General features: G+C 68.6%; 49 protein-coding genes (1 of these 49 only partly in view). 31 read left to right on the top strand and 18 right to left on the bottom strand.

The features are described from left to right. From OO71_RS39670 to OO71_RS39635, 8 genes are all read left to right on the top strand, one after another. Nucleotides 1-393 carry the 3' portion of a DUF5336 domain-containing protein gene (locus OO71_RS39670; RefSeq protein ID WP_033295200.1) on the top strand. Its footprint begins 318 nt before the window's first position, so only the last 393 of its 711 coding nucleotides appear in the window; its start codon lies beyond the left edge, outside the window; its stop codon occupies nt 391-393. Between the two features lie 155 nt (nt 394-548). Beyond that, a complete protein-coding gene (locus tag OO71_RS39665; RefSeq protein WP_245633929.1) occupies nt 549-2,051 on the top strand; it encodes a cell division protein PerM in 1,503 nt (500 codons plus the stop codon). Nucleotides 2,052-2,125: 74 nt separating this feature from the next. After that, on the top strand, nt 2,126-2,743 hold the full coding sequence (gene purN, locus OO71_RS39660) for a phosphoribosylglycinamide formyltransferase (RefSeq protein WP_033295198.1): 618 nt from the start codon (nt 2,126-2,128) through the stop codon (nt 2,741-2,743). After that, complete coding sequence (gene purH / locus OO71_RS39655) at nt 2,740-4,302, top strand: bifunctional phosphoribosylaminoimidazolecarboxamide formyltransferase/IMP cyclohydrolase (RefSeq protein ID WP_033295197.1); 1,563 nt, start codon at nt 2,740-2,742, stop codon at nt 4,300-4,302. Before purN ends, purH begins: the two co-directional genes overlap by 4 nt. Before the next feature lie 1,934 nt (nt 4,303-6,236). Then, nucleotides 6,237-6,833 (top strand): hypothetical protein, encoded by a 597-nt coding sequence (locus OO71_RS39650; protein ID WP_033295225.1) that lies wholly within the window; start codon nt 6,237-6,239, stop codon nt 6,831-6,833. 44 nt (nt 6,834-6,877) lie between these two features. Next, the gene (locus tag OO71_RS39645) at nt 6,878-8,467 is read left to right on the top strand and encodes a DNA polymerase Y family protein (RefSeq protein ID WP_033295224.1); all 1,590 of its coding nucleotides are present in this window, start codon (nt 6,878-6,880) and stop codon (nt 8,465-8,467) included. Nucleotides 8,468-8,980: 513 nt separating this feature from the next. Beyond that, a complete protein-coding gene (locus OO71_RS39640; RefSeq protein WP_033295196.1) occupies nt 8,981-12,319 on the top strand; it encodes an error-prone DNA polymerase in 3,339 nt (1,112 codons plus the stop codon). A gap of 53 nt (nt 12,320-12,372) precedes the next feature. After that, on the top strand, nt 12,373-12,960 hold the full coding sequence (locus tag OO71_RS39635; RefSeq protein ID WP_033295195.1) for a pentapeptide repeat-containing protein: 588 nt from the start codon (nt 12,373-12,375) through the stop codon (nt 12,958-12,960). A gap of 188 nt (nt 12,961-13,148) precedes the next feature. Here the strand turns inward: OO71_RS39635 and OO71_RS52705 are convergent, their stop codons facing one another. Beyond that, a complete protein-coding gene (locus OO71_RS52705) occupies nt 13,149-17,567 on the bottom strand; it encodes a glycohydrolase toxin TNT-related protein (RefSeq protein ID WP_245633928.1) in 4,419 nt (1,472 codons plus the stop codon). Nucleotides 17,568-17,668: 101 nt separating this feature from the next. Beyond that, the gene (locus OO71_RS53035; RefSeq protein WP_281178526.1) at nt 17,669-17,803 is read right to left on the bottom strand and encodes a hypothetical protein; all 135 of its coding nucleotides are present in this window, start codon (nt 17,801-17,803) and stop codon (nt 17,669-17,671) included. 29 nt (nt 17,804-17,832) lie between these two features. Between OO71_RS53035 and OO71_RS39615 the strand changes: the two genes are divergently transcribed. Next, the gene (locus OO71_RS39615; protein WP_033295192.1) at nt 17,833-18,687 is read left to right on the top strand and encodes a bifunctional methylenetetrahydrofolate dehydrogenase/methenyltetrahydrofolate cyclohydrolase; all 855 of its coding nucleotides are present in this window, start codon (nt 17,833-17,835) and stop codon (nt 18,685-18,687) included. Further along, complete coding sequence (locus tag OO71_RS39610) at nt 18,687-18,989, top strand: DUF3017 domain-containing protein (RefSeq protein ID WP_033295191.1); 303 nt, start codon at nt 18,687-18,689, stop codon at nt 18,987-18,989. The genes OO71_RS39615 and OO71_RS39610 overlap by 1 nt, the downstream gene beginning before the upstream one ends. Before the next feature lie 6 nt (nt 18,990-18,995). Here OO71_RS39610 and OO71_RS39605 read toward each other — a convergent pair whose 3' ends face one another. Together OO71_RS39605 and OO71_RS39600 are read right to left on the bottom strand one after the other, a co-directional pair. After that, entirely contained in the window at nt 18,996-20,159 is a 1,164-nt protein-coding gene (locus OO71_RS39605) for an MFS transporter (protein WP_033295190.1), read from the bottom strand. Nucleotides 20,160-20,342: 183 nt separating this feature from the next. Next, nucleotides 20,343-20,666, bottom strand: coding sequence for an ArsR/SmtB family transcription factor (locus OO71_RS39600; protein WP_033295222.1), 324 nt, complete (start codon nt 20,664-20,666; stop codon nt 20,343-20,345). Nucleotides 20,667-20,774: 108 nt separating this feature from the next. On the opposite strand from OO71_RS39600, the gene OO71_RS39595 reads away from it, so the two are divergent. Continuing rightward, the gene (locus OO71_RS39595; RefSeq protein ID WP_033295189.1) at nt 20,775-21,965 is read left to right on the top strand and encodes an MFS transporter; all 1,191 of its coding nucleotides are present in this window, start codon (nt 20,775-20,777) and stop codon (nt 21,963-21,965) included. A gap of 13 nt (nt 21,966-21,978) precedes the next feature. Beyond that, nucleotides 21,979-22,623: a spermine/spermidine synthase domain-containing protein gene (locus OO71_RS39590; RefSeq protein ID WP_033295188.1), complete on the top strand. Its 645-nt coding sequence runs from the start codon at nt 21,979-21,981 to the stop codon at nt 22,621-22,623. 13 nt (nt 22,624-22,636) lie between these two features. Here OO71_RS39590 and OO71_RS39585 read toward each other — a convergent pair whose 3' ends face one another. Continuing rightward, the gene (locus OO71_RS39585; RefSeq protein ID WP_063740173.1) at nt 22,637-23,707 is read right to left on the bottom strand and encodes an FAD-dependent monooxygenase; all 1,071 of its coding nucleotides are present in this window, start codon (nt 23,705-23,707) and stop codon (nt 22,637-22,639) included. Nucleotides 23,708-23,768: 61 nt separating this feature from the next. Between OO71_RS39585 and OO71_RS39580 the strand changes: the two genes are divergently transcribed. Next, complete coding sequence (locus tag OO71_RS39580) at nt 23,769-24,248, top strand: TetR/AcrR family transcriptional regulator (RefSeq protein ID WP_033295187.1); 480 nt, start codon at nt 23,769-23,771, stop codon at nt 24,246-24,248. A 6-nt stretch (nt 24,249-24,254) separates the two neighbouring features. Here the strand turns inward: OO71_RS39580 and OO71_RS39575 are convergent, their stop codons facing one another. Genes OO71_RS39575 through OO71_RS39560 form a run of 4 tightly spaced genes read right to left on the bottom strand, consistent with a single transcriptional unit; the run spans nt 24,255 to nt 26,339 of the window. Continuing rightward, nucleotides 24,255-24,833: an HhH-GPD-type base excision DNA repair protein gene (locus OO71_RS39575; protein WP_033295186.1), complete on the bottom strand. Its 579-nt coding sequence runs from the start codon at nt 24,831-24,833 to the stop codon at nt 24,255-24,257. Between the two features lie 47 nt (nt 24,834-24,880). Continuing rightward, nucleotides 24,881-25,471, bottom strand: a complete 591-nt coding sequence (locus tag OO71_RS39570; protein WP_156096790.1) for a class I SAM-dependent methyltransferase — start codon at nt 25,469-25,471, stop codon at nt 24,881-24,883. Then, nucleotides 25,468-25,839, bottom strand: a complete 372-nt coding sequence (locus tag OO71_RS39565; RefSeq protein ID WP_033295185.1) for a DUF2203 domain-containing protein — start codon at nt 25,837-25,839, stop codon at nt 25,468-25,470. Before OO71_RS39565 ends, OO71_RS39570 begins: the two co-directional genes overlap by 4 nt. A gap of 26 nt (nt 25,840-25,865) precedes the next feature. After that, nucleotides 25,866-26,339, bottom strand: coding sequence for a hypothetical protein (locus OO71_RS39560; RefSeq protein WP_245633927.1), 474 nt, complete (start codon nt 26,337-26,339; stop codon nt 25,866-25,868). Between the two features lie 228 nt (nt 26,340-26,567). On the opposite strand from OO71_RS39560, the gene OO71_RS39555 reads away from it, so the two are divergent. Together OO71_RS39555 and OO71_RS39550 are read left to right on the top strand one after the other, a co-directional pair. Beyond that, nucleotides 26,568-27,791 carry an NADP-dependent isocitrate dehydrogenase gene (locus OO71_RS39555; protein ID WP_033295184.1) on the top strand — a complete coding sequence of 408 codons (1,224 nt, stop codon included), beginning with the start codon at nt 26,568-26,570 and terminating at the stop codon, nt 27,789-27,791. 203 nt (nt 27,792-27,994) lie between these two features. Continuing rightward, nucleotides 27,995-28,294, top strand: a complete 300-nt coding sequence (locus tag OO71_RS39550; protein ID WP_033295218.1) for a hypothetical protein — start codon at nt 27,995-27,997, stop codon at nt 28,292-28,294. Here the strand turns inward: OO71_RS39550 and OO71_RS39545 are convergent, their stop codons facing one another. Beyond that, the gene (locus OO71_RS39545; protein ID WP_033295183.1) at nt 28,295-29,005 is read right to left on the bottom strand and encodes an MBL fold metallo-hydrolase; all 711 of its coding nucleotides are present in this window, start codon (nt 29,003-29,005) and stop codon (nt 28,295-28,297) included. A gap of 97 nt (nt 29,006-29,102) precedes the next feature. On the opposite strand from OO71_RS39545, the gene OO71_RS39540 reads away from it, so the two are divergent. The 4 genes from OO71_RS39540 to yhjD all read left to right on the top strand — a co-directional run bounded on the left by OO71_RS39540 (nt 29,103) and on the right by yhjD (nt 34,159). Continuing rightward, nucleotides 29,103-29,918, top strand: a complete 816-nt coding sequence (locus tag OO71_RS39540) for an exodeoxyribonuclease III (protein ID WP_033295182.1) — start codon at nt 29,103-29,105, stop codon at nt 29,916-29,918. Between the two features lie 1,287 nt (nt 29,919-31,205). Further along, nucleotides 31,206-31,535, top strand: a complete 330-nt coding sequence (locus OO71_RS39535; protein ID WP_245633926.1) for a hypothetical protein — start codon at nt 31,206-31,208, stop codon at nt 31,533-31,535. Between the two features lie 554 nt (nt 31,536-32,089). After that, nucleotides 32,090-33,109 carry a tryptophan--tRNA ligase gene (gene trpS / locus OO71_RS39530; protein ID WP_033295180.1) on the top strand — a complete coding sequence of 340 codons (1,020 nt, stop codon included), beginning with the start codon at nt 32,090-32,092 and terminating at the stop codon, nt 33,107-33,109. A gap of 45 nt (nt 33,110-33,154) precedes the next feature. Next, entirely contained in the window at nt 33,155-34,159 is a 1,005-nt protein-coding gene (gene yhjD, locus OO71_RS39525; protein ID WP_033295179.1) for an inner membrane protein YhjD, read from the top strand. Nucleotide 34,160: 1 nt separating this feature from the next. Here the strand turns inward: yhjD and OO71_RS39520 are convergent, their stop codons facing one another. Beyond that, the gene (locus OO71_RS39520) at nt 34,161-35,381 is read right to left on the bottom strand and encodes a D-alanyl-D-alanine carboxypeptidase family protein (protein WP_033295178.1); all 1,221 of its coding nucleotides are present in this window, start codon (nt 35,379-35,381) and stop codon (nt 34,161-34,163) included. 42 nt (nt 35,382-35,423) lie between these two features. On the opposite strand from OO71_RS39520, the gene OO71_RS39515 reads away from it, so the two are divergent. Together OO71_RS39515 and OO71_RS39510 are read left to right on the top strand one after the other, a co-directional pair. Then, the gene (locus OO71_RS39515; protein WP_033295177.1) at nt 35,424-35,678 is read left to right on the top strand and encodes an SCO4848 family membrane protein; all 255 of its coding nucleotides are present in this window, start codon (nt 35,424-35,426) and stop codon (nt 35,676-35,678) included. A 69-nt stretch (nt 35,679-35,747) separates the two neighbouring features. Further along, complete coding sequence (locus OO71_RS39510; RefSeq protein ID WP_033295176.1) at nt 35,748-37,127, top strand: S8 family peptidase; 1,380 nt, start codon at nt 35,748-35,750, stop codon at nt 37,125-37,127. A gap of 63 nt (nt 37,128-37,190) precedes the next feature. On the opposite strand, the gene OO71_RS39505 is transcribed toward OO71_RS39510, so the two are convergent. The 4 genes from OO71_RS39505 to sdhC are packed head-to-tail and all read right to left on the bottom strand — an operon-like array spanning nt 37,191 to nt 40,628. Further along, nucleotides 37,191-37,964: a succinate dehydrogenase iron-sulfur subunit gene (locus OO71_RS39505; RefSeq protein ID WP_033295175.1), complete on the bottom strand. Its 774-nt coding sequence runs from the start codon at nt 37,962-37,964 to the stop codon at nt 37,191-37,193. Further along, nucleotides 37,964-39,718 carry a succinate dehydrogenase flavoprotein subunit gene (sdhA, locus tag OO71_RS39500; protein WP_033295174.1) on the bottom strand — a complete coding sequence of 585 codons (1,755 nt, stop codon included), beginning with the start codon at nt 39,716-39,718 and terminating at the stop codon, nt 37,964-37,966. The genes OO71_RS39505 and sdhA overlap by 1 nt, the downstream gene beginning before the upstream one ends. A gap of 39 nt (nt 39,719-39,757) precedes the next feature. Then, nucleotides 39,758-40,174, bottom strand: a complete 417-nt coding sequence (locus tag OO71_RS39495; protein WP_033295173.1) for a succinate dehydrogenase hydrophobic membrane anchor subunit — start codon at nt 40,172-40,174, stop codon at nt 39,758-39,760. Between the two features lie 4 nt (nt 40,175-40,178). Beyond that, complete coding sequence (sdhC, locus tag OO71_RS39490) at nt 40,179-40,628, bottom strand: succinate dehydrogenase, cytochrome b556 subunit (RefSeq protein WP_084145598.1); 450 nt, start codon at nt 40,626-40,628, stop codon at nt 40,179-40,181. Nucleotides 40,629-41,249: 621 nt separating this feature from the next. Between sdhC and OO71_RS39485 the strand changes: the two genes are divergently transcribed. The 6 genes from OO71_RS39485 (at nt 41,250) to OO71_RS39465 (ending at nt 48,077) form a co-directional block, all read left to right on the top strand. Beyond that, on the top strand, nt 41,250-42,398 hold the full coding sequence (locus OO71_RS39485; RefSeq protein ID WP_033295171.1) for a BMP family lipoprotein: 1,149 nt from the start codon (nt 41,250-41,252) through the stop codon (nt 42,396-42,398). A gap of 79 nt (nt 42,399-42,477) precedes the next feature. Further along, the gene (locus OO71_RS39480; protein ID WP_156096788.1) at nt 42,478-44,046 is read left to right on the top strand and encodes an ABC transporter ATP-binding protein; all 1,569 of its coding nucleotides are present in this window, start codon (nt 42,478-42,480) and stop codon (nt 44,044-44,046) included. Beyond that, entirely contained in the window at nt 44,043-45,140 is a 1,098-nt protein-coding gene (locus tag OO71_RS39475; RefSeq protein WP_033295169.1) for an ABC transporter permease, read from the top strand. Before OO71_RS39480 ends, OO71_RS39475 begins: the two co-directional genes overlap by 4 nt. Nucleotides 45,141-45,178: 38 nt before the next feature. After that, the gene (locus OO71_RS39470; RefSeq protein WP_051792851.1) at nt 45,179-46,417 is read left to right on the top strand and encodes an ABC transporter permease; all 1,239 of its coding nucleotides are present in this window, start codon (nt 45,179-45,181) and stop codon (nt 46,415-46,417) included. Beyond that, nucleotides 46,417-46,806 carry a cytidine deaminase gene (locus OO71_RS49655; protein WP_245633925.1) on the top strand — a complete coding sequence of 130 codons (390 nt, stop codon included), beginning with the start codon at nt 46,417-46,419 and terminating at the stop codon, nt 46,804-46,806. Before OO71_RS39470 ends, OO71_RS49655 begins: the two co-directional genes overlap by 1 nt. Then, nucleotides 46,803-48,077 (top strand): thymidine phosphorylase, encoded by a 1,275-nt coding sequence (locus tag OO71_RS39465; RefSeq protein ID WP_033295167.1) that lies wholly within the window; start codon nt 46,803-46,805, stop codon nt 48,075-48,077. Before OO71_RS49655 ends, OO71_RS39465 begins: the two co-directional genes overlap by 4 nt. A gap of 276 nt (nt 48,078-48,353) precedes the next feature. Here the strand turns inward: OO71_RS39465 and OO71_RS39460 are convergent, their stop codons facing one another. Continuing rightward, on the bottom strand, nt 48,354-49,448 hold the full coding sequence (locus OO71_RS39460; protein WP_033295166.1) for a hypothetical protein: 1,095 nt from the start codon (nt 49,446-49,448) through the stop codon (nt 48,354-48,356). 211 nt (nt 49,449-49,659) lie between these two features. On the opposite strand from OO71_RS39460, the gene OO71_RS39455 reads away from it, so the two are divergent. Next, entirely contained in the window at nt 49,660-50,751 is a 1,092-nt protein-coding gene (locus OO71_RS39455) for an adenosine deaminase (RefSeq protein WP_033295165.1), read from the top strand. 100 nt (nt 50,752-50,851) lie between these two features. Continuing rightward, entirely contained in the window at nt 50,852-52,060 is a 1,209-nt protein-coding gene (locus tag OO71_RS39450; RefSeq protein WP_033295164.1) for an MFS transporter, read from the top strand. On the opposite strand, the gene OO71_RS39445 is transcribed toward OO71_RS39450, so the two are convergent. Then, nucleotides 52,057-52,611 carry a TetR/AcrR family transcriptional regulator gene (locus tag OO71_RS39445; protein WP_033295163.1) on the bottom strand — a complete coding sequence of 185 codons (555 nt, stop codon included), beginning with the start codon at nt 52,609-52,611 and terminating at the stop codon, nt 52,057-52,059. The genes OO71_RS39450 and OO71_RS39445 overlap by 4 nt on opposite strands. A gap of 94 nt (nt 52,612-52,705) precedes the next feature. On the opposite strand from OO71_RS39445, the gene OO71_RS39440 reads away from it, so the two are divergent. Beyond that, complete coding sequence (locus tag OO71_RS39440; protein ID WP_033295162.1) at nt 52,706-53,401, top strand: SDR family NAD(P)-dependent oxidoreductase; 696 nt, start codon at nt 52,706-52,708, stop codon at nt 53,399-53,401. Between the two features lie 3 nt (nt 53,402-53,404). On the opposite strand, the gene OO71_RS39435 is transcribed toward OO71_RS39440, so the two are convergent. After that, a complete protein-coding gene (locus tag OO71_RS39435) occupies nt 53,405-54,667 on the bottom strand; it encodes a hypothetical protein (protein WP_033295161.1) in 1,263 nt (420 codons plus the stop codon). Nucleotides 54,668-54,817: 150 nt separating this feature from the next. On the opposite strand from OO71_RS39435, the gene OO71_RS39430 reads away from it, so the two are divergent. Next, nucleotides 54,818-57,322: a DEAD/DEAH box helicase gene (locus tag OO71_RS39430; protein ID WP_033295217.1), complete on the top strand. Its 2,505-nt coding sequence runs from the start codon at nt 54,818-54,820 to the stop codon at nt 57,320-57,322. Nucleotides 57,323-57,417: the final 95 nt, after the last annotated feature.

Genomic DNA, 57,417 nt, shown 5'->3' with positions numbered 1-57,417 from the left:
TTCGCGGCGCTGTTCAGCGTGCTCGGCGGGCTGGGTGCGCTCGACGCCGTCGTCACCGGGCGCACGTCAGGCATCGTGATCGTGGTGCTGATTCTCGGCCTGCTGCAGATGCTGGCTTCGGTCACCGTGCTGCTGTTCGAGCACGGGGTGATCAAGCCGCCTTCTCCGCAGCCGTCCGTCCCGGCATACCAGCAGCAGTACGGCCAGTACCAGCCGACGCAGTACCAGCCGACCCCGCCGCCGCCGGGTCAGCCCGGGCAGCCGGGACAACCTGGTCAGCCGGGGCAGCAGGCGACCACGTATGCGCCGCAGCAGGGGCAGTTCTTCCAGCCGCCTGCCGACCAGGGCAAACCGCCGGGCACGCCGCCCGGAGGGTTCGGTCAGCAAGGCTGAAACCCCTTCGCATTCCACACCCGCTGTGACTCTCCGTGTCACAGCGGGTGTTTTTCTTTCCCTCGTGCCCCGACCGGGTGGGCGTTGGGTTCGCCACGTCCGGCGGGCGGCGTGCCTCACCCGGACGGCCGAGCGCGGATGAAATGGTCGGGGACATGCAGGTGCTCACCAGTCCCGGCCGCCCCGCGGGCGACGAGCCGGTGAGCGACACCCCGGAACCGGAGGGCGCGGCCCGGCTGCGGGTGTTGCTCGCCGCGGCGCTCGGCCCGCTCGTCACCGGCTACGCGGTGGTCGCGACCCTGCTTGCGCTCGTCTCGCTGACCGCCGAGCGCACGGTGTTCTCCACGGGCGGGGTGCTGCTGGCGGCGGGTCCCGGATGGCTGGCCGCCCACCAGGTCCAGATCGGGATCGGCGGACATCCGCTCGGCATGCTGCCGTTGCTGCCGACCATCGGGGTCGTGGCGCTGGTCGCGCGGACGGCGTCCGGTGCGGTGCAGCGGCTCGGCTGTTCCGGACCGCGGCAGGCAATCCCGCTGGTCGCCACGATTTCCGGTGCGCACCTGCTGTTCGGGCTGTTGATTGCACTGCTTTCTCTTGGTGCGCCGGTACGGGTGAACCCGGCGCTCGGGGCCCTGGTGCCGGCTGCGGTCGCTGCGTTCGGGGCGGCCATCGGCGTGGTCCGCCGCTGCGGGCTGCCGGGGGTGATCGCCGAACGCCTCGACCCGCTCGCCGTCCGCGGATTGCGCGCGGGCCTGCTCGGGTTGTCCGCGCTGCTGCTGGCGGGTGCGTTGACGCTGACGGTCGCCACTGCGCTGTCCGCGCGCACGGTGTCCGACCTCTTCGAACCGTCTCTCGGCAGCAGTTTCGGCCTCTTCCTGCTTTCGGTGCTGTACCTGCCGAACGCGGTGGTCGCCGCGATGTCGTTCGTGAGCGGACCCGGGTTCAGCATCGGCGACCTCGACGTGCACCTCGCCGGCTACCGGGGTGGCTCCGTCCCGGGGGTGCCGCTGCTGGGCGGGATTCCCGAGCACGCCGCCGCGTGGTGGCCGGTGCTGCTGGTGCTGCCGCTGGTGGTGGGGCTGCTGGTCGGCTGGTCGGTGCGCGCGGTGGACGACGATCCGGCCGCCCGGATCCGCGTCGTGGTCGTGGCGGGCGCGGTGGTCGGGTTCGGCTGTGTGGTGCTGGGCACGCTCGCCGGGGGACGGCTCGGCGACGGTCCGTTCGACCCGGTCAGCGTGCCGGTCGGGGTGGCGTCGATCGTGGCGTTCTGCTGGATCGTGATTCCGGCCGGGTTCGTGGCGTTCTTCGCGGGGGCACATTCTGCGGTTGCGCCGCCGTCTTCTCTCGAGGTCGAGGAGCCTGCTGAGGAGGAAGAGTCTTCTGAGGAGATCGAGGAAACCGAGGATTCGGACGAGGCCGTCGAGGACGCTGTCGACGAATCCGAGGAACCTGAAGCCTCGGAAACCTCTGAGGACGCCGAGGACTTCGACGCCGAGGCCGACGCCGAACTGGGCCTCGAGCTGCCGGAGGACGAGCCCGTCGAGACCCCGGCTGACGCCGCTTCCGAAGAGCCAGAGGCCGCCGAGGAGGAGCCCGAGGCTGTGACCGAGTCCACCGCGGACTCCGTCGACGAGAAGCCCGCGGAAGACGACCGTTAGGGTTGGGGTGACCTGGTGAAGTGCCGTGCGCCCGAGGTGTACGGCCGTGCAAGGAGCCCGTTCTGGCCAGCCGCTTGGACCTGCCCACCCCGGTGAAGATCGTCGTGCTCGCGTCCGGGTCCGGCACGCTGCTGCAGGCCGTGCTCGACGCCGCCGGGCAGCCCGGGTTCCCGGCCGGGGTCGTCGCGGTCGGGGCCGATCGCACCGGGATCGAGGCGCTCGCGCGGGCGGAACGGGCCGTGGTGCCGTCGTTCACCGTGCGGGTCGCCGACCATCCGGACCGGGCGGCGTGGGACCGCGCGCTCACCGAGGCCGTCGCGGTGTACCGGCCGGACCTCGTGGTGTCCGCCGGGTTCATGAAGATCCTCGGGCCGGAGTTCCTCGCCCGGTTCGCCGGCCGGGTGATCAACACCCATCCCGCGCTGCTGCCGTCGTTCCCCGGGATGCACGCGGTCGCCGACGCACTGGCCGCGGGCGTGCGGGTCACCGGGTCGACGGTGCATTTCGTCGACGCGGGTGTGGACACCGGTCCGGTCATCGCACAGGAAGCGGTGCCGGTGGAGACCGACGACACCGAAGACGTCCTGCACGAGCGGATCAAGGCCGTGGAACGCAGGCTGCTGGTTGAAACGATCGAGCGACTCGGCCGTGGTGGGTGCACCGTGGACGGACGAAAGGTGAGGTTTTCGTGAGCACAGCACAGGGACGGCGCCCGGTCCGGCGCGCGCTGATCGGCGTCTCGGACAAGGCCGGCCTGCTCGAGCTCGCGACCGGCCTGCACGCGGCCGGCGTGGAGATCGTGTCGACCGGCGGGACGGCGAAGGTGATCGCGAACGCCGGGGTCCCGGTCACGCCGGTCGAGCAGGTCACCGGGTTCCCGGAATCGTTCGACGGCCGCGTGAAGACGCTGCACCCGCGCGTGCACGCCGGGCTGCTTGCCGACCAGGGCAACGACGCCCACGTCGCGCAGCTCAAGCAGCTGGACATCGCGCCGTTCGACCTGCTCGTGGTGAACCTGTACCCGTTCCAGCAGACTGTCGCGTCCGGCGCGAGTGTCGAAGACTGCGTGGAGAACATCGACATCGGCGGCCCGGCGATGGTGCGTGCGGCGGCGAAGAACCACGGCAGTGTCGCTGTCGTCGTGGATCCGGCGCGGTACGCGTGGGTACTCGAGCAGGTCCTCGCGGGCGGCTTCGAGTTCTCGGACCGACAGCGTCTCGCTGCGCAGGCGTACACGCACACAGCTGCGTACGACACGGCTGTCGCGTCGTGGTTCGCCAGTGCGTACGCGCCTGCGGACGACAGTGGCTTCCCGGACTTCCTCGGCGCTACGTGGGACCGTGCCGACGTACTGCGCTACGGCGAGAACCCGCACCAGAAGGCGGCGTTGTACCGAAGCGGTCGGCCGGGTCTCGCGCACGCGGAGCAGCTTCACGGTAAGGCGATGTCGTACAACAACTACGTCGACACCGATGCCGCGCGTCGCGCTGCCTTCGACTTCTCGGAGCCGGCTGTCGCGATCATCAAGCACGCCAACCCTTGTGGGATCGCTGTAGGTGCAGACGTCGCCGAGGCGCACCGTAAGGCGCACGCGTGCGACCCGGTGTCCGCGTACGGCGGCGTCATCGCCACGAACCGGCCGGTGAGCGTCGTGGCGGCGGAGCAGATCGCCGAGGTGTTCACCGAGGTCGTGCTGGCTCCTGACTTCGAGCCCGAAGCGCTGGAGATCTTGCGGCGCAAGAAGAATGTCCGGCTGCTGAAGCTGCCGGTGATCGAAAACCCGTCGCCGGTGGAGTTCCGCCCGATCTCCGGCGGGGTGCTCCTGCAGACCGTCGACGTGATCGACGCCCCCGGCGACGACCCGGCGAACTGGCAGCTGGCCACCGGATCCCCGGCCGACGAGCAGACCTTGGCGGACCTGGAGTTCGCCTGGCGGGCGCTGCGCGCGGTGAAGTCCAACGCGATCCTGCTGGCCAACGACGGAGCCACCGTCGGGGTCGGCATGGGCCAGGTGAACCGCGTCGACTCATCACGGCTGGCCGTCACGAGGGCAGGCGATCGGGCAAAGGGTTCGGTCGGCGCGTCGGACGCGTTCTTCCCGTTCCCGGACGGCCTGGAAGTCCTGACCGAGGCAGGCGTGCGTGCGGTCGTCCAGCCCGGCGGTTCCATCCGGGACCCCGAGGTGATCGCCGCCGCCGAGGCCGCCGGAATCACGCTGTACCTCACCGGCACGAGGCACTTCGCCCACTGACGTTCGGCTCTCCACCGGCCGGGACTTTTCCTTTGTCCCGGCCGGTTTTCTGTTCTCTTCTCGCCCTTGTCCTTGACAGTGGGGGCAGGGTGGGGTTGACTGGAGTGAGTCGAACAGGTGTTCGATGCTTTGGGTGATCTGTGCGGCCGGCCCGCACAGGGTGAATACGGTGCCGCCTTCCCCGCGGCGTGCCGGCGCCCGCCCCAGAGCCAGGTCTACCGGCGTGGACCTCGGCTGCCTGGGGCGGGTACGCCGGCAGATCAAGCGGAGGAAGGTGACCGGTGACCGAAGTCGTCCCAGCCATGACCGAAGCGCCCGGCTACGCACCGGCTTCGGCCGGCGCAGGTGCGTTTGCTGCACCAGCGGGCGCGGTCGGGCAGGCTGCGGTTGGGCGGGCTGCGGTCGGCACGTTTTCGGGTGCGTCAGGTCTGGGTTCGCTTGGCCCGGTTTCGCTTGGCTCAGTTTCGTTTGGCCCGTCTTCGGGCGTGTCCGGTGGGGTTTTGTTCGGTGTGGCTTCGGGCGGGGCTGGGGTGGTTTCGGTTGCGCCAGGCGGGGCTTCATTGGACGTGGCTTCGGTTGAGCCGGGTGGAGCTGGGGTGGTTTCGGTTGCGCCGGGTGAGGCTGGTGCGGCCTTGGTTGCGCCGAAGGGGGCTGGTGCGACTTCGGTTGTGCCAGGCGGGGTTGGCGTGGTTTCGGTTGCGCCGGGTCGGGCTGGTGTGGCCTCGGTTACGCCGGGCAGGGTTGGCGTGGCTTCAGGCGCGTCTGGCGGAGTTTCGTTCGGCATGGGTTCGAGCGAGCCAGGCGAGGTTTCGTTCGACTCGACCTCGGGTGCGCCGAACGAGGCTTCGTCTGGTGGGGCTTCGGAGGTGACTGTCCTTGCCCTGCTCGATGTGGTCCCGGATGCACCTGATCCGGCTCCACTCAACACGGCTTCCACCACACTCGAAACCCCGGCAACCCCGATGGCGGTTGCCGTTCCGAAGCCACCCGCCGTCCCGCGCCCGAGCGAAATGCCTGGTGCACAGGGAATTCCAGCCAAGCCGAGGAAGCCCCGGCGGATGCGTGGAACCGCATCCCCGTCCGGGTTGGTCACGTTGCCCGCAGCTCCGAAAGAGCTGCCAACCACACCCACGAGCGTGCCGGAGGCGCGGCCGGCACGCTCGTGGGAAGTACTGGTCCCGTGGGAAGCACTGAAAGCCTTCGCGAAAAAATCCGCCGAGAAAATGCCCCCGACGAGACGGTCTCCTCGACGATTCTCCTTGCCAAAGAACACTTCCCGAGCCCGATCGACCACCCCGCCACCCCCCAACGCGGCAACCGGCCACCCTCCGGCTTGCCCCAGCGAGCCGACATCCGCCGGTCCACCAACCGAATTCCACTCCCGGCCGCCGTCCTTCTCACCACCGACCCGGCGCGATCCCTTCCCCGCAGCGCCCCGCTGTCCCGATTCCAGCTCCTCTGCCGAGCTGCACTCTTCCCTGAATCCCGATCAGCTCACCGACTTCTCCCTACCGGCAGACTCCGCCCCGCCAGCTGATCCCGCCCAGCCAATAGATCCCCAACCGCCGAACGACTCCCGTTCGGCGGACGTAATCAACCTGCCGCGCCCATCGGCCCAGCTGTCCCCGCCGACCCGACTGCACTCCCCGACCCGACTGCACTCCCCGACCCAACTGCACTCCCCGACCCGTCCGCAGCAGCCGACCCGTCCGCCCGTGCCAGCCCCACCACGCCCCCCGGCCCAGCCCAGCTCGCCGACCGAGCTCCGCCCCCCAACCCGGCTCCGCCCCCAACCCGACCCCGCCCCTCAACCCCACCCCCTGACCACCCTCACCGCTCTCCCCGGCGTCAGCACCGCCAGCACCGTCGCGTCGGAGCGGGCCGGGCAGGCCGGGCAAACTGCCCAGGCGGACTGGGGCCGCGCAGCCGGGCGAATACTCCCGGTAGCACCGGCACTGGCCGACCTACTCCCCGGCGCCGGGCTGCGGCGCGGGAGCATCGTGGCGGTCCACCAGTCCACCTCGCTCCTGTTCGCGTTGCTCGCCGAGCCCACTGCGGCGGGGGCGTGGGCGGCAGTCGTCGGGGTGCCCACACTGGGGGTTGCCGCGGCGGCCGAGCACGGGGTTGTCGTGTCGCGGCTGGCGTTGGTTCCCCATCCGGGGGCCGAGTACCCGGCGGTGATGGCCGCGTTGATCGACGGCGTCGACCTCGTCGTCACCGAACCACGCTCGGTACGTCCGGATGTCGCGCGCCGGCTTGCGGCTCGGGCTCGGCATCGCGGGGTCGTGCTGCTTTCGCTGGGGCACTGGCCTTCCGCCGACGTCGAGCTCCACTGCACCCCGGGTGCCTGGACCGGGCTGACCGGCGATGGCGCGGGTTACCTCCGCTGCCGGTCGGTCGAGGTGCACGTCCATGGTCGCGGGGCGGCGGCGCGTCCCCGTTCCGCGCCGGTGCTCCTGCCAGGGCCGGACGGGCGCGTCACCCGATCCGGGAAAACCGCCGTGGCGCGGGAGGAGGAAGCCGTCGGATGACAGTCTACAAAGGACAGTCGGACCCGCGCCGGAATCCGGTGCGGATGCTCGTCGTCTGGTGTCCCGACTGGCCTGCGGTCGCCGCTGTCGCTGCGGCCAGGGGAGTGCTGACCAGGCCTGCTGCGGTGTTCCTTGCCAACCGGGTCGTCGCGTGCACTGCGGTGGCCCGCTCCCGCAACGTGCGCCGCGGCATGCGGCGGCGCGAGGCCGAATCCCGGTGTCCCGACCTGGCCGTGTTCGGCGTCGACGAGGCACGGGACGCGCGGCTGTTCGAGACCGTCGCGCTGGCGGTCGAGGAATTGGTCGTCGGGCTGGAAGTGGTACGACCGGGATTGCTCGCGGTCCCCGTCACCGGTGCGGCCGGATACTTCGGCGGCGAACCGCAGCTCGCCGAAAAACTGGTGGACCAGGTGTCGGCGGCGGCCGGGGTCGAATGTCAGGTCGGGGTTGCGGAAGGGCTCTTCGCGGCCACCCTCGCCGCCCGGCACGGGGCGCTCATCGAACCCGGGCGGGCGGCGGAATTCCTCGCCCCGCTGCCGATCACCGAGCTGGACCAGCCCGGCGCCGAACGCGCAGAGCTCGTCGACCTGCTCACCCGGCTCGGGCTGCGCACGCTCGGCTCCTTCGCCGCGCTCGGGGAACGAGACGTCGTCGCCCGGTTCGGCCGCACCGGGGTACTCGCCCACCGGCTGGCCAAGGGACTGTCCGACCGTCCGCCGCTGCGCCGCCGCCCGCCGCCCGAGCTGTCGCTCAGCGAGTCGTTCGACCCGGTGCTCAGCCGGGTGGACGTGGCCGCATTCCTCGCCAAAAAACTCGGCGCCCGTTTCCACGCCACCCTCGCCGGCCGCGGTCTCGCCTGCACCCGCCTCGGCATCTACGCCACCACCGAAACCGGCGAACAACTCGGTCGTGTCTGGCGCTGCGCGGAACCCCTGACGCCGCAAGGGGTTGCCGACCGGGTGCGCTGGCAGTTCGAAGGCTGGCTGCGGGCCGCACCCGGCGAACGTCCCACCTCCGGGGTCGCACGGCTGCGGCTCGAACCGGAGGAAACGGTCGAGGGCCGTTCCCTGCAACTCGGCCTGTGGCGAGGCGGCGACCCCGGCGCCGGCCCGGGCGAGGACGAGGAGCTGACCACCGAACGGGCCGGCCGGGCCTTCGTCCGGATACAAGGCCTGCTCGGCCCCGAAGGCGTGGTCACCCCCTTGCTCGACGGCGGCCGCGACCCAGCCTCCCGCGTCCGCCTGATCCCCTGGGGCGACCCGCGGGAACCCGCCACGCCCCCGGACGCCACCTGGCCCGCCCGGCTACCCGCACCGTCCCCGCCGACCGTGCTGGACCAGCCGCTGCCGGTCCAGGTCGTCGACGGCCAGGGGTGCCCGATCGGTCTCACGCCGCGCAAACAGCTCACCGCGCCGCCACACGGGTTCCGCATCGCCGGTGGACCACCCCGGCCGATCACCGGATGGGCCGGACCGTGGCCCATCACCTCGAGCCGCCGCTCAACCGGCCCACCCCAAGCCCGGCTGCAGCTCCTGCTGGCCAGCTCCGCCGAGGACGACGCCGCCGAAGCCGTGCTCGTCCTCTGCTCCGGAACCGACAATCCAGTGTGGACAGTGGAAGGAAGCTACGACTGATGACCTTCGACCTGCCAACCCCACGCACCCCGGGCGACCTCGCTCCGCCGCGTTCCGTCCCGCCTTACCTCGGCGCGCCTCGTTATCCCAGCGCGCCGGATCCCGCAGCGGCGCACTCCGGCGATTCGGACCATGTCGATCCTCGCTTCGTCCCGCCGCGGCCCGGCCTGCCTCGCTCTGCTCTGCCGGGTTCCGTTTCGCCGCGCCCTGCTCAGCCGGATTCTGTTTCGCCGGGTCCTGTTTCGCCGCGCCCCGTTCAGTCGGACTCTGCCTCGCCGCGCCCTGTTCAGTCGGACTCTGCCTCGCCGCGCCCTGTTCAGTCGGACTCCGCCTCGCCGCGCCCTGCTCAGCCGGACTCCGCCCCGCCGCGCTCCATGCCACCGCAGCCCGCCTCGCCGGATTCCGCTCTGCCATGGCCGGTCCGGCCGCGTCCGGCTGATGTCCCGGTGCCGTCCGGGGTAGCACTGCTCATCCCGGAACCCCGGCGCTCACCTGAGAACCGGAGGGAGTGAGATGGGCTGGAACAACCCGCCGGTCCGGTGGAAGGACCTTGCGCGGGCGCTGGCGGGTGAGCTGCCGCCCGGTGATCATGGGGACAGTCCTGCCTGGGGGCGAAAACGTGAGGAGTACCAGCGCCCCGCTCACGTACCGCCGCCGAGTAGTGACCTCGAGTCCGGTCATCGGGTGGCGTACGCCGAGCTGCATTGCCATTCCAACTTCAGTTTTCTCGACGGTGCCAGCCATCCCGAGGAGCTGGTGGAAGAAGCTGCCCGCCTGCGGCTCGACGCCATCGCGCTCACCGACCACGACGGTATGTACGGCGTCGTCCGGTTTGCCGAGGCGGCCAGAGAACTGGGTGTGGCAACGGTGTTCGGCACCGAGCTGAGCTTCGGGCTGTCCGGCCCGCAGAACGGCGTCGCCGACCCCGAAGGCGAGCACCTCCTGCTGCTGGCCCGCGGCGACGAGGGTTACCGCAGCCTGTGCCGGGCAATCACCGCGGGACAGTTACGCGGTCACGACGACGAGGCGCCGTCCAGCGATCGCGCGGAAAAAGGCCGTCCGATCTACGATTTGCGTGCCGTGGCGGAGGAAGTCGCCGGGAATTGCGCGGTACTCACCGGTTGCCGCAAAGGATCCGTGCGTTCGGCGCTGGTCCGCGAAGGTCCTGGCGCAGCAGCCGCCGAACTGCGTCGTCTCGTCGACCTCTTCGGCCGCGACCAGGTGTACGTCGAGCTGATCGACCACGGCCAGCCCCTCGACAGCACGCACAACGACCTGCTCGCCAGAATGGCCGAAGAACTCGGTCTGCCCACCGTCGCCACCACCGCCGCGCACTACGCCCGCCCCGAACGCGGCCGCCTCGCCGACGCCCTCGCCGCCATCCGCGCCCGCCGCGGCATCGACGACCTCGAAGGCTGGCTTCCCGGCGACGGCACCGCATTCCTCCGTTCCGGCGCCGAAATGGAGAAGATCTTCGGCCGGTACAAGGGTGCGGTACAGCGGTCGGCGCTGCTGGGGGTGGAATGTGCTTTCCCGTTGAAACTCATTGCGCCGGAACTACCTCCGTTCGACGTACCCCCGGGGTATGACGAGACCACCTATCTGCGCCGCCGTGTGCGGAAGGGGTTCAAAAAGCGTTACCAGGGAAAGGAAAAAGCCGCCGAGGCATGGCAGCAGATCGAGCACGAGATGACGATCATCGAGAATCGGGGATTCCCTGGGTACTTTCTGATCGTCTGGGATATCGTGCGCTTCTGCCGTCGAAGCGACATCCTTTGTCAGGGAAGGGGTTCTGCGGCCAACTCGGCGGTCTGTTACGCGCTGGGCATCACCAACGTCGATCCGATGAAGTACACGCTGCTCTTCGAGCGATTCCTTGCACCGAATCGTGACGAGTACCCGGATATCGACATCGACATCGAATCCGACCGGCGGGAGGAGGTGATCCAGTACGTTTACCAAAAGCATGGCAGGCTCAATGCCGCACAGGTCGCGAACGTGATCACCTATCGCGCCCGTTCCGCAATCCGCGATGCTGCTCGGGCGCTCGGCTATTCGCCCGGCCAGCAGGATGCGTGGAGCAAGCAGATCGACCGCTGGGGTGCCTTGCGCGGCACCGAAAAGGATCACGACCACGATATTCCCCGCGACGTCGTGCAACTGGCTTGCGCGCTGGAGGACTTCCCTCGCCACCTCGGCATCCACTCCGGCGGCATGGTGATGTGCCGTGAGCCGGTGAGTCAGGTGTGTCCGGTCGAGTGGGCGCGGATGGAAAACCGCAGTGTTCTGCAATGGGAGAAAGAAGACTGTGCTGCGGTCGGTCTGGTGAAGTTCGACCTCCTCGGCCTCGGCATGCTTTCGGCGCTGCATTACATGATCGACCTTGTCTGGGATTACAAAGGCGAGGAAATTGACATCGCCGAATTGAATCTTGAGGACGAGAACATCTACGACATGCTTTGCCGTGCCGACGCCATCGGGGTGTTTCAGGTGGAGAGCCGGGCTCAGCTGGCCACGCTGCCACGATTGCGCCCGCGAGACCTCTACGAACTGGCGGTGGAAGTCGCCCTGATTCGGCCAGGTCCGATTCAGGGCGGCTCGGTGCACCCGTATATTCGGCGCAAGCAAGAACGTGAAGAATGGGAGCATGACCATCATCTGCTGAAAAATGCACTGGACAGAACGCTGGGAGTTCCACTGTTTCAGGAGCAGATGATGCAAATCGCCCTGGAGGTAGCGAATTTCACTGCCACCGAGGCCGATCAGCTGCGGAACGCCATGGGGTCGAAACGCTCGCAGCGAAAAATGGAACGGCTGCACAAGCGATTCCTCGACGGCGCCATGGCGAACGAGCTCGACGAGGAGCTCGCCGAGAAGATCTTCCAGAAACTGAAAGCATTCGCCAACTTCGGGTTCCCCGAAAGTCACGCGTTGAGCTTCGCGCATTTGGTGTTCTCCAGCGCGTACTTCAAGTACTACCACCCGGACGCGTTCTGTGCAGGCCTGTTGCGGGCGCAGCCGATGGGCTTCTACTCGCCGCAGTCGCTGGTGGCCGATGCGCGCCGGCATGGGGTCACGGTGCTCGGGCCCGACATCAACCTGAGCCTGGCGCACGCCACGTTGGAACCGTTGCCGGACAAGGGAAGGCTCCATGCCGTACGGGGTGGGATCGGGACCGTCCGGATGATCGGGGACACGCTGGCCGAGGAAATCGTGGCGGAGCGGCAGGCGCACGGCCGATACGAGAGCATGTCCGACCTCGGCCGCCGGGTTCGGCTCACCACGCCGCAGCTGGAAGCGCTGGCCACCGCGGGGGCGTTCGGCGGGTTCGGGCCCGACCGGCGGCAGGCGCTGTGGTCTGCCGGCGCCGTCGCGCAGGATCGGCCGGAGAAACTGCCTGGTACCGGCGTCGGGGTCGACGCGCCGATGCTGCCGGGCATGGACGGGCTCGACCTCGCCGCCGCCGACGTGTGGGCCACCGGGATCTCGCCCGGCAGCTACCCGACGGAATTCATCCGCGACCGGCTCGACGCGCTCGGGGTGGTCACCGCCGACCGGCTGCTGAGCCAGGCCGACGGCACGCGGGTGCTCGTCGGGGGAGCGGTCACGCACCGGCAGCGTCCGGCGACCGCCGGTGGGGTCACGTTCCTCAACCTCGAGGACGAGACCGGCATGGTGAACGTGATCTGCACGCTCGGGCTGTGGCAACGGTTCCACCGGATCGCGCGGGGGAGTCCGGCGCTGCTCGTGCGTGGTGTGGTCGAAAATGCGGACGGCGTGGCGAGCGTGCGCGCGGAGAAACTGGAGCCGTTGTCGTTGCGCGTACCCATGAAATCGCGGGACTTCCGGTGACCGAAGCGACCCCGTCGGGGAGGTGGTGCCGGGGCGGATGACATCCTGTCCGGGTGACCGAGACCGGCGAGGACTACTCCGAAGCGCAACTTTCCGGCCAGTGGTGGGAAAAACGCCAGTTCGCGGGATGCGACTTCACGGAGGCGGACCTGCGCGACCTCCGTACCCGCGGCTGCACGTTCGACAACTGCGACTTCACCAAGGTCGACCTCGCGGGCTCACGGCACGACGCCTCGGCGTTCCGCTCGTGCACGTTCGACCGCGCGGTGCTGGCGGACAGCCGGTGGTCGTCGTGCTCGCTGCTGGGATCGTCCTTTGTGGACTGTCGATACACCGGTATCGCGCTCACCGAATGCGACCTGTCGCTGGCCTCGTTCGCCCGGGGACGGCTACGAAAACTGGACTTGTCGGGCCTGCGAATGCGGGAAGTGAACCTGACGGAGACGGATCTGACGGATTCCGACCTCCGTGGTACCGACCTGTCCGGCGCCCGCCTCCTCGGCGCGAAACTTCCGGGTGCCGACCTGCGCGGCGCGGTGGTGGACGCGAACGGCTTGGTGCAGGCGGACCTGCGGGGTGCGTATGTGGACGTCGAACTGGCGGTCGGGTATGCCGCGGCGCACGGCCTGGTCGTGAAGTAGGTGCTGGAATCGGGTATGCGGCTGCGCACGGCTTGGTCGTGAAGTAGGTGCGGGATATGGAAGCGGCGACCAACGTCGGCCCGGCGATGTCCACCCCGGAGCGCGAGGCCGTACCCGGAAGCTGAGCCGGGCACGAAAAAGGGGCGAGGCCGGTCCGCCTCGCCCCCTTCCGAGGCCCTTCCGATGCGTCAGTCGATCGGCGGTTCGCCCGGGTCGAGTTCGATCAGGTCACCCTCGGCGAGGAGCTCGTCGATGCTGGCGGGCAGCAGGTACGCCGATCCGCCGCCGGGCTGGTTGAACCACGGGATCGCCACTCCGGCAAGGGTTTCCAGCGGACGCTGCACCCGGTACACGTGATAGGGCCGGTTGACCCACTCCGGCACCAGTGAGCGTTCCTCGAACGGGGTGCCCGCCGCGTAGGTCAGGTTGCCGTTCGGGCCGCCGAACCGGTCCAGCTCACTGCCCGCGGGCAGCTCGCGCAGTTCCTTGCCGCGGAACAGGGTGAGCGGCGGTTCCCCGGCCAGCGGCGAGATCGGCCACTGGCCGCTGCCGCCACCGGATCCGTTGGCACGCACCGGTTCCTCGCGACGCACCGGAGGCTCCCGCCGCGGCGGGGCACCGACGGCCGGCGCGATCTGGGTCGGCGGCGGACCGACCGGCGGCGCCATCGGAGGCGCCCCGACCGGCGGCGTGACCTGCGTCGGCGGTGCGCTGACCGGAGCCGCGATCTGCGTGGGCGGCGGAGGCGGCTGCCGTACCGGGGGCTCGTCGTCGGCCAGCAGCTGGTCGGCCGGGGTGAACGCGGTCTGCTCCTGCGGCGGCACGTTCTCCCGTGGCCGCACCGGGAACGAACCCGTGGCGACCTCCGGCGACAGCGTCGCCATCACCGGCGGCTTCGGTGCGTCGGCGACCGGGTCGGCGGGAGCCGGGGGCGCGGGCTCGGCCGCGACGTACCCGTCCGGGTACATCAGCACCTTCCCGAGCATGAACGCCGCGGCGTCCTCCGCGTCGCCGAACACCGCCGGGTTGATCAGCTCGCCGTCGTACCAGCCGACGCGCCAGCCCTCGTCCACCTCCTCGACGCTCCACCCGCGCTCAGCCGGTCCGCCGAGCCGGTACGCGGCTTCGGGCACGTCCAGCTCGTCGAGCCTCGCCTGCAGGTCGGCCAACGCTGGCTCGGGGTGCCGCGCCGGTTCGGCCGGACGTTCCCGCAGCTTCCGCCGTCCACCCGACGGCGCCACCGGCATCTCCGGTACCGGCAGCGCACCGGGCACCTCGGAGCCGGGCATGATCATCGCGGTGGGCGGGCCCGGGTCGTAGTCGGATTCGTCCTCGTAGTCGTCCCGGTCCGAGTGGGTGAACAGCTCGTCTTCGCGGGCCGGTTCGTTGCCGTGGGTGAAGAGCACCGGCTCCTCGTGCCCGGCGTCGACGGGCTCGTACGGGGCGGTGTGGTCCTCGTCGTCGTCCGCCGCGTTCGCCGGACCGGTGCCGTTGCGGCTCGGGACGAAGTCGTGGTGCTCCTGGGTGTGGTCCTCGTCGCCGGCGTAGTCGTGGCTGTCGTAGCTGTCCTGGCTGTCGTGGTAGGACGCGTCGAAGTCCTGCTCGAATGGCGGTTCTTGCGTGTCCTCGGTGAGCCCGTGACGTCCTTCGGTTTCCCCGGCGTCGTCGCGGCTCCGGGTCGCCGCGAGACCGGCTGCAGCCAGACCCGCTGCCGCTACGCCCGCTGCGGCTGCTCCGGCGTGACTGCCCTCCTCGGTGGCGGGCTGGCGGTCAGCATCGACATTGGGGCGGGTGGCGTCCATGCCCCTTCGCTCGCTGTCCTCGCCGCGGGGGTCGGTTTCCGGTTCTGCACGTTCGCCTTCGACAGCGGCGTTTCGTCGGCCGGTTTCGGCGTTCTCGCTGCTTGCTTCGAGGTCGCTGCTTGCTTCGAGTCCGGCGTTACGTCCGTCGGGGTCGAATTCCGCATCCTGGCTGTCGTCTTCGAGTCCGGCGTGGTCGTTGTCGAATTCGGCCGGGCTACCGGTTGCCTGCCTGGGTTCCGGCTCGCCGTGGCTGTTGTCCAGCTCAGTGTCGAGAGAGGCGTTTGCCGATTCGGCGATTCGGTGGCCGCCGCCGAGGTCGGCACGGTCGTCGTCCGGGGTGCGGAGCGCGTCTTCGCTGTGGAGGGCGCCTTCGGGCTCCGCCGCTCGACGTCCGCCTTCGGTGCTCCGTCGGCCGGGTTCCTGCTCGGCGGTCAGACGTGCGTCTTCGTCCTCGACGTCCGGCTGCGCCCTCCTCCGGCCACCCTCTTGCTCGGCGCGCCGACCCTCCTGCTGGCCGGTTTCCGGAGCGGCGGCGTGGCGGTTCGGGATGGCGGCTTCGTCGGGACGGGAGTTTGCGGGCCCGTCGGCGCCGATGAGGCCGTTCTCGCCGACGATCCCGTCCGCCTCGTGGGAAGCGGTGTCGTGGTCAGGCCGGCCGTAGGGGGTGTCGGGCTCGCTGTGGCGGGCTTCGGAATCGCTGGTGCCACGCGAAGCCGCGAACCCCGCAACCGCGGCTGCCCCCGCCGCGGCCGCAGCGGCGACGCCCAGCCCACTCGACCCGCCCGGACTGTCGGGACCACCAGAACTCCGACCCGGCGCAGCAACCGGGGAGGCCACTCGCGTGCCCTGCGTTCCGGCGCCCGCACCTTGCGAACCACCCTGCGGCGCCGACCCGCCCTGCGAGGAAGCCGAGCCATCCTGCGTGCCTGGGCCACCTGCGGAACCCGGGGCGTCGGCGAAATCCTGCCCGCCGTGCGAGCCTTGGCTGCCTGTGTCGGTGAAGCCTGTCTCGCCCGGCGTGCCTGGGCGAGCTGCGGAGCCTGGGGTGTCGGCGAAATCCTGCCCGCCGTGCGAGCCTGGGCGACCTGCGGATCCGGCGTTGGCAAAGCCCGGTGAACCTGGGACGTCGGCGAAACCTGCCCCGGCCTGCGTGCCTGGGCGACCTGCGGATCCGGCATCGGCGAAGCCCGGCGTGTCTGGGCGACCTGCGGAACCTGGGGCGTCGGAGAAATCCGCGACGTCCGGGGAGTCAGAGTCTTCCGAGTTCTGCCTGCTTGCCGGGCCGGGGCCGCCGACTGGACCCGGGGCGCCTGGCACTCCGGCGAATCCGGGGCCTCCCGGTGAAGCGGCGCCGCCCGGTGGCCCGGGCCTGGCGCCTTGCTGACCGGGGCCGTCCGGGTCGAGCGGTCCGTTGGCGCCGGGTCCGCCCGGGCCGCCGAACCTGCTTGGGCCCTCCGGGCCAGCCGGACGGCCTGACCCGCCCAAGCCGCCGGCACCGGCCGGGCTGCCGGGGCCACCAGCGCCATTCGGGCTGTCGGATCCGCCAGGACCGGCAGCCGTACCTGGCCTGCCCGGTCCACCGAAACCGGCAGCTCCACCAGGACCACCGGCCGCGCCTGGACCCCCAGCGCCAAGAGCACCGGCCCCAAGACCACCGGCCGCACCAGGCCCGTCGGCTGGACCAGAACCCCCGCCCGCGCCGGGCCCGCCAGCTGAACCAGGACCACCAGCTCCGCCAGGACCACCAGCAGAACCAGGGCCCCCGGCCCCACCTGGACCACCGGCCGCACCGGGACCCCCAGCTGCACCAAGGCCCCCAGCTGAACCAGGACCGCCAGCGCCAGGACCGCCAGCGCCAGGACCACCAGCCCCGCCAGGTCCCCCAGTAGCACCGGGACCCCCAAGACCCCCAAGACCCCCAGGACCACCAGAACCCCCAGCCCCACCAGGGCCAGGACGTTGCTGAGGAGGCTGGTTCCCCCGCGTGAGATACGCCGCCGCCCCCTGCAGCGTCAGGTCGTCCACCTGGGGGAGCTGGAATGCGTTCGCCCGGATGTGCTCGATCAGGTCGGCTTCCGGGGACACCCCATACGTGCGGAGGTAGAAGTTGACCGCCGCCGGCCAGATCCAGTGGCCGTCGCTGTGGAAGGCCACCGGGACGGTTGCCTCCGGGGTCTGGGCGAGGCGGTCGATGTCGTACCCGCGGTCCTGGACCACCACCGGGGCGTGGTCCAGGTAGTCGAGCAGGTTGTCCTGCTCGTCGACGTCCAGGTCGGGGCGGTTGATCACCGGACGGCCCGCCGGGCCGATCGTGTCGAAGATCCGGGCGATGCGGAAGTGCGGGCCGGGTTGTTCCGGGCCCAGGCCGGACATCCGGCGGATCAGCCACTCCGGCACGTTCTCCTCGGTGCGCGGGAACATCCGCAGCTCGTCGGAGTACGCCTGGGGCGGCGGCGCGAGGTGCCACTGCGGCTCGTCGCGGTTGTACTCGAGGTTGTAGCTGGACGGGTGGTCGAGCTGGTACCGCGCGTTGAACCAGGTGCCGCGGCCGTCGCGGTACATCCCGGCGCGGAGCCTGCCGAACAGGGTCGCGATGTCGTGCGTGGCCACCCACTCCTGGGTGGACCCGTCCTCCAGCCCGATCTCGCCGATCAGCTCGTGGTACCTGCCGACGGCGCGGTACTCCGCGGTGACCTTGCGCCAGTCGCGTGGGGCTGCGCGGAGCAGGGCCAGTCCGATCTGCTTGACCAGGGTGTCCTGCTCGGTCGCGTTCAGCTGCGTCGTCGGTTGTGCCACAGGGAACATTTTGACTGCTCGCGCGCGCGAACGCACCCCGCATAGGTCTTTTGCCACCCTCGGACAAGCGGACATACCCGCTGACCTCGACGGACGCGATATGGGACGGGTCACACGCCCGGGTGGGTGATGCGGTGGAGCACGCCGAGTTTACGTCCGGCGGCCGCCAGCGCCCGGTACGACGCGCGGGCCGATCGGGTGGTGTCGCCGGTACGCAGCGTGCCGGGCCCACTCCTGCCCGGCACCGCACGGCGGCTCTGCGAGAATGACTCACGTGACGGCGAAGATTCTGGACGGCAAGGCCACGAAGGACGCCATTTTCGCGGAGCTGCGCCCGCGGGTGGAGAAGTTGGCCGAGCAGGGGATCGTGCCCGGGCTGGGCACGGTGCTGGTCGGCGACGACCCCGGTTCCCACTCCTACGTGAAGATGAAGCACGCGGACAGCGCGAAGATCGGCGTCAACTCGATCCGCCGCGATCTGCCTGCGGATATCTCCCAGGAGAAGCTCGAAGCCGTCGTCGACGATCTCAACGCCGACCCGTCCTGCCACGGCTACCTCGTCCAGTTGCCCCTGCCCAAACACCTCGACGCCAACCGCGTCCTCGAGCGCATCGACCCGGAGAAGGACGCCGACGGCCTCGCCCCGGTCAGCCTCGGAAGGCTCGTCCTCGGCCGCCAAGGCGCGCTGCCGTGCACGCCGTACGGGATCATCGTGCTGCTCAAGCGCCACGGCGTCGAGCTGAACGGCGCCCGCGTCACCGTGGTCGGCCGGGGGATCACCGTTGGGCGGACGCTCGGTCTGTTGCTCACGCGGCGTAGCGAAAATGCCACCGTCACGCTCTGTCACACCGGGACGCGTGACCTGGCCGCCGAGGTCCGTCGCGCGGACATCGTCATCGCCGCGGCCGGGGTCCCCGGGATCATCAAACCGGACATGGTGCAGCCCGGCGCGGCAGTGCTGGACGTCGGCGTCTCGCACGTCGACGGCAAGCTCACCGGCGACGTCGACCCAGCGGTCGCCGAGGTGGCCGGCTGGCTGTCGCCGAACCCCGGCGGCGTCGGGCCGATGACGCGGGCGATGCTGGTCAGCAACGTGGTCGAGGCCGCGGAACGCGCGGCTGCGCGCTGATGGCGATGCGAGAGCGCGGCGACCGTCCGTGGCTCGTCCATGTGCCATTTGCGGTGGTACTGCTGCTGCTTGCGGGCGCCGTAGTGCGCGCGTTGCAGTACCACTGGCGCGAAGGAGCCGTACTGGTCGGCGTTGCCCTCTTCGTGGCTGGAGCGTTGCGCGCATTGCTTCCGGAGGAGAAGGCGGGGCTGCTCGCGATTCGCGGTAAGGCGGTCGACGTAGCGACGTACGCCGCGTTGTGCGCCGCAGTCCTCTACATCGCCCTCACCATCGTGGGCGGCCCCTTCGACACTTCGTCCTGACCGTCCTCACGAAGCCAGCGCCAGCGCCTCACGCCGGTCGAGCAGCCCGGACACCGCCGCGATCGACACCCCGAGCACAGCCAGCAGCGCGCCGACCCAGTTCGGCGCCAGCAGGCCGAGCCCGCCAGCGATGACCAGGCCGCCGAGGTACGCGCCGATCGAGTTGGCGATGTTGAACGCCGACTGCACCGCCGCCGACACCAACGACGGCGTACCGCCTGCCTTTTCCATGATCCGCGCCTGCATCATCGGGCCGATCATGAAGCCCGCGACACCGACGAAGAAGATCGTGACCGCCGCGCCGACCTTGCCCTGCGCGGTGACGGTGAAGATCGCGAGCACGGTGGCCAGCGCGAGCAACGCGACGTACAGGCTCGGCATGAGCGCCTTGTCGGCGAGCCGTCCGCCGAGGTAGTTGCCGATCGTCATGCCCACTCCGGCAAGGGAAAGCAGCACGGTGACGTTGGCCGGCGAGTACCCGGCGACATCGGTCAGCATCGGCGCGATGTAGGACAGGCAGGCGAAAACACCGCCGAGACCGAACACCACGATCGCCAGCGCCAGCCACACCTGCGGCCGCCGGAATGCGCTCAGCTCGCCACGCAGCGACGGTTCGGCCGGACGTCCCTGATGCGGTACCAGCTTCATGATGGCCGCGATCGCAACCAGCCCGATCAGCGCGACCACGCCGAACGTCGCGCGCCAGCCGACCTGCTGGCCGAGCAGGGTGCCGAGCGGTACGCCGACGACGTTCGCCAGCGTCAGCCCCATGAACATCATCGACACAGCCTTCGCGCGCTGACCCGGCTGCACGAGGCTCGACGCAACCACCGCGCCCGCGCCGAAGAACGCACCGTGCGGCAGCCCGGCGAGGAACCTGAACACGATGCCGAAGTCCTGGTTGGGCGACAGCGCGAACAGCGCGTTGCCCACCGTGAACAGGCCCATCATCGCCATCAGCATGGTTTTGCGGGGCAGCCGCACGGCCAGCGCGGTGAGCAGCGGGGCACCGATCACGACGCCGAGTGCGTACGCGGAGATGAAGTAGCCGGCGGACGGGATGTCGAGGTGGAAGTCCGCGGCGGTCTGGGGCAGCACACCCATCATCACGAACTCGGTGGTGCCGATGCCGAAGGCGCCGACGGCGAGTGCGAGCAACGCGACGGGCACGGCTCTCCTTCCTTGAGAAATCGATTGCTCAGCCGGGCCGCGACCCGTTCTGAAGCGCTTTAGTTCGAGGGCAAAAAACTAGACAGCCCGTGCGGCCCCGACGCCGCCCGAGCTGTCTTGTCCCAGTTCAACCCACGAGGGGTGGCTTTGTCATCCGGATATCCGGGTGAGGCCCGCCACGCGTTACCGCGGCGCGGCGAGAACGCCGTCGAGGAGGCCGGGGAACAGCGCGTCAAGATCGGTGCGGCGCAAAGTGTTGTAGCGCGTGGTACCGGCCTGCCGTCCCACGATCACCCCGGCCTGGCGCAGGATCGCGAGGTGGTGGGTGAGTGTGGACTTCGTCACCGGAACCTCGAAACCACCGCAGGCGATCTCCGTCTCGGCCTGCGCCAGCTGCCGGACCATCGCGAGCCGGACCGGGTCGGCGAGCGCGCGCAGCACCGCTTCGACAGTGATCTCCTCGCGGGCGGGATGCGCGAGCGGGGTGAGCGGCACAGTGGCGGGCATGCCGTCCATAGTACGACGCTTCTCGAAATTGTCGGTGGACGCGTGTACGGTCGTCATCGAACTACGACGTTCGTCGAACTATCCGTTCACTGTCTTTGGGGGACCTTCATGTCCAGCGTCTCGTCCTCGGCCGTGGCACGAAACAGCGTGCTCGCGTTCGGGGCCTTCGGCGTCGGCACCAGCGGCTACATCGTGGCCGGGCTGCTGCCCGCGCTGACCTCCGAGCTGCACGTCTCCGCCACGGCCGCGGCGCAGCTCGTCACCGCTTTCGCGATCGCGTACGCGGTGGGCTCGCCGATCTTCGCGGCGGTCACCGGCCGCTGGGAGCGGCGCACGCTGCTGGTCGCCGCGCTTGCGGTGGCCGGGGTCGGAAACCTCTTCGCGGCCGTCGCGCCGGGGTACACCACGCTGTTGATCGCTCGGGTCGTCACGGCGATCGGGGCTGCCGTGTACACGCCTGCCGCCACAGCGGTCGCGGCGGAGCTGACCACGCCGGAACGTCGGGGCCGGGCCGTGTCGCTCGTGTTCGGCGGGCTCACCATCGCGTTGATTTTCGGTGTCCCGCTGGGCAGTTTGATCTCCCAGCAGCTCGATTACCAGGCGGCGTTCTTGTTCGTCGGGGTCCTGTCGCTGGTCGGGGCGGCGGCGGTGCAGGTCGCGCTGCCGCGGGTTTCCGCGCCGCCCGCGGTCTCGCTGGCCGAGCGGTTCGCCGTGGCGCGGGACAAGCGGGTGATCGCCTTGCTGGTCACCACCGTGCTCGCGTGCCTGGCCGCATTCATGGTGTACACGCTGGTGTCGCCGGTGCTCGCCGCGACGGCCGGGATCACCGGCGGGACCGTCACGGTGCTGTTGTTCTGCTACGGAATCGGCGGTGCGGTCGGCAATTTCCTCGGTGGCCGGGCGGCGGACCGGTGGGGCGCGCGCAAGCCGCTCCTGCTCGTGCTTGCCGGGTTCACGGTCGTGATGGTGCTGCTGCCGTTCACGTCGTCGACCGTGGTCGGGGCTGGGATCACGCTCTTCGTGTGGGGAGTGGCGAACTGGTCGTTCGGGCCGCCGGTGCAGCACCGGCTGATCGAGCTGTCGCCGGGACACGCGGGATTGTCGTTGTCGCTCAACGCTTCGGCGATCTACCTGGGGGTCGGGCTGTCCGGCGTGGTCGGTGGCGCGGTGCTCACGTCAGCGGGTGCGATGGTTCTGCCGGAGGTGGCCGCGGTGCTCGCGGCCGCGGCCACGCTGGTGATCTTGTTCTTCTGGGGCTCGCGCAAGCGGGTGGTGGCCCGCGAGAAGGTCGCGGTCTGAGAAGCTGCCGGACGTGGTGGAGGTACTGGAAACCGTGTCCGGGCGCGGCGGCGAGCTGGTGCTGCGCCGCGACGGCACCGCGTTCGAGGTGATCGAGAACGGCGTGTTCCTGATGGACACGCGGGGCGGCGAGTCGGAGCGGCTGCTGGTCACCGGCGCGGCCGGCCGGCTCGCCCCGGGCGCGCGGATGCTGATCGGCGGCCTCGGCGTCGGATTCTCGCTGCGGGCCGCGCTGGACCACGAGAACGTCGGCGAAGTCGTGGTGGTGGAACGCGAACCGGCGGTGATCGAGTGGAACCGCACCGGCCCGCTGCGGGTCGTCCACGGCGGCGCCCTGGACGACCCGCGGGTCACCGTGCTCGAAGCCGACCTGGTGGAGTGGCTGCGTGGCACGGGGGAGATGTTCGACGCGCTGTGCCTGGACATCGACAACGGTCCGGAGTGGACAGTCACGGCCGGGAATACGGCGCTGTACGCGGCTTCCGGTCTGGCGAGGCTTTCCCGGCTGCTCCGCCCGGGTGGCATTCTGGCGGTGTGGAGTGCGGGTGCTTCGCCGGACTTCACGACCCGGCTGCGGGGTGCGTTCGCGGAGGTGGAGACGGTGGAGATTGCGGTACCCCGCGGGGAGCCGGACGTGGTGTGGTTCGCCCGCGGGTGACCCTTCGTTCGGGTCAGGGGGCCAGGTTGCCGAGGTCCAGCCTGCTGCCCATCTCCGCCTGATCGAATTCTCCCACGATCAACTGTGCGGATTTGCGGCCGATCTCTTGACTTTCTGCGACGTAGGGCCGCAGTTCTGCTTCGTAGGCGGCAAAAGCGGCTTCGTGCTCTCCGCCCGCCGCGACCAGGTTCCGGGCGATGGAGCGGGCGCCGAGCATGGCCTGTGAGGTACCTCTGCCGCTGATCGGAGCAGCGCAGTAACCGGCGTCGCCGACCAGTGCGACCCGGCCGCGTGCCCAGGTTTCCATCCGGACCTGGATCGATGAGAACACGTACAGCCGGTCTGCGTCGGACATCGCCTTCAGCAACCGCGGCACTTCCCATCCCTGCCCGGCGAACGCCGTACGGAATGCTTGTTCCTGCTCCTCGCGGCTGCTGCGGTCCAGCGCCGGGGAGCCGGTTGCGAGCGACAGGCTCACCATGAGCCGGTCGGGCTCCCGGTTGTTGATGAGAATGACGGCTGTTCCGTTCGCCATGTGCAGCACGGTCTGACGTTCGAGGCCGAGGTAGTTGTCCAGGTAAAAGTGGACCGTCGAAATGCCGAGGTGCTCCAGCGTGCCGTCCGATTCGGTGAAGGCCAGCCGGCGAACCGGCGAGTACAGCCCGTCCGCACCGAAAACCAGGTCGAACTCACGCGCCGGTCCCCGCTCGAACTCGACCTTCACGCCTTCCGCGTGCTGGGACAAGGCGGTGATCGAGTCGTCGAAGACGTATTCGACGCCATCGCCGGTGATTTCGTGCAGGATTCCGGTCAATTCCGGTTTGTGCACTTCGAGTACCCCGGAAAAGGTTCCGGCGGGCAGCTGCCCGAGTTTCGCCCCTTCGCCGTCGACCACGTCGATGTCGCCCATCTTCGTGTCGTGTGCCCGGAGCCGGTCGAGAATGCCCATTTCCTCGAATACCTCGTCCAGCGCCCGGCTGAAGCCGACGACGTGCCCGGTGGTGCGGCGGGCAGGGGCGCGCTCGACGACGGTGACGTCGTATCCGCTGCGGTGAAGGAAGTACGCGAGGGTGGGTCCGGCCACGCTCGCCGCCTGCGAAGATCGGGACGGCGGATTCGGCGACCTGGCAAAGGGGAGAGCGCACGTGGGAAACCGGGAGGCCTTGCTGGCCGGAGCCAAGAAGTGCCTGGTCGAACGGGGCTGGGCCACCACGTCCGTGCGCGACATCGCCGAGGCCGCCGGGGTCAACCACGCGGCCATCGGGTACCACTTCGGCTCCCGTGAGGCGTTGCTCACTCAGGTCCTGAGCGAGGCTCTCGACGAGCTCGGTGCCGAGATCACCGACGGCCTGCCCACGAAGTCCTCGGAACGGTGGCCTGCCGTCATCGACGCCTTCACGACTCGCCGGGACCTGTGGGTGGCCCTGCTCGAATCCGCCGGGCAAGCGGAGAGGTCGGCGGGCGTGCGGGAGATTTTCGTTCGCATGCTGCACAACGGCCGTGACGGGCTGGGTGGTCCGGTGCCGATGGCGTTGGTGCTGGGGCTGATGATGCAGTGGCTGCTCGACCCCGAGCATGCGCCCTCGGGCGAGGACGTGCGCGCGGGACTTGCCGCGCTCACGTAGACCGGGTCAGGCCTTGGCGGCGGCTTTGGCGGCCTTCTTGAATGCGCGGACTTCGGCGAGGGTTTCGCCGTTGGTGACATCGGCGATGGATCGCCGGGATCCACGGTCGCCGTACGCGCCGGCTGTCTCGCGCCAGCCCTTCGGGGTGACGCCGCGCTGTTTACCAAGCAGGGCAAGGAAAATCTTCGCCTTCTGCTCACCGAAACCGGGGAGCGCCCGTAGCCGCTTGAGAACCTCGGCGGCGTCCGGCTTGGGGCGCCCGTCGAGCCAGATGCCTTCGGTACGGCCGTCGTAGTTCTCGATGATGTGCTCGGCAAGCGCGTGCACGCGGCGGGCCATCGAACCGCCGTAACGATGGATCGCGGGCGGGACCACACACATCTCGACGAAGGTGTCGACGTCCGTCGCGGCGATCTTGCCCAGGTCGAAGCCGTCCATCCGGTCGGCGATCTTCCGCGGCCCCGCGAACGCGTGCTCCATCGGGTACTGCTGGTCCAGGAGCATGCCGGTGAGCAGGGCGAACGGATCGTCGTTGAGCAGCTTGTCGGCGGCCGGGTCGCCGGTCAGGTGCAGTTCGCGCAGCATGGCGCCATCTTCGCACAAACCGGCCGGTCAGCCGCGGGGGAAGCTCCTCAGGCCTCGGCGAACACCGCGAACACCTGACGTACCCGGTCACCCTGATCGAGGGTCACCTGACGAGCCGTCGCCGAGCGGAAGCCCGCGTCTGTCGCCAGAGCGGCGGCCTCGGCGACCGTGCCCGGGACCCGCAGGTCTCGCGGGTACGGGTAATCCCCCGACGGCTTGAACCGCTGGGCCGTCACCATGCTGAACGCCAGCCTGCCGCCCGGGCGCAGGACGCGGCGCCAGTCCGTCAACGCTCGTGGGCCCAGGAAGTGCAATGCCGACGCGCACACCACGGCGTCGGCCTCGCCGTCGCCGAGCGGCAGCGGGACCGCGGAGCCGACCTGCCACGTGATGCGCCCGTCCGGGTCCAGGTCGGCGGCTTTGCGGCGGGCGATCTCGATCATCGCGGGGGAGAGATCGACGGCAAGCACCGCGGCCGGGCCGAGGCGCAATGCCGCGAACGCCGCGGCGCCGGTCCCCGCGGCGACGTCGACCAGCAACTGCGGCTGCGGTTCCAAGCCGTCGATCAACTGCTCTGCCACGAACGGGTGGAAGGTGTCCTCGTCGTACTTCGCCGCGTCGGCGTCGAAGGGGGTCACGGTGATTCCCGCAGAGGACGGCGTCCGGCGAAACCGAGGTCGACCCGGTGGTACCAGGACAGCTCGGGATCGCCTTCGAGCCAGCACAGCAGGACGTCGTCACCGTCGAGGGTCGCCGGGAAGTCCACCAGCAGCGGGGCGAACCCCTTCAGCTCGGCCCCGGTGACCTGGACCGCGGTCATCAGGTCGTCGAGCCGGGCCTGCGCGGCCTTCCATTCGGGCAGGCCGCCGAGGCCGGTGTCGCGTCCGCCCGGCCGCAGTGACGCGGCGAGTTCGGCGGCCTCCGCGCGGACCTCGACCAGCTCGTCGAGCACGGGGCGCAGCCGGGTGAGTTCGGCGCGGGCCTCGGCCACGGTGAACAGTCCCATGTGCAAATGTTCCCATCGGCGCCGTCCTACCTGCGCCGGCGGGCCAGCGTCGCGGCCAGACCCGTGCCGACCAGCAGAAACCCGACGCCGAGCAGGGCGCCGGAGAAGAGCCAGGTCGCGAGGCCGTAGTTCATGTTCCCGCGCGGCAGCACGTTCAGGATCTCGAGTCCCCACCGCGGCATGGCCAGCGCGACCAGCGCGGGCAGCACGCACCACACCAGTCCGCCGGTCACCGGCCCGGCCGACGACCACGCGCCGAGCGCGGCCACCCCGAGCAGCAGCACCGCGCCGGCGACGAGCAGGGCGATGCCGAGTGCGTCGCTGCGGGTGCTGAACGTCGTCAGCACCTGTTGCTGCCGGAACCCGCCGAACCCCATCAAGCCGAGCGCGACCGGCGTCAGCACGAGGCCGCACAGCCCGCTCAGCACGCGTGGCACGGCTCGCCCGGCCGGCTGGTTGACGGCAGGCGGATAGGCCGGATACGGCTGTGAATACGACATGGCGTGACCTCCCAGTGTGGCGATTCCCGCGATGGGATGGTTGCCGGAGTCGTCCGGTTCCGCGAATCGGAACGGTCCGTGCCCGGTCGGCGGAGGCGCCGCAGCTTGGTGGAGACTTGATGCCGACCACTTCTGGAACCATCCAGCACGGTTAAGCAGTACGCTTGTACCGCTACCGGAGAGTGTGAAGAAGCTACGCGAAGATCCGCGGAAGGAGCACCGCTGCTCATGGCCAAGATCAAGGTCCAGGGCACTGTCGTCGAGCTCGACGGCGACGAGATGACCCGCATCATCTGGCAGTTCATCAAGGACAAGCTGATCCACCCGTACCTGGACGTCGACCTGGACTACTACGACCTGGGCATCGAGGAGCGGGACCGCACCGACGACCAGATCACCATCGACGCCGCGAACGCCATCAAGCAGCACGGCGTCGGCGTCAAATGCGCCACGATCACGCCCGACGAGGCGCGCGTGGAGGAGTTCGGCCTCAAGAAGATGTGGGTGTCGCCGAACGGCACCATCCGCAACATCCTCGGCGGCGTGATCTTCCGCGAGCCGATCGTGATGCAGAACGTACCGCGGCTCGTACCCGGCTGGACGAAGCCGATCATCATCGGCCGGCACGCGCACGGCGACCAGTACAAGGCCACGAACTTCAAGGTCCCCGGCCCCGGCACGCTCACCATCAGCTACACCCCGGACGACGGGTCGGAGCCGATGGAGTTCCAGGTCGCGAAGTTCCCCGAGGGCGGCGGTGTCGCGATGGGGATGTACAACTACCGCAAGTCGATCGAGGACTTCGCGCGCGCGTCGCTGCAGTACGGCCTCGACCGCGAGTACCCGGTCTACCTCTCCACCAAGAACACCATCCTCAAGGCCTACGACGGCATGTTCAAGGACGTGTTCCAGGAGATCTTCGAGGCCGAGTTCAAGGCGGACTTCGCCGCCAAGGGCATCACCTACGAGCACCGTCTCATCGACGACATGGTCGCGGCGTCCCTGAAGTGGGAGGGCGGCTACGTCTGGGCGTGCAAGAACTACGACGGTGACGTCCAGTCCGACACGGTCGCGCAGGGCTTCGGGTCGCTCGGCCTGATGACGTCGGTGCTGCGCACGCCGGACGGCAAGACCGTGGAAGCCGAAGCCGCGCACGGCACGGTCACCCGGCACTACCGCCAGCACCAGCAGGGCAAGCCGACCTCCACGAACCCGATCGCGTCGATCTACGCGTGGACCCGTGGCCTCGAGCACCGCGGCAAGCTCGACTCCAACCCGGAGCTGATCGGTTTCGCGAACAACCTGGAGAAGGTCGTCGTCGACACCGTCGAGGGCGGCAAGATGACCAAGGACCTCGCGCTGCTGGTCGGCAAGGACCAGGAGTGGCAGACGACCGAGGACTTCCTCGCGACGCTGGACGAGAACCTGGCCAAGAAGATCGCGCAGGGCTGATTTTCTTACCTGGCCGGTGAAAGGGCACCTCGGAGGAGTCTTCCGAGGTGCCCTTTTCGTCACTCTGGGTATCGGGGCGGTGACGCGGTTGGCGCCTCCGGGTGGTCTGTGCGGGGAAGCCTGTCCGCGCACGACGTTGCTGCCTACTCTGGTCGTGGGGATTTTCGCGACTGAGGGAGGCACTGGCGGCCGTGATCCTTGGATTGCCCAAGAAGACTCTGATCATCATCGGGCTCATCGCGGCGGTCGTCGTCATCTACGCGCTCAGCCAGAAGAGCAAGGCCGACGCGCAGGGCTCGCCGACCGGCTGCAAGGTCTCGGTGACCGCCGACGTGCTCAACGCGCGGGAAACCGCCACCCCGGACGGAAAGATCGTCGGGAAGTACTTGCACGGCGCGGAGTTCGATGCGCAACCGGTGGTGCAGAACGGTTTCCGCAAGATTGCCGAGGGCAAGTGGGTGGCGAACAACTTCGTGCAGCCGCTGGCGGGTTCGAAGTGCTGATCACCAGGTGAGTTCTTCTTCCGTGGCAAGCACTTCGCCGTCGAATGCGTTGCGCGCTTCGGCGACCGAGACGGCGCGATCGGAGCCCGGCCAGAAGTGGGTGAGCAGGAGGGTTTTGCTTCCCGGGCGCGACGGCCTGCTTCGGTGGCGGTCATGAGGTAGCGGGTCCGGTGGTTCGCCCTGCAGGGTGGCTTCGCAGATGAGGAGGTCGGCGTCGCGGGCCAGCACGGTGAGCTGCGGGGCGGGCCCGGTGTCGCCGGTGTAGACGAGGGTGAATTCGGGGGCGGTCAGCCGGATTCCGTGGTTGGGCACGTAATGCGGCAGCGGGGTGGTGGTGAGGCGGAACGGGCCGAGCTCGGTTTTGCTGCCGAGGTCGTGGATGTCGAAGATCTCCACCGGGTCCGGGTGGGGTTCCATCGCGGCGAGCCGGGTGGTGGTGCCCGGGGTGCAGTGGAGCGGGAGTTTGCGGTCGGTCGAGTAGTAGCGGGCGCGGCCGAGTGCGCTGACGTCGGCGAGGTGGTCGGGATGCTCATGGGTGACGACGACCGCGTCGACCCGCTCCGCGGTGACGTGCCGGAAGAGCCTGGCCGCGGCCCCGTAGCCGAGGTCGAGGACGAGGTGGAAACCCTGGTGGGACACGAGGAATCCGGCACACGCGCGCCCGGCTTCCGGCCAGGCACCGCAGCTGCCGAGAACTGTCAGGCGGGGCATTCGGCCATTCTGCCCGGTGGTTCGCGTCTGCCCGGTGGTTCGCGTCTGACCTGCCGACGGTGGCTCGCGCGGAAAATTGTCGGACCCGGCGGGTAGCGTGCGCGGGGTGCTGATCGTTTCGACTGTCAACGTCAACGGCCTGCGGGCTGCCGTCAAGAAGGGCTTCGTCGAGTGGCTCGCCACCACGAAGGCCGATGTCGTCGCGTGCCAGGAGGTGCGGGCCGAAGCCGCGCAGCTGCCGGCCTCGGTGATCGAACCGGAGGGCTGGTTCGCCGCACACGCGCCGTCGTCGGTCAAGGGGCGCAACGGGGTGGCGCTGTACAGCCGCATCGAGCCGGACGAGATACGGGTCGGCTTCGGCGAGCCCGAGTTCGAGGGCAGCGGACGGTACCTGGAAATGCACCTGCCCGGGGTGGTGGTGGCGAGCCTGTACCTGCCGAGCGGCGACGTCGGCACCGAACGGCAGGAGGAGAAGGAACGCTTCATGGCGGCGTTCCTGCCGTACCTGGTGGAACTGCGCGCGAAGGCGGCTGCGGAGGGCCGGGAAGTCGTCGTGGTGGGCGACTGGAATATCGCGTACGACACCGTGGACCTCAAGAACTGGCGCGGAAACCAGAAGAACTCGGGCTTCCTTCCGGAGGAACGGGAGTGGCTGGGCCGCGTCTACGAGGCAGGGTACGCGGACGTCCAGCGCCGTCTGGATGCGGAAGGCCCAGGCCCGTACACGTGGTGGTCGTACCGGGGAAAGGCATTCGACAACGACTCAGGCTGGCGCATCGACTGCCAGCTGGCGACGCCGGGGTTGGCGGAAAAGGTGACGTCGGTGGTGGTCGAACGGGCAGAGACGTATGCCGAGAGGTGGTCGGATCATGCGCCGGTGACTGCTTCGTATGACGTGCCGTTTCCTCGCTGAAGCTTTTCTCGCTGAGGGTCCCCCCCTCGCGGGGGTCGGCTTCTTTGCTGGATCGGCGTTGGGGTGGCGTGGTTGGGTGGTCGGTCGGAGTTGGGATGGCGTGCCTACGCCGACCTCATCGGGCCACGGTGACCTTGCGGTGTCGTCCTGCGCGCCGTGCGTTGGGGACGGTGCGGTGCTTGCGTGTGCCGCGTTGGGCTGGTGCGGAAACCTGCGTGCGTGTGCCGAGTTGGGCCGGTGCGGAAACCTGCGTGCGCCGGGTTGGGATGTGCGGTGCTTGCGTTGTGCCACCTGCGTGCGCCGCGTCGGGCCGAGTTGGGCTGGTGCGGAGCCCGCACGTGTCGCATTGAGCCGGTGCGGTGCGTGCGTGTGCCCGCGTTGGGACGGTGTGGAGCTTGCGTTGTGCCGGGTTGGGCCGGTGTGAAGCCTGCGTGTGCCGAGTTGGGCCGGAGTGGAAACCTGCATTCGCCGCGTTGGGCCAGTGCGAGCCTGCATTCGCCGCGTTGGGCCGGTGCGGTGCGTGCGTGTGCCCGCGTTGGGACGGTGTGGAGCTTGCTCGTGCCCGCGTTGGACCGGCGTCGATCTTGCTCGTGCCCGGGTTGGGGCGGCTCGGCTGCGATCTCGATCTGCTGCCTTGATCGGCGTGGCCCTCATTGGCGCGGTCAGAGCTGCGCAAGGTCTCCGCCGCCTGGGTATCCGCGGTCTCAGTGTCCGCGCCTCGATCGGCGCGGCCCTGATCGGCGCGGCTTCGACCGGCGCTGCTTCGATCGGCGCAATCTGATCGGTGCGGTCTTGGTCTGCTCGTCCCCGGTGCGGGGTTCGGGCGGTGGGGCCGTGGTGAGGTCGACCCTTTTCGCAGGTGTGGGGTACGCCACTCGGCGGGTCGCGCGGGGTTCGATTGCGGCTGCGGCCTGCACGGTTCGCCTGGTTGGTGAATGACCCGCGGAGAGTAGTTCGCGTTGGTTCGCAAGGGGGATCGCGACCGGTTGTCGCCGGGAGGCAGGCCACTGTGCGTGGTTTCGCGACGGCTGCAGAGCGCTGACCACGGACGACGTCCAGACCCCGGGGGCGCCCACGATTACTCCCCGGGTGGGCGCTAGTCTCGGCGCCCGAGTTGATCAGATCCGACAGGTCTTGACACGCTCGGTAGTTTTTTGACCAGTAGCACGTCGAGAACTCATCCGTACGGGTGAGACGCTCGCCAGGAACAGTCACTTCGCGGGAGGCACTCCGGTGCGCAACCCAGGCCGGTTCGTGACACGGTCCGCGCTGCCCGTTCGTCGTCCGATGGGGCACTCAGGTGTCACCCGATCGGGGGCAGGGCGAGCTGGCGGCCGGGTCCTGGCGATACTGCTGACGGTCCTGGTCACGTCCGCAGGAACGGCCACGGCAGCTTTCGCGGACGACGGCGTCGCGCGGGCGGAGACCACGTCGGCCGGTTTCGGGATGCTCGGGCCGGTCGGGCTGGTGGCGGTGGCGTTCGGCATCGTCGGCATGACACTCGGGGTGCTGCGACAGCGCCGCAAGGCAAGGACCCGCGCCGCGGCGGTCATCCGGGCTGCCGAACCTGAGACCGACGAGCCCACCCGCCCGCTGGAACCCCTTCGGCTGCCCTGAACTTCGCAGCGAGCCCACCGGCGGCCGCAGGAACCGCGAGGTTTGGCCGAACGTGAACGCGCCGGTGAAGGCAGGGCGCGCCGACGGCGGCGGACCCGGGTTGCCTGATGATGGGCTCGACGTTCAGCAGATTGCCCGACCGGCGCGCTGATCGTTGGAGGAATCCGGGTTGTCTCGTGGCGGGCCGGAACGTTCGGCGGGATGCCTGATGGATGCGCTGGTGGCACTGGAATTGGCCAGGTGGCGGGCGCGCCAGTGGTGAGTGGGAATGTTCAGCAGCTCGTCCAACGGGCGCGCCGATGGTGGCGGAACCCGGGTCGGCCAGCGACACACGCGCTGGGGTGGCGGGTCGGAACCGGGGCGCCTGGCACGGGGATGGCCAAACCCGGGTGGCCCCACAGCGAACCCGCCGAGATAGCCCAGAACGTTCGGCAAACCACCCCACCGGCTGCGTCGATGACGGACCAGCCGGCAACACCAACCCCGCCCATCACACGCGTCCCACCCCCGGGCCCCCAGCAACCCCCGCACTCCTGCCTGAAAGAATCCCCAGCGTGTCCGACGAACTGAACGGGCGCCTGCGGGTGCTTTCCGGGATCCAGCCGACTGCCGACTCCTTTCACCTCGGCAACTACCTCGGCGCGCTCCGCCAGTGGGTGCGGCTGCAGGACACGCACGAGACCTTCTACTGCGTCGTCGACCTGCATGCCATCACCGTCGAGCAGGATCCGAAGGTGTTGCTCGAGCGGACGCGGCGGTCGGCCGCCCAACTGCTTGCCATCGGGGTCGATCCGGGGCGTAGTGCGCTCTTCGTGCAGAGTCAGGTGCCTGAGCATGCTCAGCTCGGGTGGGTGCTCGAGTGTCAGACCGGGTTCGGCGAGGCCAGCCGGATGACGCAGTTCAAGGACAAGTCCGCGAAGCAGGGTACCGACCGGGCCAGCGTCGGGCTCTTCACCTACCCCATTCTGCAGGCCGCGGACATCCTGCTCTACCAGGCGAATGCCGTGCCTGTCGGCGAGGATCAGCGGCAGCATCTCGAGCTCACGCGCAACCTCGCGCAGCGGTTCAACAACCGGCTCGGCAAGACGTTCACCGTTCCCGAGCCCTACATCGTCAAGGACACCGCCAAGATCTACGACCTGCAGGACCCGACCGCGAAGATGAGCAAGTCGGCGTCCGCGGCGAACGGGCTCATCGAGCTGCTCGAGGATCCCAAGCGCTCGGCCAAGAAGATCCGGTCCGCGGTCACCGACACCGGCCGTGAGATCCGGTACGACCCCGAGCAGAAGGCCGGCGTCTCCAACCTGCTCACCATCTACTCCGCGCTCACCGACCGCAGTGTCACCGACCTCGAAGCCGCCTACGACGGCAAGGGTTACGGCGACCTCAAGAAGGACCTCGCCGAGGTGCTCGTCGAGTGGGTCACGCCGGTGCAGGAACGCGTTCAGTCCTATTTGGACGATGTGGCCGAGCTGGACAAGATTCTCGCCGCCGGGGCGCGCCGGGCCCGTGAGGTCGCGGCGGGCACGCTTGCCACCGCGTACGAGCGGCTCGGGTTCCTTCCGGCCCGCTGAACCGCTCGCGTTGCGGCCTTCACCCACCGTGGTTAGCGTTTCCCGGTGGCGAAAGAAAAAGATAAGCTGCTGCCCCGGCTGCGGCGCAAGTACCCGTGGCTGGATCACCTGGTCCGCGCCAACGAATCGTTCACCGAGAACTACGGCAACCACTACGCCGCGGCGATCACGTACTTCAGCGTGCTGTCGGTGTTCCCGATCTTCATGGTGGCGTTCGCGATCGTCGGCATGGTGCTCGGCGACAACCAGACGGTGATCGACCAGCTCACCAACGGCATCAACAGCTCCGTCCCCGCGGGGCTGCGCGGGCTCGTCCAGCAGATCACCAACGCCGCCCTGAAATCCGGCAGCGGTATCGGGGTTTTCGGCCTGCTGCTGGCGCTCTACTCGGGCATCGGCTGGATGGCGAACCTCCGCGACGCGCTCACCGCGCAGTGGGGGCAGGAAAAGAAGGCGGAACCGTTCGCCGGCCGGACCCTCAAGGACCTGCTGTCCCTGATCGGGCTCGGGATCGCGCTGGTCGTGTCGTTCGCGATCACCGCCGCGGGCAGTGGGGTCGGCAGCTTCCTGCTGGAGCTGGTCGGGCTGGCGGACCAGGCGTGGGCGGTCTTCCTGCTGCGCGTCGCGACCATCCTGCTCAGCCTGCTCGCCAACGCGCTGGTGTTCCTGTGGGTGATCGCCCGTCTGCCGCGTGAGCACGTCGCAATGCGCAGTGCGGTCAAGGGCGCGATCTTTGCCGCGATCGGGTTCGTGGTGCTGCAGCAGGTGGCGACCGTGTACCTGGGGAGCGTCACGAAATCCCCGTCGGCCGCGCTTTTCGGGCCGGTGATCGGGTTGCTCGTGTTCGCGAACCTCGTGTCCCGGTTCCTGCTGCTCGTCACCGCCTGGACGGCCACCGCGCGCGAGAACCAGAAACGCGTGATCCGTCCGCCTGCGCCGGTGCTGCTGGAACCACGCGTGACGGTGCAGCGTGGTCTCGGGCTCGGCGCCGCGGCGGGAGCGTTCAGCGCGGGTGCGCTGCTGGGCTGGTTCGGGCGACGGAAGGGCTGACCTACCTGGCCCGCTTCCGCTGGTACCCGATCACGAACCCGGCCACGATGATCACCAGCACCACCACGGTCAGCACCCAGCCGGTGGTGCCGAACGCGTCCGCCTTCTGCTCGGACGCCGACGACGCCGCGCCCACTGGCGCCACGTGCCGGTCGACCGGCGACGAGGTGGCCAGCGGCTGGTACGCAATGCGCCCCACCGGCTGCGCGCCGGACTTCTCGAGCGCGAAACCGTAGTCGAGCAGCTTCGCCGCCTGGTCGACCACGCGGACCGGGCGTTGTTCGGCACGCATCATCACCACGGCGAGGCGGTGGCCGTCGCGCTCGGCGCCGCCGACGTACGTGTGCCGCGCGTCGTCCGTGAAACCCGTTTTCCCGCCGAGGAATCCGGGGTAGACGCCGAGCAGCTTGTTGTCGTTGTACACCGTGATCGGCGGTTTCCCGTCGACCGACGGGATCGTGTACGCCTTGGTCGACACCGCCTGCGCGAACTTCGGCTGCTTCATCGCGTAGTGGAAAACGACGCTGAGGTCGTACGCCGAGGTCGACATGCCCGGGCCGTCCAGACCCGACGGCGTCGCGGCGCGCGTGTCAGTGGCGCCGATGCGGGCGGCGAGCGCGTTCATCTTGCCGAGCGCGGTGTCGACGCCGCCAAGGGCCGTTGCGAAGGCATGCGCGACGTCGTTGCCCGAATGCATCAGCAGGCCGTGCAGCAGCTGCTCCACCGTGTAGTGCCCGCCCGCGGCGATGCCGACGCAGGTGCACTCCTGCTCGGCGTCCTCCTTGGTGGGCACGATGACCTGGTCCGGCTTCAGCTCGGTGGTGACCACGAGCGCCAGCAGCGTCTTGATGAGCGACGCCGGCCGCTCCCGCGCGTGCGGGTCCTTCGCCGCGACGACCGCGCCGCTGTCGAGGTCCTGCACCACCCACGACGCCGCGGTGTCGCCCTCGGGCGGCGTCGGCGCGCCCGGCGGGAGGACGAGCCCGCAGCTGCCGAGCCGCTCGCCGCCGACCGGCTGGGGCGGGACGGGCAACGGCGCCGGGACCGCTTGCCCTGGCTTCGGCTTCTCCGACGTGTCCACCGGAGCCGGTGGCACGGCGTGTTCGGTGCACTGCTGGGCCTGCGCCGGAGCGGCGAGGACGAGCGGTGCACCGAGGGCGAGCAGAGCAGCGGTGAGGGTCGCGGCGAGTGCTCGCAGCGACCGGGCGAAAGCGGTGTGCACCCGAGCAATCTAGCGCCGAGTGCCTGGTTGCATACTCGGGACATGCGCATTACGCGGGGTATCGCCTTCTTCCTGTTCGGTTTCGGCATCTGGTCCTGGATCATCTGGATCACGTTTGCGAAGAATCTGTGGGCCAGCGATCAGTCGTGGGCGGCCGACGGTTCGCCCACCGGATACTTCGTCGTACACGCGGTACTGACGGTCGTCTCGTTCGTGCTCGGCACCGCCATCGGGGTACTCGGCTGGCGTGGCGTGCGGGCGAACGCGAAGGAACGATCGGGCAGTTCTGCCCCCTGATGCGGTGACTGTCCGTTGGTCGGCGGGGGCTCGCTGCCCTAGGTTCGGACGACCGACCATGGAGGGTGAATGTCCCGTTTACGTCGATTGCTCGTGCCGGTCGCAGTTGCCGGGGTGACCGCCGGGGTGGTCGCGGTCCCGGCTGCTGCCGCCACCCCATCGTGTGACACCACCAGCACGCCGTACAGCTACGTCGTGCTGTACCAACCGGGTGACCCGCAGCGCGTGGTCGACACCGAGCTGGCCGCCAAATGCGGTACCCGAGTGGCGTACTACCCGGAAATCGGAGTCGCCGTTGCCAGCTCGCGCAACGCCGACTTCGCCGACCGGATCGGCGTGAAGCGGGCGTATTCGGGCGGCAAGGACATCGCCGCCAAGGCCGCCGCCCGGTCCGGAATGCGGTCGGCCGTCGGCGCGCTCGAGCAGACGCAGACCCTCGCGGCCGGCAACGACCTGTCCGCCCAGCAGTGGGACATGCGGGCCATTCACGCGCCCGAGGCGAACAAGATCGACCAAGGTTCAGGGTCGGTCACCGTCGGCGTGCTGGACTCCGGCATCGACCCAGCGCACCCGGCGCTCGCGAAGGCGGTCGACCCGCGTTCGTCGACCGGATGCATCACCGGCGCACCGGACCCGACCGCGTGGAAGCCGACGAACTCCGACCACGGCACGCACGTCGCGGGCACCATCGCGGGCAAGGACGCGGCGCGCGGGTTCACCGGCATCGCGCCAGGCGTGCGGCTGGCTTCGGTGAAGGTGGTGAACGACGACGGCTACATCTTCCCGGAGTCGGCCGTCTGCGGGTTCGTCTGGGCGGCGCAGCACGGCTTCCAGGTGACGAACAACAGCTACTACATCGACCCGGGAATGTTCTACTGCCGCAACGAATCCGGCGACGCGGCCGCGTATGAAGCCGTCCGGCGCGCGGTGACGTACTCGACGCAGCGCGGCACTCTGAACGTTGCTGCGGCGGGTAACTCCGCCTTCGACGTCACGAAGCAGACCAAGGACCCGAACCGTCCACATCGGATCGATTCGACGTGCAGCATCCTGCCCGGAGCCATCGACGGAGTGGTGACGGTATCGGCAATCGGTTACGCGGGAACGAAATCGTCGTACTCCAACTACGGTGCCGTCACAGTGACCGCGCCGGGCGGCGATTCCGGCCAGCGGCCGCCGTCCGGACAAGGTGAGGGCTGCACGCTGTCGACGGTGTTCAACGGCGGCTACGGCACCATGTGCGGCACGTCGATGGCGTCGCCACACGCGGCCGGGGTTGCGGCGTTGCTGGCGTCGAAGCACCGTAATGCGCCGCCGCAGGCATTGACGGCATTGCTGACCGCACAGGCGGACCCGATCTCATGCGACGCCAGCGCGTGTGTGGGGCCGAAGCAGAACAACTCGTATTACGGACACGGGCTGGTAGACGCCCTCGACGCGGTTCACTGACGCAGCAACGAAAAGCGGTCCTCGCCCGGACTGAGGGCGAGGACCGCTTTTCGGTAAGAAAGATCAGACCCGCTTGAAAAGCAGGGCCCGCTTCACTTCCTGGATCGCCTTCGTCACCTGGATTCCCCGGGGGCACGCGTCGGTGCAGTTGAAGGTCGTGCGGCAGCGCCACACTCCCTCGCTGTCGTTCAGGATGTCCAGGCGTTCCTCGGCTCCGTCGTCGCGTGAGTCGAAGATGAAGCGGTGCGCGTTGACGATTGCCGCCGGGCCGAAGTACGAGCCGTCGTTCCAGTACACCGGGCACGAGGACGTGCAGCAGGCGCACAGGATGCACTTCGTCGTGTCGTCGAAGCGGTCGCGGTCGGCCTGTGACTGGATCCGCTCGCGCGTCGGCTCGTTGCCGTACGTGATCAGGTACGGCTTGATTGCCCGGAACGCCTCGAAGAACGGGTCCATGTCGACGTAGAGGTCCTTCAACGTCGTCAGGCCCTTGATCGGGGCGATCGTGATCTCGGTCTTCTTGCCGCTCTTCTCCAAAAGATCCTTCAGCAGCACCTTGCAGGCCAACCGGTTGATCCCGTTGATCTGCATGGCATCCGACCCGCACACGCCGTGCGCGCACGAGCGGCGGAACGCGAAGGTGCCGTCGAGGTAGTCCTTGACGTAGAACAGCAGGTTCAGTACCCGGTCCGTCGGCTGCGCCGGGACGTCGTAGGTCTCCCAGTGCGGTTCCTGGTCGACCTCCGGGTTGAACCGCAGGATCTTCAGCGTGACCTGGATCGGCGTGTGCTCGTCGGACGCCGTGGAGGAAGGCGCCTCGGGGGTGGCCGTCGTCATCAGTACTTCCGCTCCATCGGTTCGTAGCGGGTGAAGGTGACCGGCTTGTAGTCGAGCCGGATGTCGGTCGACAGACCAGAACCCTGCTTGTAGGCCATGGTGTGCCGCATGAAGTTCGTGTCGTCGCGGTTCGGGTAGTCCTCGCGTGCGTGCCCGCCGCGGGACTCCTTGCGCGCGATCGCGCCGACCACCAGAACCTCGGCCAGCTCCAGCAGGAAGCCGAGCTCGACGGCCTCGAGCAGGTCGGTGTTGTACCGTTTGCCCTTGTCCGCCACGGTGATCCGCTGGTACCGCTCCTTCAGCGCCTGGATGTCGGTGAGCGCCTGCTTGAGCGTGTCCTCGGTGCGGTACACCGACGCGTGCGAGTCCATCGTCTGCTGCATTTCCTTGCGGATGTCGGCGACGCGCTCGTCACCGTGCTCCGACAGCAGACCGGCCAGCTGCTCCTCGACCAGCGTGGTCGGGTCCTCCGGCAGTTCGACGTGCTCGTGCGCCAGCGCGTACTCCGCGGCGGCGATGCCCGCGCGGCGGCCGAACACGTTGATGTCCAGCAGCGAGTTCGTGCCCAGCCGGTTCGACCCGTGCACCGACACGCACGCGACCTCACCCGCGGCGTACAGGCCCGGGATGACGTGCTCGTTGTCGCGCAGCGCTTCCCCGTGGATGTTGGTGGGGATGCCGCCCATCACGTAGTGACAGGTCGGGAACACCGGCACCGGCTCCTTGACCGGGTCGACGCCGAGGTACGTGCGGGAGAACTCGGTGATGTCCGGCAGCTTGGTCTCGAGGACCTCCACCGGAAGGTGCGTGACGTCGAGGACGACGTAGTCCTTGTTCGGCCCGCACCCGCGGCCCTGCAGCACCTCCTGGACCATCGACCGGGCGACGATGTCACGCGGCGCGAGGTCCTTGATGGTGGGGGCGTAGCGCTCCATGAACCGCTCGCCCTCGGAGTTGCGCAGGATCCCGCCCTCGCCGCGGACGGCCTCGGAGATCAGGATGCCGAGCCCGGCGAGGCCGGTCGGGTGGAACTGGAAGAACTCCATGTCCTCCAGCGGAAGGCCCTTGCGGAAGATGATGCCGAGCCCGTCGCCGGTGAGCGTGTGCGCGTTCGACGTGGTCTTGAAGATCTTGCCCGCGCCGCCGGTGGCGAACACGATCGACTTCGCCTGGAACACGTGCAGCTCGCCGGTGGCCAGCTCGTAGGCGACGACGCCGGACGCGACCGGGTTGCCGTCCGCGTCCTCGGACAGCACCAGGTCGAGCACGTAGAACTCGTTGAAGAACTCGGTGCCGTGCTTGACGCAGTTCTGGTACAGCGTCTGCAGGATCATGTGGCCGGTGCGGTCCGCGGCGTAGCAGGCGCGGCGCACCGCGGCCTTGCCGTGGTCGCGCGTGTGCCCGCCGAAGCGGCGCTGGTCGATTTTGCCCTCGGGCGTGCGGTTGAACGGCAGGCCCATCTTCTCGAGGTCGAGGACCGCGTCGATGGCCTCCTTGGCCATGATCTCCGCGGCGTCCTGGTCGACCAGGTAGTCACCGCCCTTGACGGTGTCGAAGGTGTGCCACTCCCAGTTGTCCTCCTCGACGTTCGCCAGCGCGGCACACATGCCGCCCTGCGCCGCGCCGGTGTGGGACCGGGTGGGGTACAGCTTCGTGAGGACCGCGGTGCGGGCGCGCTGGCCGGACTCGATGGCCGCGCGCATGCCGGCGCCGCCCGCGCCGACGATCACCACGTCGTACTTGTGGAACTGCATGGGAAAAGACTCCGCTACCTAGTGGTGGGTGCGCCTGTTTCAGGAGGCAGGCATCTCGGGGTCGAACGTGAAGATCACCATCGTGCCGACGGCGAGGATCAGCACCATCGAGATGTAGAGCACGATCTTCAGCCAGAACCGGGTCGAGTCCTTGCGGGCGTAGTCGTCGATGATCGTGCGCAGGCCGTTGCCACCGTGGATCTCGGCGAGCCACAGCATCGCGAGGTCCCAGAACTGCCAGAACGGCGAGGCCCACCGGCCGGCGACGAAGCCCCAGTTGATCCGGTGCACGCCGCCGTCGAGGATGTTCATGATCAGGAGGTGGCCCAGCACCAGGATGATCAGCGCGAGTCCGGAAATGCGCATGAAGAGCCAGCTGTACAGCTCGAAGTTGCTGCGCCGGGCGGCCGGGCGCCGCGGCGAGCGCGGGCTGGCGAGGATCAGTGAGTCGGCCATGGGATCAGGCACCCCCGAAAAGCGTCTCGACGGTGCGCTTGAGCATGAAGAACGCACCCGGAACCATCACGACCACCCACACGACGCCGATGACCCACAGCATCGCCTTCTGGTACTTCGGGCCCTTGGCCCAGAAGTCGACCAGCAGCACGCGCAGGCCGTTCAGCGCGTGGAACAGCACCGCGCCGACGAGGCCGACTTCCAGCAGGTTCACGATCGGCGTCTTGTACGTCTCGATGACCTGGTCGTAGGTGTTCGGCGACACGCGCACGAGCGCGGTGTCGAGCACGTGCACGAACAGGAAGAAGAATGTCAGCACGCCGGTGATGCGGTGCAGTACCCAGGACCACATGCCCGGGTCGCCCCGGTAGAAGGTTCCCTGCCGGCGTGAGGCACCCGCCCGATCGCTCGCTCCTGCCCCGGTTCCGGTGGCAGTGCTCGCCGTGGTGGACATCGGTGAACGGCCTCCAACGTCATGACTGTCGTGCCCGGTTGACCGGTGAGGTCCGCATCCGAAACCGGGGTCGATCCACTGGGGACAACGCCGGCGACGGGCCGAGATCAGGGCCATCGAGCGTGGATGCATGGATGCTAGACCCGCCTTCACCACCAGGCTTACCTCCGGGTTCCTCTCTGTGATGGACCAGACACCAGCGACCTGGGAGGACCACTCGGACGTGTGGTCTGGAGCACGTCCGGCGCCTGTTCCGGGGGCGGTTCAGCGCTGGTTTCGGAGCCGTTTCGGGGTGTTCGGCGAGCGCCGATGACCGGTACTGCGCGTGACCGGAAAGCGGGGTCGTCCCGTCCGGGTACGCACGGACCGCCAATACCGCAGGAAAGACCCTACGAACGGCGGGAATCCGAACGAAATGCCCGCCCGGACCGGGCCGGATGATCACGGTAGGTGCACGGCCGGTCGCGGATCGGGCTGCCGAGTAAACGTTTGTGTTACGTAGCGTGCCGTTCCTATGGCGGTTACCCGGCAGTTGGGTACGGTTCTGCGGTCGAGCCCGGCGAAGGTGCACGGGCGGATCGTCCGCTGGATCAGCGGGGAGGGAGACACACGTTGCGTCGCATGCGTGGAACCGCGCTGGCCGCCGCGACCATGGCCGGGGTGCTCGCCCTGGCGGGGTGCGCGAAGGACTCGGGCGGGGGCAGTAACAACAACAACGCGTCGGGTTCGACCGGCAATGCCGCGTCGGACTGCATCACCGCGCCGAAGCCGCCTGCCGCTCCGCCCGCTGCCACGAGCAGCAGTGCCGAGTCGGGCAAGGTCGACGGAAGCAAGCTCAAGGTCGGACTGGCCTTCGACGTCGGCGGGCGCGGGGACGCGTCCTTCAACGACGCGGCCGCGGCGGGCACCGACCGGGCGAAGACCGACCTGGGCGTCCCGTCGGTGAGTGAAAGCACCGCGAGCGCGACCGAGGCCGAAGCCGCGAAGCAGCAGCGGCTCGACCAGATGGCGCAGCAGGGCCTGAACCCGATCATCGCGGTCGGCTTCGCCTATGCGCCGTCGGTGAAGGTCATCGCCGCGAAGTACCCGAACACCAAGTTCGCGATCGTCGACGACGACTCGATCACCCTCCCGAACGTCACCCCGCTCGTCTTCGCCGAGGAGCAGGGCTCGTTCCTGGCCGGCGTCGCCGCCGCGTACAAGAGCAAGAAGTGCCACATCGGCTTCGTCGGCGGCGTGAACACCCCGCTGATCCAGAAGTTCGAGGCGGGCTTCCTGCAGGGCGCGAAGGCCGTTTCGGACAAGATCAAGATCGAGGACGAGTACCTCACCCCGGCCGGTGACTTCTCCGGGTTCCAGGACCCGCCGAAGGGCAACGCGAAGGCCGCGGCCGAGATCTCGCGCGGGGCGGACGTCGTCTACCACGCTGCCGGCGCCTCGGGCAAGGGCGTGTTCGACGCGGCCAAGGCGGCCAACGCGCTGGCCATCGGGGTCGACTCCGACCAGTACAACCAGAAGACGGTCGCCGCCGACAAGGACATCATCATCACGTCGATGATCAAGCGCGTCGACGTCGCGGTGTTCGACTACCTGCAGGCCGTCGCCAAGGGCGACACCAGCACGTTGCCGAAGCGCTTCGACCTCAAGGCCGACGGCGTGGGCTACTCCACGTCCGGCGGCAAGGTCGACGACATCAAGGATGTGCTCGAGGGCTACAAGGCCCAGATCATTTCGGGCGCCATCAAGGTTGCGGACAAGCCGGCCAAGTAGCAGACCGACGTGGCAGGGCTCGGAAGGATCTTCCTTCCGGGCCCTCACGCGTTTTCGACAGAACGGGATGTCCTTTCCCATGAGCGAAACCGAGGCCGAGCCCGTCCCCGACCGGGGCGTGCCTGCCGTCCAGCTGACCGGGATCACCAAGCGGTTCCCCGGCGTGGTCGCGAACTCCGACGTCAACCTCACCGTCGCGGCGGGCGAGGTGCACGCCCTCTGCGGCGAGAACGGCGCGGGCAAATCGACCCTGATGAAAATCCTGTACGGGATGCAGCAGCCTGACGAGGGCGCCATCGCGATCAACGGCGCCGAGGTGAAACTGCGTAACCCGCAGGACGCCATCCGCGCCGGAATCGGCATGGTGCACCAGCACTTCATGCTCGCCGACAACCTCACTGTCGCGGAAAACGTCTTCCTCGGCGGCGAGGCGCTGCACGGCATCGGCCGTGCGGCGCGGGCGCGGCTGCAGGAGCTGTCGAAACGCACCGGGCTGCACGCGAAGCCGGACACGCTGCTGGAGGAGCTCGGCGTGGCCGACCGCCAGCGCGTCGAGATCGTGAAGGTGCTGTACCGCGGCGCGAAAATCATCATCCTCGACGAGCCGACCGCAGTGCTCGTGCCGCAGGAGGTGGACGCGCTTTTCGGCACGGTCCGCGAAATGCAGGCCGACGGGTACACCTTCCTCTTCATCTCGCACAAGCTCGACGAGGTGCGCGCGATCGCCGACACCGTCACGGTGATCCGGCGGGGCACCACGGTCGGCACTGCCGATCCGAAGAAGATCACCACGCGCGAGCTGGCCGAGATGATGGTCGGCTCGGAGCTGCCGAGCCCGGAGACGCGCGAGTCGACCGTGACCGAGCGCGAGGTACTGCGGATCCGTGACCTGCGGCTGTCGGCCGAGGGGTCGGACCGCAACGTGCTCGACGACATCACCTTCACCGTGCATGCGGGTGAGGTGCTCGGCATCGCGGGCGTCGAGGGCAACGGGCAGACCGAGCTCGTCGAGACGGTCATGGGGATGCGCAAGGCGAGCGGCGGGCACATCGAGCTCACCCCGCGCGACGGCAAGACGCGTGACCTGGTCAAGCTCGGCACGCTGGCGCGCCGCGAGGCCGGGATCGGGTACATCGCCGAGGACCGCACGCGGTACAGCCTGCTGCTCACGCAACCGTTGTGGGTCAACCGGATTCTCGGGTACCAGACCCGGAAACCGGTGTCCGGCGGGCAGTTGCTCGACATCGCGGGCGCGCGGACGGACACCGAGCGGATCGTGCGCGAGTACGACGTCCGCACGCCCGGGATCGACGTGCCGGCCGCCGCGTTGTCCGGCGGTAACCAGCAGAAGCTGATCGTGGGCCGGGAGTTGTCCGGGAGCCCGTCGCTGCTGATTGCTTCGCATCCGACGCGCGGGGTGGACGTCGGCGCGCAGGCGATGATCTGGGAGCAGATCCGCCAGGCCCGCGCCGACGGGCTCGCGGTGCTGCTGATTTCCGCGGACCTCGACGAGCTGATCGGGTTGTCCGACACGATTCGCGTCATGCTGCGCGGACGGCTGGTGAGCGAGGCGAACCCGGCTACCGTGACCCCGCAGGAACTTGGTTCGGCGATGACCGGAGCCGAAGAAGGTGATGTAGCCCAATGAGCTCGTGGCGCACGCGGCTTCTGCCGCCCCTGCTCGCGATCGCGTTCGCCGTGGTGCTGTCGGCGATCGCGCTCGTCATCTCCGGTGCCGATCCGCTGCAGGCGTACGGGACCATGATCGGCCAGCTGTTCAAGGGTTCCACCGCGGTGGACACGGTGAACCTGGCGACGGTGTACTACCTGTCCGGCCTCGCGGTGGCCATCGGGTTCCAGATGAACCTGTTCAACATCGGGGTCGAGGGCCAGTACCGGTTCGCCGCCGTGATCGCGGCGATCATCGGCGGTGCACTGCAACTGCCGCCGGTGATCCACACGATCGTGATCCTGCTGGTCGCGATTCTGGCCGGGGCGCTGTACGCGACGATTCCGGCGGTGCTCAAGGTGACCCGCGGGGTCAGCGAGGTCATCTCCACGATCATGCTGAACTCGATCGTCGCCGGGATCATCGCGTTCCTCATCAACGCCGACCAGTTCGGCGTGCAGACCGGAAACAACATCGGCACGAGGGTGATCGCGCCGTCCGGCCGGATCCCGGGGATCCCGGTGGGGTCGGGCACGCTGTTCGGGTTCGTGTTCATCGCGCTCGTGATCGGCGGCGCGTACTGGTTCATGCTGAACCGCACCCGGTTCGGCTTCGAGCTGAAGGCGAGCGGGGAGTCGTCGACCGCGGCCGCGGCCGGTGGCGTGAGCGCGAAGAAGATGACGCTCGTCGCCATGCTGCTATCCGGCGCGGTGGCCGGTCTGATCGCGATGCCGGAGCTGCTCGGCAGGGACTACACCTACGGCATCACCGCCACCCAGATGTACGGCTTCACCGGCATCGCGGTGGCGCTGCTCGGCCGTAACCACCCCGGCGGGATCGCGTTCGGCGCGCTGCTGTGGGCGTTCCTGGACACCTCGGCGGTGTCGCTGGAGCAGATCAACGTGTCCAAGGAGATCGCGACGATCATGCAGGGCATCATCGTGCTGTCGGTCGTCGTGGCGTACGAGATCGTGCGCCGGGCCGACCTCGCCGCGGAACAGCGACGGGTGGGCCGCGCGCTGGCCGGTAACGGCCGCAAGGGTTCCACGGTCGCGGAAGGCGGTGCAGCGTGACCACCACGGAGTTTTCCCGGCCGGGCCCCGAGTCCGGCATGCCGATGCCGGTGAAACGCAAGCGGCAGCGGATTCCCGGCTGGCTGCGCGGCGTGATCTGGGCCGTGGTGGCGATTGCCGTCATGTCGACGGCGTCGTACGCCACCGGCGTTTCCGCGCTCACGTCGAGCAACACGGCGTCCACCGCTTTGCGGCTCGCACTGCCGATTCTGCTGTGTGCCCTCGGCGGGCTGTGGGCCGAGCGCGTCGGCGTGATCAACATCGGCCTCGAGGGCATGATGATCCTCGGTACCTGGGGCGCAGCCTGGGGTTCCTACTACGGCGGCGCCTGGGTCGGCCTGCTGGCGGCAATCGCGTTCGGCGCATTGGGCGGCCTGCTGCACGCGGTGGCGACGGTGACGTTCAACGTCAACCACATCGTCTCCGGTGTCGCAATCAACCTGCTGGGCCTAGGAATCGCGAAGTATCTGGCAAACCTGATTTTCGAACCACTTTCGGGGAACCCACGGCAATCGCCGCCGGTGCCGAAGTTCGACACCTATTCGGCGGCGGGCTTGTCCGACTGGCTGGGTTCGCTGGAGAATCAGCAACGCGTCGGATTGTCCGATGTGGCAGGCATTCTGCGCGGGTTGGTCACCGGTATTGCCCCGTTGACCATGCTCGCGATCATCCTGATCCCGGTCAGCTATTGGATCCTCTGGCGCACGCGCTTCGGTCTCCGGCTGCGTTCGTGCGGCGAGAATCCGGTGGCGGCGGAATCGCTGGGCGTGAACGTTTACCGGTACAAATACGTCGGTGTGCTGATCTCCGGTGGTTTCGCCGGAATGGGTGGCGCTTCGCTGGTCCTGCTCAAGGGCGGCGCGGACTACCTGGAGAACCAGACCAACGGCCGCGGTTACATCGGTTTGGCCGCCATGATCTTCGGTAACTGGCGACCGGGTGGATTGCTCGGTGGCGCCGCGCTATTCGGGTACGCCGACGGTTTGCAACTGGCCGGTGGCGGCGAAGCAGTGCTCGCGCTGCTCTATGGCGCGGTAATTCTGCTGGCCATCATTGTGATCGTGCAGTTGATCCGGCGTAAGTGGATTGCCGCCGCGCTTGGGGTCGTCGGCGCTGGTGTGCTGTACGCGATCTACTGGACCAACGACACGCTGCCGAGCGATCTGATCCCGTACACCGCACATTTCGTCACCCTGATCGTGCTAGCCGTTGCGTCACAACGACTACGCCCACCCCGCGCGGACGGTGCGCGATATCGCCGAGGCGAGGGCGACTGATGTCCGAAGTGGACTGGACCGCGTTGCGTTCGGCCGCGGTGGCGGCTGCTTCGAATGCGTACGCACCCTATTCGGGTTTGCACGTCGGTGCCGCGGCCATTGTGGACGATGGCCGTCAGGTAACCGGATGCAACGTCGAGAATGCCTCGTACGGCTTGGGTTTGTGCGCTGAGTGCACAATGGCCGGACAACTGCGACTGTCCGGCGGCGGCCGATTAGTCGCAGTGGCTTGCCGAAGCGGCTCGGGTGAACTGCTGATGCCTTGTGGACGCTGCCGTCAAATCCTGTTCGAACTAGGCGGTTCCACCTGTCTGGTAGACACTCCACGCGGAATACTGCCGATGTCGGAGGTACTACCGGACGCATTCGGCCCGGCGGATCTACCATGACTTTCACGGCCGTGGATGTAATCCGGTCCAAACGCGACGGTGGGCAACTGACCGACGAACAGATCGACTGGGTCGTCGACGCCTACACCCACGGGATCGTCGCCGAAGAACAAATGGCCGCACTGGCCATGGCAATTTTCCTGCGGGGCATGGACAATCGAGAAATCGCCCGCTGGACGGGCGCCATGATCGACTCGGGCTCGCGGCTGTCCCTGGACGTCACCCGCCCAACCGTGGACAAGCACTCAACCGGCGGAGTAGGCGACAAGATCACCCTGCCGCTGGCCCCGTTGGTCGCCGCGTGCGGGGCAGCCGTACCGCAGCTGTCCGGCCGCGGGCTGGGCCACACCGGCGGTACGTTGGACAAACTGGAGTCGATCCCAGGCTGGCGAGCAGCACTGTCGCTGGACGAGATCGCGGCGCAACTGAACTCGGTCGGCGCGGTGATCTGCGCAGCAACCGAGGGATTGGCTCCGGCAGACAAGAAGCTGTACGCATTGCGGGATGTCACGTCGACGGTGGAGTCGGTACCGCTGATCGCCAGCTCGATCATGAGCAAGAAAATCGCCGAAGGCGCGTCCGGTCTGGTCCTGGACGTGAAGGCCGGCTCCGGCGCATTCATGAAAACCCTGCCGGACGCACAGCTTCTGGCAAGAACGCTGGTGGACATCGGTACCGCACACGGAGTTTCGACCACCGCACTGATCACCGACATGACCACCCCACTGGGCCGGGCAGTCGGAAATGCGGTAGAGGTCGCGGAAGCGATCGAAGTCCTGCAAGGCGGTGGCCCAGCAGACGTGGTCGAGCTGACCATCGCCCTGGCACGGGAAATGCTCACCCTCGCAGGCATCTCGACGGACCCGGCAAAGGTACTGGCTTCCGGCGCAGCCTACGAAGTATGGGCACAAATGATCACCGCACAAGGCGGTGACCCTTCAGCACCGTTGCCCCGGCCGTCGTCGATACACGTGATCCCAGCCCCCATTTCAGGCGTACTCACCTCCCTGGACGCCTACGCGGTAGGCGTCGCCGCCTGGCGCCTGGGCGCAGGCCGAGCACGCAAAGAAGATCCGGTGCAGTCCGCGGCGGGAATCCTGTGCCACGCAAAGCCCGGTGAACCTGTAGTAGAGGGTGAGCCCCTGCTGGAACTACACACCGACACTTCCGCAGCAATCCCCGCCGCCCTGGAAGCCCTGACCAACGCCTACGAAGTAGGCCCCAGCGCACCATCCCCGCGCCAGATCATCCTGGACTCAATCCACCCCTGACCCCGTCCGTGAAGGCCACCTTCACGGAATCTGATTCCCTCATGGTTCCCTTCACGGACTCAGATTCCGTGAAGGTTCCCTTCACAGCCCGCGCCACCCACCCGGGCGGCACCCGCGCACCCACCGGGACCCGGGCACCCAGACCCGGCCCTGCACCCCGATACGAAGCCAAAAACACGGGCGGAGGGGTGGTTGTCAAGGCATCTTTCCCGCCTTGACAACCACCCTCCGCCCGTAGTCACAATCCCGGCTTCGGGGTGCCCCTAAGTCAGCAGCTCACTCAGCAGAGGACTCGTCCGAGTCACCACCGGACTTAGCCTTGGCGTCAGCGGCCTTCGGCGAACGGCCATTCCGAGAGGACCGACGCGGCTGCCGAGGCGCGGGCGGCGGCGGAGCAATCTGCTGCACCGCAGGCCCACCCCCGAGCATCAACTCCGCGAAGGTGGCCATCGCCTCATCGAGCTGCCCGCCGATCCGCCGTACCGACTCGTCATTGCTCCGCCGCACGAGCGAATCCACCGAATCAGTGTCCGGCTGCTTGGCGAGGGTGCCCTCGACCTTCGACAACCCACTGCGCAGCGACCCGTCCAGATCACCGATCCGCCCGGTGACGTCGTCCTCGACCTTGTCGATCCGGCCGGACAGGTCATCCAGCCGCTGGGTGATCGACTCGAGCCGGGTACCGATGCTCTCCAGCCGCTCAGCCGGGTCCACCTTGTCCCCGGTGTCCACCACGGCAGCCTTCAACGCGTCGGCGGCAGAAGCAATCCGCTCCTTCGTCGCCCGATCAAGCTCGTCGACCCGGGACCGCAGCTCCTGATCCGCCGTCTCGATCCGCTCGCGCAGCGCCGCCTCGGCCAGTTCGATCCGCTCGCGCACCGGACCCTGCGTCGTCTGCGGAATCGCGTCGAGCTTCGCGTCCTGCTTGTCCAGATGCCCGCCGAGCTCGTCCAGCCGCCGGTGGATGTTCTGCAGCTTGTCCTCGAGCCCGTCCATCCGGCCCGCGACGCCCTCGAACCGCGCCGCGACCCCGTCGAGCCTGCCGTCGAGCTGAGCGAACGGCTTCGCCAGCTTGTCGACGATGCTCTCGACCGCGTGCGTGAGCGCGGCGATCGCGGTGTCCTGGGACTCGAGCCGCGTCATCGCTTCGTCGAGCCGCTCGGCCAGCACGCCGACCTCGGTGCGGTCGGGCATCTCGGACAGCCGCTTGCGCACCGCGCCGAGGGAGTCCACCGGGGCGAGCCGGGCGTAGATGTCGTCGAGCGCGTCGAAGATCTGCTGCTGCTCGCTCTCACGCACTTCGGCCGCGCGCACCAGCATGTTGCGCATCCGGTCGAAGGACGGTGCGGCAATGTGGTTGTCAGTGGTCACTGCGGTGTCCTTCGTCGGCGGGGAAATGGAAGGGACTGGGGCGAGCTTATCGATGAAGAAAATTGCTGTGCGTATGGCCCCCGGGGAGACCGGATAACTGCTGCGCTACCCGGATGGCCGATTCCTTCCGTCCCGGGCTGAGCGGAGGGTGGCGCCGGGGCGTCCGGTTACGGCCATGTAGGGGAATGACAGCGAGGCTACCGTTGGGAGCATGTCGGACGTAACCCCGCTCGGCGCGGAGATCCTGCGCCGCGCTCCCAAGGTCCTGCTCCACGACCACCTCGACGGCGGCCTCCGCCCGGCCACCGTCGCCGAACTTGCCGAGGCCACGGGCTATCCCGGCCTTCCGGCGACCGACCCGGACGAGCTGGGCCGCTGGTTCCGCGCGGCGGCCGACTCCGGTTCGCTCGTGTCGTACCTCGAAACGTTCGCCCACACGTGTGGGGTCATGCAGACGGCGGAAGCGCTGGTCAGGGTTGCCGCCGAAGCGGTGGAGGATCTGGCCGCCGACGGCGTCGTCTACGCCGAGCTGCGCTACGCGCCGGAGTTGTTCGTGGAGCGCGGACTGTCACTCGATGCAGTGGTTGAGGCTGTGCAGGCGGGGTTCGCCGAAGGAACACAGCGCGTGGTCGCCGCAGGCGGCCGAATCCGGGTACGGACGTTGCTCTGTGCAATGCGCCAGCACGCCCGCGCGCTCGAGATCGCCGAGCTGGCGGTGCGCTACCGGGACGACGGTGTGGCGGGTTTCGACATCGCCGGTCCGGAAGAAGGATTTCCGCCCACCCGGAATCTGGACGCATTCGACTATTTGCGCCGGAACAATGCGCATTTCACCATTCATGCGGGCGAGGCATTCGGCCTTCCGTCGATCGGGGAAGCAATCCAGTACTGCGGTGCGGAACGGCTCGGGCACGGGGTCCGGATTGCCGAGGACATCACCACGGACGCGGACGGAAAGGTCCATCTTGGACGGTTGGCAAGCTACGTCCGCGACCGCCGGATCCCGCTGGAGATCTGCCCTTCGTCGAATGTGCAGACGGGAACCGTGCCGTCACTGCCCGAACATCCGATCGGCCTGCTCGCCCGGCTGCGCTTCCGCGTCACCGTGAACACCGACAACCGGCTGATGAGCGGATGCACGATGACCAGTGAATTCGCCGCGCTGGCCGACACGTTCGGCTTCGGTCTCGACGACTTCCGCTGGTTCACCATCAACGCCATGAAATCCGCGTTCCTCGATTTCGACGAGCGGCTCGAGCTCATCGAGAAGGTGGTCAAACCCGGGTACGCGGCACTCGGCTGACTCCCCGCCCCGACGTGACCAGGTGGTTGCGTTCATTAGCAGTGCCAACTATCGTTCATTATGTAGGAAATACTTCTCAAATAATGAGACGGTGGACGGAATGGCGCAGGTCGCGGCAGGGGAGCAGGTGCGGGAACGCGGGAGTTCGCGGCGGTGGCTGATCCTCGCGCTCGGCCTCGCCGCGCAGACCGCGAGCTGCTCTTTCCTTTACGGGATCCCGTTTCTCGTGCCCGCGATGCGCGAGGCCGACCATCTGACGCTGGCCGAGGCGGGCACGGTCGTCGCGGCGCCGAGCATCGGCCTGCTGCTCACCCTCATCGGGTGGGGCGCGGCTGCGGACCGTTACGGGGAGCGGCTCATCATGGCGCTCGGCCTGGGCGTTTCAGGGTTACTCCTCGTGTACGCCGGACTGTGGCATCACCCGTCCAGTCTTCTCTTTGGAGTGTTTCTCGCAGCCGGTGCGTGCACGGCTTCGGTGAACGCGGCGAGCGGCCGGGTCGTGATGGGCTGGTTCGCGAAGTCCGAGCGCGGGGTCGCGATGGGGATCCGGCAGACGGCGCAGCCGCTCGGTGTCGGCGTCGCCGCGCTGGGGTTGCCGCCGCTGGCCGAGCGGTGGGGGTTCCAGGCGGCGATGCTGCTGCCGGCGGGCCTTTCGATCCTGGTCGCGCTGCTCGTGGCGGCGTTCGTGGTGGACCCGCCGCGCCCGCCGCGGGCCGCGAAGGGGGAGCGGCCGCCGTCGCCGTACCGCAAGGCGCGGCTCTGGCGGGTGCACGGGGCGAGCGCGCTGCTGGTCGTGCCGCAGTTCGCAGTGTCCGCGTTCGCGCCGGTGTACCTGGTGTCGCAGCACCAGTGGACGGCGACGGCGGCCGGGGTGTTCGTCGCGGTGGCGCAAGTGCTCGGCGCGCTCGGGCGGCTGGCGTCGGGGTACTGGTCGGACCGCGTCGGCAGCCGGTTGCGCCCGATGCGGCAGCTCGCGGTCGCCAGCGCGGTGGTGATGCTGCTGGTCGCCCTCGGCGATGCGACCTGGCTGTGGCTGGTGCTGGCCGCGCTGGTGGTGGCGGCGGTGATCACGGTCGCCGACAACGGCCTCGGCTTCACCGCGTCCGCGGAAATGGCGGGCGTCGCGTGGTCCGGCCGCGCGATGGGTACGCAGAACACTGCGCAGAACATCGCCGCGTCGCTCACGCCGCCGTTGCTGGGCCTGGTGATCGGCGACAGCCGCTACGCACTGGCGTACTGCGTGGCGGCGATCTTCCCGGTGCTGGCGGTGGGACTGGTGCCGGTCCGCGCGGAGTCCGAAAAGGACTAGGTACGCAAGCCGTCGAGGAAGAAGGCCAGGTGCCGGCGCCAGACCTCGGGTGATTCCCGGATCACCTGGGACATCGCGGACACCAGCGGGGCGAGGTCGGCGGGGGTGAAGTCCGCGCGCAGCTGCCCGGCCGCTTTGGCGCGGTCCACGACCTTGGCCGCGTGCTCGAAGCCGCTACGACATGCTTCCAGCACGGCCGGGCTCAACGGCTGGCGCCGGGCGAGCGCGTCGTTCAGCCCGTGATCCTTGGCCTGCAAGGCAAACAGGCCGTCGATGAATCCGGTGAAGCCCAGCCACGGGTCCGGTTCGGCGAGCGCGGCAGCGGCGAGGTCGTCGAGCGCGGCCAGTTGCGCGGGCAGAATCGCGTCGGCGAATGCTTCGCGGGTCGGGAAATGTGCGTACAGCGTGCCGATGCTGACCCCGGCGGTGCGGGCGATCTGTTCCAGCGGGACGTCGAGGCCCTGTTCGCCGAACGCGCGGGTGGCGGCGGCCAGCAGCTTGTCGCGGTTGCGCGCGGCGTCCGCCCGCAACGGCTTCGATCCGGTGGCCATGGGGACCATCGTACAAAGTCGAGGGCACCCTCAGGTTTTGTGGTAGCGTGCGAAATAAGTCGAGGGTTGCCTCGACTTAATCCAAGGAGGGAACATGACAGCTGTTGTTCTCGGAGCCGGTCCCGGACTCGGGATGTCGATCGCCCGCAGATTCGCGTCGGAGGGGCACGACGTCGCGCTCGTTTCCCGCAGTGCAGAACGACATGCGGGTTATCTGGCCGAGCTGGACGGGAGCCCGCAGGCCTTCGTCGGTGACGTCCGCAACGGCATCGAGTCCACTCTCGACAGAATCCTCGACCGGTTCGGCACGATCGACGTCGTCTACTACGGACCGGCCGCGATCGAGCCGGACAGCATCCCTGCCGACATCACCGAAACCACGGCCGCCGCCGTCGAGCGGGCGATGAGCTGGGTGTACCCGGCGGTCGGCGTGGTCGCCAAGCTGCTGCCGGGAATGCTGGAACGCGGTCGCGGCGGGTTCCTGTTCGCGGGCGGGCTCAGCGCCGTCCGGCCGATGCCTGCGCTCGGCGCGCTCGCGGTCTCCTCGGCCGCGCTGCGGAACTACGCGCGGACGTTGCACGAAGGCCTCGCCGGGACCGGGGTCTACGCGGGCAGCCTGATCATCGGCGGCCTCGTCGAACGCGGCGACATCCACCGCATGGTCACCGCGCAACCCGAAACATACGGCGACGCCGGCGGGCACACCCTGGATCCGGATGTGCTCGCCGGCGCCGCCTGGAAGATGTACTCGACGCAGAACTCGGCCGAGAGTGTCTTCGATGTGCTCTGAGGTTCAGACCACCGTGAGGCGGTTCTCGAAGTCCTCGACCAGCTTCCGCCACGCGCTCTGCTGGGTGTCGAACGGGGCGCTCGGCTCGAGCCGGCTCGGGTCCGGCCGCAGCACGAACGACACCAGCCAGCCGAGGCTTTCGTTGGTGGCCAGCGCGGTTTCGACGGTGTCGTCACCGGACCATTCGGCCGCGTCGGTGAGCAGTTCGACCGCCAGCTCCAGCTGGGTCGGGTCGATCGACTCCGGGCCTTCGGCGATGTCGTCGTCGATCCCGGTGAACACGTAGGTGTTCTCGGTGTCGACTTCCAGCTCCAGCTCGCCCGCAGCGGCTTTCGCCAGCACGTCGTCCCAAGTGGACACGTCGGCGAGGTCGGTTTCGGCGAGGTCACCGCCGTCCTTGATCGCCTTCAGCAGTGCCTTGGCCGAGCCGAACACGTCGATCTCGCCGTCGGTGCCGAGGAACACCGGCTTGTCGTCGAGGTAGCAGCGCAGCGTGTAGTACTCGGCGCCGGCGGTGACGATCTTGATCGGGTCGATCCCGACCTCGCCCCAGAATCCGACCGGCTCGTCCTCGGCCTCGGCACTGTCGCCGTCCTCGGAGTCGACTGCTTCGAGGTCCTCCGGGCCACCGTCTTCTTCCCCGGCCTCCGCTTCGGCGGACTCCTCGTGGAACGCGGCCAGCTCTTCGGCGGTCTGCTCCAGCACCGCGGCGTCGACCTCGGGCACGGTGACCAGGTTGTCGATCGCGTCCAGCACGGTGTCCCACTTCTCGGACACCGCCTTTGACAAGTCGTTCCACAGCGCTTCGCCCTCGCGCCCGGTGAACGGCAGGCGACCCTGCTCCAGCAGCGAGAAGCCCTCGTATGCGTCGAGGACCTCGTGCACCTCGTCCAGCTCGCACACGTCGGCGAGCGACCGGACGATGCCGACGATCTCGGCGAGCTCGCCGATCGTCCACGAGTCCGGCTCCTCGGAGACCAGCTCGGGCACGCCGACGAGGTCGTAGGAGTGGTCGTCGTCGGGGATCAGCTCGGGCACGTTCAGCGCCGGCACCGCGTCCCACGCCGGGTGGTCGAGCAGGTCGTGCTGCTCGGCCGTGCGCACGAACGCGGCCAGATGCGCGGCGTCCGGGAAGGCGTACAGGTCGTCCTCGTCGCCGAGGAACGCTTCCCACTCCTCGCCGTCCTCCCGCCACCGCGGGGCCCAGAGGGTGACCACGTCGCCCTGCGGCAGCCCGAGCTCGATCGGGATGATGTCCTGTGCCATTGCCGAATCCTCCGCGAGTACCGCCCGTGTGCGCGCCCGCCTGCCGTTCCCCCGGCGGTGCGCGGTACCGGAAGCCTACGGGTTCGGGCAAGCAGCCGCGATCTCCCCTGCACCTGCGGCCGCGGCCGGGATGGCACGATGGGTACCGCGATGACACTCACCGACCTCCTGCCTGCGGATCCTGACCCCGACGCCCTGTTCGAAGCCTTCTCCACGTGGACGGCCGAACGGGGCCTGGAGCTGTACCCGGCGCAGGAGGAGGCGCTGATCGAGGTCGTCTCCGGCGCCAACGTGATCCTCTCGACGCCAACCGGCTCCGGCAAGAGCCTGGTGGCGGTCGGCGCGCACTTCACGGCGCTGGCGCACGGTAAACGCAGTTTTTACACCGCGCCGATCAAGGCACTGGTCTCGGAGAAGTTCTTCCAGCTCATCGACATCTTCGGGGCTGATCAGGTCGGCATGATGACCGGCGATTCGAGTGTCAACGCGGATGCCCCGATCATCTGCTGTACCGCGGAAATCTTGGCGAACATCGCGTTGCGCGACGGTGCGGGGGCGCCGGTGGGCCAGGTTGTCGCGGACGAGTTCCACTTCTACTCCGAACCGGACCGCGGCTGGGCGTGGCAGGTCCCGCTCATCGAACTGCCGAACGCACAGTTCGTGCTCATGTCGGCCACGCTCGGCGACGTTTCGTTCTTCGAAAAGGACTTGACGCGGCGCACCGGACGGCCGACGGCGGTGGTGACGTCGGTGCAGCGGCCGGTGCCGCTCACGTACCGGTACGCGCTCACGCCGCTGCACGAAACGATGTCGGAACTGCTCAACGGCGGCCAGGCGCCGGTGTACGTCGTGCACTTTTCGCAGGCCGCGGCCATCGAGCGGGCGCAGACGCTGATGAGCATCAACGTCACCACCCGCGCGGAGAAAGAGGCGATTGCCGACCTGATCGGCGAGTTCCGGTTTTCTGCGGGATTCGGCAAAACGCTGTCGCGGCTCGTGCGGCACGGAATCGGGGTGCACCACGCGGGCATGCTGCCGAAGTACCGGCGGCTCGTCGAAACGCTGGCGCAATCGGGGCTGCTGAAGGTGATCTGCGGGACGGACACCCTCGGCGTCGGCATCAATGTGCCGATTCGCACCGTGGTCTTCTCGGCGCTCACGAAGTACGACGGGGTCCGTCAGCGGCATTTGAAGGCGCGCGAATTCCACCAGATCGCCGGCCGCGCGGGCCGGGCGGGATACGACACCGACGGGTACGTCGTGGTACAGGCGCCCGATCACGTGGTCGAGAACGCGAAAGCGCTGGAGAAGGCGGGCGACGACCCGAAGAAGAAAAAGAAGATCGTCCGGAAGAAAGCGCCGGAGGGCTTCGTCAACTGGACCGAGAGCACGTTCGACCGGCTGATCGCGGCCGATCCGGAACCGCTCACGTCCAGCTTCCAGGTCAGCCATTCGATGTTGCTGAACGTGATTTCCCGGCCGGGCAACGCTTTCGACGCCATGCGGCACCTGCTGGAGGACAACCACGCCGACCGGCCGACCCAGCGGAAGCTGATCCTGCGGGCGATCGCGATCTACCGCGCGCTGCTGGCCGCCGGGATCGTGGAGCGACTGTCCGAACCGGACGCCGAGGGCCGGATCGTGCGGCTCACTGTCGATCTGCAGTTCGATTTCGCGTTGAACCAGCCACTTTCGCCGTTCGCGCTGGCGGCGGTGGAGCTGCTGGACGCCGAGTCGCCGTCGTACGCGCTCGATGTGGTGTCCATTATGGAATCCACTGTGGACGACCCGCGGCCGGTGCTTTCGCAGCAGCAGTTCAAGGCCCGCGGTGAGGCCGTACAGGCGATGAAGGCCGACGGCATCGAGTACGACGAGCGGATGGAGCTGCTCGAACAGGTCACGTACGCGAAACCGCTGGAGGAACTGCTTTCGGCGGCGTACCAGTCGTATCGTGCCGGGCATCCGTGGGTCGCGGATTACGAGCTGTCGCCGAAATCCGTGGTGCGCGATATGTACGAGCGCGCGATGAATTTCGTGGAATACGTGGGTTTCTACCAGCTCGCCCGTTCCGAGGGCTTGGTACTGCGCTATCTCGCCGACACGTACGACGCACTCCGGCACACCGTCCCGGACGAGGCGAAAACCGAACCGCTGCAGGACTTGATCGAATGGCTCGGCGAGCTGGTTCGCCAGGTCGACTCGAGCCTGCTCGACGAATGGGAAGCGTTGCGGCACCCGTCGGAGGAGGGTCCGGTTTCGCACCGCCCGCCCGCCGAACCGCCTGCGGTCACCCGCAACGAGCGCGCGTTCCGGGTACTGGTGCGCAACGAACTGTTCCGTCGAGTGGAACTGGCTGCGCGCCGTGCGTACGACTCGCTTGGGGCACTGGATGAAGCATCCGGCTGGGACGCCGACGCGTGGGCGGATGCGATGGACGACTACTACGCCGAGCACGAGAACCTTGGCATCGGCCCGGACGCCCGCGGCCCGGCCCTGCTGCTGATCGAGCAGGAACCCGAGGTATGGCGAGTACGGCAGATCTTCGACGACCCCGCGGGCGACCACGACTGGGGCATCAGCGCGGAAGTGGACTTGCGAGCGTCGGACGAGGTGGGGTCGGCGGTCGTGCGGGTGGTCGAGGTGAATCAGCTTTAGAGTTCCTAACAAGTTGATCACTTGTGGTGCGTGAAGGTTCATGATCGTTGATCATGAACGGGTGAGGAAAGGTGAACAGCCACCGTGGATCGTCT

Source organism: Amycolatopsis jejuensis (assembly GCF_000717335.1).
GTDB lineage: Bacteria > Actinomycetota > Actinomycetes > Mycobacteriales > Pseudonocardiaceae > Amycolatopsis > Amycolatopsis jejuensis.
The sequence above is the reverse complement of the archived record's forward strand: the minus strand, read 5'-3'. Positions and strand labels throughout refer to the sequence as shown.

What these genes read in the sequence shown, in the direction of transcription:
- OO71_RS39480 (WP_156096788.1), top strand. Translation starts at nt 42,478, where the DNA reads ATGAGCGAAACCGAGGCCGAGCCCGTCCCCGACCGGGGCGTGCCTGCC.
- OO71_RS39545 (WP_033295183.1), bottom strand. Translation starts at nt 29,005, where the DNA reads ATGCCCCGCCTGACAGTTCTCGGCAGCTGCGGTGCCTGGCCGGAAGCC.
- OO71_RS39505 (WP_033295175.1), bottom strand. Translation starts at nt 37,964, where the DNA reads ATGACGACGGCCACCCCCGAGGCGCCTTCCTCCACGGCGTCCGACGAG.
- sdhC (WP_084145598.1), bottom strand. Translation starts at nt 40,628, where the DNA reads ATGTCCACCACGGCGAGCACTGCCACCGGAACCGGGGCAGGAGCGAGC.
- OO71_RS39515 (WP_033295177.1), top strand. Translation starts at nt 35,424, where the DNA reads ATGCGCATTACGCGGGGTATCGCCTTCTTCCTGTTCGGTTTCGGCATC.
- OO71_RS39470 (WP_051792851.1), top strand. Translation starts at nt 45,179, where the DNA reads ATGCCGATGCCGGTGAAACGCAAGCGGCAGCGGATTCCCGGCTGGCTG.
- OO71_RS39510 (WP_033295176.1), top strand. Translation starts at nt 35,748, where the DNA reads ATGTCCCGTTTACGTCGATTGCTCGTGCCGGTCGCAGTTGCCGGGGTG.
- OO71_RS39445 (WP_033295163.1), bottom strand. Translation starts at nt 52,611, where the DNA reads ATGGCCACCGGATCGAAGCCGTTGCGGGCGGACGCCGCGCGCAACCGC.
- OO71_RS39640 (WP_033295196.1), top strand. Translation starts at nt 8,981, where the DNA reads ATGGGCTGGAACAACCCGCCGGTCCGGTGGAAGGACCTTGCGCGGGCG.
- OO71_RS39610 (WP_033295191.1), top strand. Translation starts at nt 18,687, where the DNA reads ATGGCGATGCGAGAGCGCGGCGACCGTCCGTGGCTCGTCCATGTGCCA.
- OO71_RS39495 (WP_033295173.1), bottom strand. Translation starts at nt 40,174, where the DNA reads ATGGCCGACTCACTGATCCTCGCCAGCCCGCGCTCGCCGCGGCGCCCG.
- OO71_RS39565 (WP_033295185.1), bottom strand. Translation starts at nt 25,839, where the DNA reads ATGGGACTGTTCACCGTGGCCGAGGCCCGCGCCGAACTCACCCGGCTG.
- OO71_RS39645 (WP_033295224.1), top strand. Translation starts at nt 6,878, where the DNA reads ATGCTCGTCGTCTGGTGTCCCGACTGGCCTGCGGTCGCCGCTGTCGCT.
- OO71_RS39560 (WP_245633927.1), bottom strand. Translation starts at nt 26,339, where the DNA reads ATGTCGTATTCACAGCCGTATCCGGCCTATCCGCCTGCCGTCAACCAG.
- OO71_RS39440 (WP_033295162.1), top strand. Translation starts at nt 52,706, where the DNA reads ATGACAGCTGTTGTTCTCGGAGCCGGTCCCGGACTCGGGATGTCGATC.
- OO71_RS49655 (WP_245633925.1), top strand. Translation starts at nt 46,417, where the DNA reads ATGTCCGAAGTGGACTGGACCGCGTTGCGTTCGGCCGCGGTGGCGGCT.
- OO71_RS39535 (WP_245633926.1), top strand. Translation starts at nt 31,206, where the DNA reads ATGGGGCACTCAGGTGTCACCCGATCGGGGGCAGGGCGAGCTGGCGGC.
- sdhA (WP_033295174.1), bottom strand. Translation starts at nt 39,718, where the DNA reads ATGCAGTTCCACAAGTACGACGTGGTGATCGTCGGCGCGGGCGGCGCC.
- OO71_RS39665 (WP_245633929.1), top strand. Translation starts at nt 549, where the DNA reads ATGCAGGTGCTCACCAGTCCCGGCCGCCCCGCGGGCGACGAGCCGGTG.
- OO71_RS39600 (WP_033295222.1), bottom strand. Translation starts at nt 20,666, where the DNA reads ATGCCCGCCACTGTGCCGCTCACCCCGCTCGCGCATCCCGCCCGCGAG.
- OO71_RS39485 (WP_033295171.1), top strand. Translation starts at nt 41,250, where the DNA reads ATGCGTGGAACCGCGCTGGCCGCCGCGACCATGGCCGGGGTGCTCGCC.
- OO71_RS39595 (WP_033295189.1), top strand. Translation starts at nt 20,775, where the DNA reads ATGTCCAGCGTCTCGTCCTCGGCCGTGGCACGAAACAGCGTGCTCGCG.
- OO71_RS39575 (WP_033295186.1), bottom strand. Translation starts at nt 24,833, where the DNA reads ATGCTGCGCGAACTGCACCTGACCGGCGACCCGGCCGCCGACAAGCTG.
- OO71_RS39430 (WP_033295217.1), top strand. Translation starts at nt 54,818, where the DNA reads ATGACACTCACCGACCTCCTGCCTGCGGATCCTGACCCCGACGCCCTG.
- OO71_RS39475 (WP_033295169.1), top strand. Translation starts at nt 44,043, where the DNA reads ATGAGCTCGTGGCGCACGCGGCTTCTGCCGCCCCTGCTCGCGATCGCG.
- OO71_RS39450 (WP_033295164.1), top strand. Translation starts at nt 50,852, where the DNA reads ATGGCGCAGGTCGCGGCAGGGGAGCAGGTGCGGGAACGCGGGAGTTCG.
- OO71_RS39455 (WP_033295165.1), top strand. Translation starts at nt 49,660, where the DNA reads ATGTCGGACGTAACCCCGCTCGGCGCGGAGATCCTGCGCCGCGCTCCC.
- OO71_RS39465 (WP_033295167.1), top strand. Translation starts at nt 46,803, where the DNA reads ATGACTTTCACGGCCGTGGATGTAATCCGGTCCAAACGCGACGGTGGG.
- OO71_RS39435 (WP_033295161.1), bottom strand. Translation starts at nt 54,667, where the DNA reads ATGGCACAGGACATCATCCCGATCGAGCTCGGGCTGCCGCAGGGCGAC.
- OO71_RS39555 (WP_033295184.1), top strand. Translation starts at nt 26,568, where the DNA reads ATGGCCAAGATCAAGGTCCAGGGCACTGTCGTCGAGCTCGACGGCGAC.
- OO71_RS52705 (WP_245633928.1), bottom strand. Translation starts at nt 17,567, where the DNA reads ATGTTCCCTGTGGCACAACCGACGACGCAGCTGAACGCGACCGAGCAG.